This is a genomic window from Luteimonas sp. AC640a (genome assembly GCF_979256585.1).
Genome location: NZ_CEEDOV010000012.1, coordinates 1 through 51,845, shown reverse-complemented (window position 1 = coordinate 51,845; position 51,845 = coordinate 1). Strand labels below are relative to the sequence as shown.

The following is a 51,845-nucleotide window of genomic DNA, read 5'->3' as shown; positions in this document are numbered from 1 at the left end:
CTGCGCGTGCGAGTCCCTTTTGGCTGGACCCAAAAGGAACCAAAAGGTCCCTTCGCCGGACGCGATCCGCCGCGATACAGCCGCGGCGGTCCCCTGCGCTTCTCGAACGACGGGGCACGCAGCCCAAACTCGCTGCGCTCAGACACGGGCTGCTCTTCGACCCCGCCGCCCTGCGATGCTCGGCTCGCTTTACGGCTCGATTCGAGTCAAAGGCGAACAGCCAAAGCCGAAGCCGAAGCCGAAGCAAAAGCCGAAGCAAAAGCCGAAGCAAAAACCAGAGCGAAACGTCAGAGCGAAACGTCAGAGCGAAACGTCAGAGCCTAAGCTCAATTCCGGAGCGCGCGCTGAAGCGGCCGCTTACGTCGCACTGAACGCGTGCTTGAGCGCCTCGATCAACCCGCTGTTGTCGACCAGCCGCGTCATCACGATTTCCACGAAGGTTCCGATCATCAACAGGATGATCGCCGTCGCCAGCCACGCCTTGATCGGCATCGTCAACGCGAACACGTTGAGCTGCGGGGCGTAGCGGTTGACCAGGCCGAAGGACAGGTCGATGACGAGCAGAATCACCATCGCCGGCGCGGCGATCAGCAGCATCGCGGTCATCAGATAGCCGAATTGCCCGACGAACAGCGCCATCCCGCTCATTCTCAGATCCGGGAAAAAACTCATGACGGGCCAGACCGTGTAACTCGTCATCAATAGATCGAGAAACACGATGAAGGCCCCGCTGGCCATGAACAGCCACGTCGAGAACTGCGACAGGAACTCGCCGTGCAGCGAGGTCTGGTGACCCTGGATCGGATCGAAGATCTGCGCCATCGACATGCCGACCTGGGTGTCGATGATCACGCCGGCCGAGCTGATCGCCCAGAACACGATGCCGTAACAGAACCCGATCGAGATGCCGATGAAGGTTTCCTTGAGCACGATCGCGGTCCAGTGCGCGGTGCCGGCGGCTTCGATCGGCGGCGCGCCGGCCAGCGCGATCGGGATCGCAACGATCGCCAGGCTCACCATGAAGCTGTTGCGCACCATCGCCGGCACCGTTTCGGTGGTCAGCAGGGGCAGCATCATGAAAGCGCCGGCGATGCGCGGCAGCGTCAGCGCGAGGGCCAACATCGGGTTCGTGCCGAAGTCCATCAGCGTCGGACGAGGCCGGGGAAATCGATGAAGATGCGGTCGGCGAACACGTACAGCGTGCCGCCCATCAGAGAAGCCGTGACGAACAGTGTGATGACCACGGCCAGGAATTTCAGCGCATAGGGAAACGTCTGCTCCTGCAGCTGTGTCGCCGCCTGCAGGAATGCCACGACCAGACCGATCAGCGCGGCCGCGGCCACCGGCGGGCCGGACAGCAGCAGCACCAGCCACAACGCTTCCTTGGTGAACTCCAGCACGTCGCTCATGTGGTCACTCCATAGGTGAGCACGAGGCCGTGCACGAGCTTGGCCCAGCCGTCGATCAGCACGAACAGCAGCAGCTTGAACGGCAGCGAGACGGTCGTCGGCGAGAGCATCATCATGCCGAGCGCGAGCAGGATGTTGGCGACCACCAGATCGATGATCAGGAACGGCAGGAAGATCAGGAAGCCGATCTGGAACGCCGCGGTGAGCTCGCTGACGGTGAACGCCGGCACGATGACGATGAAGTCGTCAGGCGTCAGGCCATCGCGGCGCTCGGGAGGCAGCATGCGCTGCACGCTGCGCAGGAAGAACGCGCGTTCGGAATCGCTGGAGTGCTGGATCAGGAACGTGCGCAGTGGTTCCTTGCCCGCATCGATCATCGTCAGCATGCGATTGGTGTCGAAGTTGCCGCCCGCTGCGGCGGGCGCGCTGCCCGTGCCGGCACTGCCCCCGGTGATTTCTTCCGCAAGGCCGCGCGGTTGTTCAAGGGCCTCTTCTTCGCGTGGATCGTTGCTCGAGCCACCGCGCACGCTGGCGAACATCGGGTCCACACCGTCCGGCGTGCCCTGTGCCTGCGCTTCTGCCGCGAGCGCATCGGCCGCGGCCGGGCTGGTCGGCGCGGGCGCATCGGCGCCAGCCTCGCTCGCCGCGGGGGCGGACGCTGGACGCACGTCGATCGGCCGGCCTTCGCGAATCGCCTGTTGCTCGGCACGGGCTTCGATCTGGCGCATCACCGACGCCGGTGGCGGGCGTCCTTCGAGCCGCGCCTGCACCGCTTCGTTGACGTCCAGGATCACCGGGTACATCACATAGATCGACAGCACGATCGCCAGGCCGTTGATGACCACGTTCGGCGGCACCTGCTGCAGGCCGAGCGCGTTGCGCAACAGGCTCAGCACCACGACGATCTTGGTGAACGAGGTGACCATCACCGCCACGAACGGGGCCAGCGCGAGGCTGACCACCGTCACCAGGACGAGGGCGGGCGAGAACGTGCTGAAATCCATGCCTCAGCTCCAGGACAGCAGGCGGACGCCGAGCGTATCGCCAACGGCCACCAGCTCGCCCTGTCCGGCAACGCGGCCGTTGGCACGGATGGTGACGTTGGCGCCTTCGAGGTGTACCGGCAGCGCGAACACGTAGCCCGGTTGCAGGCCGGCGATGTCCGACAGGCGCAGCTCGACCTTGCCCACGTCGAACTCCACCTCGACCGGCAGTCGGCCGGACGGATCTTCGACGGCGGGCGTGTCTTCGGTCTGCGGCGTTTCGGTAGCGTCGGTCTCGCTCATGCGGGGCGTCTCCTGGTGGCGGGGGCGTTGGGTGGGCGGACCGTCGATACGCCAGCCGTCCGGTCCGGATCGGACCGGCCAGCGCAGACCGACGGCGTTGGCGTGTAGGGGTGGCATCTTGACGTGTCCCACCACGATCACGTCGCCGGGCCGCAGGCTGCGGATGTCGGCGCGTGTCAGCGGCGGGGCGGGGATCGCGATCGTCGCGACAGTCGGCAACTGGCGCCAGTGCCCCGGATCCATCGGCGGGCGCGGGTCGGCATCCGTGCGTGCGAGCAGGGCCTGCAGCCATGCGGCGGGTGCGCGCAGCGCGCCATTGACTGTGGCGCTGCCATCGGCGGGTGCGAAATCGAGTTGCAGCCAGATTGCGTCGCTCGCAGGCGCCGCGAGCGGTGCATCAGGCAGGGGCAGCAGCGACGTGCCGAGCGCTTCGCTGATCTGCACCAGCGTCGTCTCGTGCATCAGGCTCCAGGCCAGCACGCGGGCGCGACCGCGCCGGTCCTGCCAGTGCAGGCCGTCGTCATCGGTGCGCGTGGGCGAGGTGAGCTGCAGCGCGAGCCGCGTGCCGTCGGCATCGAGTTCGAACACGCCGCCCTCGATGGTCGCAAGCGCAGGCGACCGGCCACTGCGCAGCCGCAGGATGCCGGTCGGCGTGGTCCATTGCCGGGCGCGCGCATGCAGACCGCGCAGCACGTCGGCCTGCGTCGGCGAGAGCCGCGGCAGGCGCTCGCGCAACGGCGTGTGCGAGGACGCGTGCGAGAGGGACACAGGGTTCGCGTCAGCCATGGCCCAGCGCCACCTTCATCAATTCGGGGAGGGATCGCACTCCGAGTTTGCTCATCATGTTGGCCCGATGTAGTTCGACGGTCTTGATACTGATGCCGAGGATGTCGGCAATGATCTTGTTCGGTTTGCTGGCGACGACGAGATCCAGCACCTGTCGCTCGCGCGGACTCAACTTCGCGAGCGCAGCGCCCTGCGGTGAGCCCGCCTGCGTCCGTTCGCGGCGCAGCGCGTTGCGGATCGAGTCGACGATGGCATCGTCGCTGAAAGGTTTCTCGAGGAAGTTCGACGCGCCCTTGCGCATCGCCTCGACCGCCAGCGGCACATCGCCGTGGGCGGTCACGAACACCAGCGGCAGCGTGGAGCCGCGGCGCAGCAGTTCGTCCTGCAGCTGCAGCCCGCTCATCTCCGGCATGCGGATGTCAGAGACGAGACACTCGCCATCGCCGTGGCGGGTGCTGTCGAACACGGTGAGGAACGCCGCGCCGGATGCGAACGCACGCACCTCGAACCCGGCGGTCTCGAGCAGCCAGGCCGTGGAGTCGCGGAAGCCGTCGTTGTCGTCGACGAGATACACACAGATCGCGGTCACGCGTCAGATCCTCCTGTCCGGGGTCGGTAGCGTGAACCCGAACACGCTACCGCCGCCATCCCTGGCCTCGAAGAACAGACGGCCTTCGTGGTATTCGATGATCGAACGGCAGATGGCCAGGCCGATGCCCAGCCCGTCCGATTTGGTGGTGTAGAACGGCGAGAACAGCTGTTCGCTCTCGGCCTGGCTCAGGCCGGGGCCGCGATCGCAGACGCGTACTTCGACATCGCCATCCAGATTCACCCGCGCCTCGATGCGCAGGCCACGCTGCGTGGCCGGCACCTCGCGCATCGCCTCGATCGCGTTCTTGACCAGATTGAGCAGCACCTGCTCGACCATCACCCGGTCGGCATAGACCGGCGGCAGCTGCGGCGCCAGCGCCAGCTCGACGCGGAGCTGCAGGCGTTCGGCCTCCAGCCGCAGCAGTTCGAGCACGGTATCCACGATCAGCGGCAGATCCTGGGCATCGCGTCGGGGCTCGCGGGCCCGGACGAATTCGCGGACGCGCGCGATCACCGCGCTGGCGTGTTCGGCCTGGGTGCGCGCAGCCTGCAGCGCACGCTCGACTTGCACCGGGCCGCCGGCCTGGTCGACCAGGCGCAGGCTGCCGTTGAGGTAGTTCACGATCGCCGCGAGCGGTTGGTTGAGTTCGTGCGCCAACGTGGCCGCCATCTCGCCGACCGACATCATGCGCGAGGTGAACAACAGTTTTTCCTGCTGCGTCTTGTGCGAATCCAGGGTCTCGATGCGCTCGCTGATGTCGACTGCGGTCAGCAGCGACAGCGCGCGCCCACCGCAGTCGAGGTCGCGCCAGTGCAGCGCATACCAACGCCCGCTGCCGGGCGCGCGCACTTCCTCGCCGCGTGCCTCGCCGGTGACTTCGCCATACAGCGTCGCCAGCAGCGCATCGCGCTGGGCGTGGCCGGGCAGAGTGCCGAGATCGCCTTCGAAGCGGCAGTTGGCGGCCACCTGCGCGCCGGTGCCGCGGTCGAATGCGGCGCAGGCGAAAGGGACGGCTTCGAGGACTTCGGTCAGCGCCTTCGCGCCATCCTCGACGTCCGCGGCAGCGGCGCGCGCCGGGGCCGCGCGACGGGTTCCGGTCGGCGGCGTCATGCGATGCGCGACATCGTTTGACTGCTAACGTGACGGCGCACCAGCAGGGTGCCCCTTCCGCGAGAACCCATGATCCGCGTTGCCCGCTTCCGCTCCGCCCTCATCGCCCCCGCCATGCTGCTGGCCGCGTCCGCGCAGGCGGCGACGCCACCGGCACGTACGCCGAGCGATTCGTTCGTCGGGGAGTTGCTCGCCATCGTGATTCCACTCGTTCTGATCATCGCGGGCCTGCTGTTCCTGCTCCGGGTGGTACGACGGCGGTACGGATTGTCGGGCACGGATGCCCCGTTGACGGTGCTGCAGATCCTGCCTGTGGGACCGCGGGAGCGCGTGGTGCTGGTCAAGTCTCGCGCCGGCCGGGTGTTTGCGATTGGCGTGGGGGCTCAATCTGTGACGTTCATTACAGATCTGGATGCCGACGATCTGGAATCCCCCGCACCAGCGGCGTCCGTGGCCACTTCGCATTCACTGTCCAATATCGATGCAGATCGTTAAGTCACTGTGATGCTTGAGTTTTTCTGGCGCGACACGTCTGCGGTAAGCGTTTTCACGCTGAGTCCACAGTTCGACTGGAACCTCCTTGCAACATCCAATTGATCTGTCGATAACATAGACCGACTATCGTACAAGGGCACAATGTGACGCACGAGGGCAGGGGCTTATGCGGCGAATGGACACCAGAGTGTGTGGAACAGTCGTTTCCGGCGTGGGCTTCGGCGCGCGCGCTGGTGACGTGGTGATGCCGTTCCAGGCGCTCATGGCGGTGGTCCAGTGAAGGCCTTCTTCGCCACCCTGACCGGCGCCCCCGCCGGCGCTGCGCCCCGCGGCAAGTTGGGCTACAGCGACATCATCCTGGCCTTCGCGGCGGTCACGATCATCAGCGTGATGATCCTGCCGCTGCCGCTGGTGATCATCGACACCCTGGTCGCGGTGAACATCTCGATCGGCTTCGGTCTGTTGCTGCTGGGCATCTATATCCCCACGCCCGTCGCGTTCTCGAGCTTCCCCAGCGTGCTGCTGCTGACCACGCTGTTCCGGCTGTCGATCTCGATCGCGATTACACGCTCGATCCTGCTGCACGCCGAAGGCGGCCACATCGTCGAGACCTTCGGCACGCTGGTGGCCGGTGGCAATCTGGTCGTCGGTATGGTGGTGTTCCTGATCATCACCGTCGTCCAGTTCATCGTCATCGCCAAGGGTGCAGAACGCGTGGCTGAAGTCGCCGCCCGCTTCACCCTGGATGCGATGCCCGGCAAGCAGTTGTCGATCGATTCGGACCTGCGCGCGGGTCTGATCGACAAGGATGAGGCGCGTCGCAAGCGCCGTCTGCTGGAGACCGAGAGCCAACTGCACGGCTCGCTCGACGGCGCCATGAAGTTCGTCAAGGGCGATGCCATCGCCGGCATCGTCATCATCCTGATCAACCTGCTCGGTGGTCTGGCCATCGGCGTGCTGCAGCGCGGCATGCCCTTGGCCGAAGCGACGCATGTCTACAGCATCCTGACGATCGGCGACGGGCTGGTGTCGCAGATTCCGGCCATCCTGGCGACGATCGCCGCCGGTCTGGTGGTCACGCGCACCACAGGCGAGATTGACGATCGTCACCTGGGGGATGCGATTACCCGGCAGGTGTCGAACCAACCGCGCGTGGTCCTGATCACCGGCATCCTCGCGCTGCTGATGACGCTTGTACCGGGCTTTCCGTGGCCGGTGTTCCTGGTCCTCGGCGTGGGTCTGCTGACCTTCAGCGCCTACCACTATCGCTACCAGTTCGAACTGCTGCGTCGCCTGTTCCGCGTGACCGATGAGGAAGTGCTGGCCGACGTGCACGCCTCCGTCGATCACGATGACCTGGCGCCGCCTGCGCCGCTGCAGCTGCAGGTCTCGCCGCTGCTGGCGCAGTCGATGGGTGCGCACAATCTCGAAGCGCGCGCGGTCGATATCGCCCAGCGCCTGCGCGAGGAATACGGCGTGCCGGTGCCGGTGCCGTCGTTGCGCATCGTGTCGACATTTGGCGAGGACGAATACCGGCTGACCGCGTTCGGCGCGCGTATCGCGACCGGTCGCCTGCGCAGCGATGCGGTGCTACAGCCGCAGGCGGCCACCGCGACGAATGCGAACAAGCTGCCCGGCTTCTATCCCGCCGTCATTGCAGGTGACTGGGTGCAGAGTGGCGAAGGCACCCAGCCGCCGCTCGAGGTGTTGGGTGCGCACATGACCGCGGCGATCCGTCGGCGCATGGGCGGTTTCCTCGGCATCCAGGAAACCTCGAACCTGTTCGCGAAGATGCAGCGCGACTATCCGGATCTGGTCAAGGAAATGCTGCGCGTCGTTGCGCCACAGCGCGTGGCTGATGTACTGCGTCGCCTGTCGGAAGAAGGCGTGCCGGTGCGCAATCTGCGCGATGCGTTCGAAGCGATCACCGATGTCGGCGGCCGCGAGAAGGACGTGGTGCTGTTGACCGAATACGTGCGCGTTGCGCTCAAGCGCGAGATCGCGGATCGCTATTCAGATCATGAGCGCACGCTCCATGTACTGTTGATCCATCCGGAACTCGAGGACAAGTTGCGGCAATCGGTCCGCGTGGCGGGCGGTGCCAGCCAGCTTGCGATCTCGCCGGAACTGGCCGGTCGTCTCGGCAACGAGGTGCGTGCGCACCTGGGCCGTCAGGCGGCAGGCGTCAAGCCGGTGCTGCTGTGCTCATTAGATGTGCGCCGGCATCTGCGCAAGCTCATGGAGGTCGATTTCTTCGATCTGCCTGTGCTGTCTTACCAGGAACTCGCACCGGACCTGCGCATCGTGCAGGCGGGCCAGATCAATGCATGACCTCACCACATCATTACGGGGCGTGCGCGCCGTCTTCGCCGGAGTTCCGGCGGCAGGTGCCGTGCAGGCGATGAGAGGACTGACATGACCGAACACACCGAAATCCAGTCGAACAACGTGCTGCGCATCGTCGATGGCCTGCATGCAGGTGCCAGCCGCGTGCTGGCCGACGAAGAGATGATCCTCGTCGGCAGCGGCGAGGACTGCGACATCGTGCTGGCCGACGATGCCGTCGCCGCGCATCACGCATTGATCAGTCTCGTGGGTGGCCGCTTCCTCGTTCGCGCGCTGGACGCGCCGGTGAAAGTCGGCGCCCAGGACATCCATCCCGGCGATCCGGTCGAACTGTCCGCCGTGCAGCAGGTGCGGATCGGCGAAGCGGTGATCGCATTCGGCCGCGAGAACGATCCGGCGTGGGACGAGTTCGTCACCGTATTCGCGCCGAACGATGAGGCGCAGGCGCCGCGCAGCGGCTTCGTGCGCAAGCTTCCGTGGATCGGCGGCATCGCGGCGCTGTCGCTCGCGTCGCTCGCGATCTTCGCGGCCGTGTTGCCTGCGCCCGATCAAGGGCCGGACCAGCGCGAACGTCTGGCCACGTTGCTGCAGGAACATCGCGTCGCCAATGTGCAGATCACCGACGGCGCCAAGGGCGGCGCGAACGTGACCGGTGCGGTCGACGACACTGCAACGCTCGAGCGTCTGCGCAATCAGGTGCGCGCCGAGAACATCGACGCGACCTTGCAGATCCGCACCGGTGAGCACATCGCAGGCGATGTCGCCGAGATGTTCCGCGGCCAGTCGATTCCGGTGCAGGCGCGGTATGTCGGCAATGGCGATGTCGAGGTGGTCGGTGACTTCAAGGACGGCGCGGAGATCGAGCGTCTCGCGCAGTCGCGTGCGATCGCCGACATCCCGGGGGTGCAGCGCATCCTGCCGCGCACGCCGACCGGTCTGCTGTCGCAGGGCGAGGCCGAACAGCCGCAGGCGCCGCCGGAGGCGCACATCGTGCAGATCGTGCGCGGTGAGAATCCGCATCTGCTGTCGTCCGAGGGCCAGCGCTTCGTCACCGGCGAGATGATTCCCGGCAAGGGCAAGCTGATTTCGATCGGCGAGTTCGCCCACGTGCTCGGCGCCGATGGCCAGCTGACCAAGGTCATCCCGGGCCCGCCGCCGTCACCCGAAGACGCCGCGCAGACCGCTACCGCGAATGCGGGCGGCGAGGGCACGGACGCCGGTGATCCCCGTTTCGCGTCGGTGGTCGCCAATGTCAGTTCCGGTATCCGTGTCGCACAGGCACCGACCGCCGATCCAGGGCGCGCACCCGCGTCGTCGAATCACTGAAGTCGTACACAGTTCGAACTCAATTCAACGTTGTATCCACTTTCAGACCGTCGCAAGGAGTACTTCCATGACCACGATTTCCAATGACCAGATCGGCAGCTTCATCGGCCGCGCTTCGATGCAGGGTGACAACGGCGTTCGCAAGGGCGGCGGCGGTGCAAGCTCGTCGAGCTGGTATGAAGCCATGTCCCGCGCGTGGGGCCAGACCCTCGACCAGCAGGCGACCAAGATCACCAATCTCTCCGATGTCATCGGCCAAGGCGGCGACCAGCCGTCGAACGTGGTCCAGCTGACCGCCGAGAGCCTGCGCATGCAGTTCCTGTCCAACAACGCATCGACCTCGCAGAACAGCGTGGGCCAGGCGCTCGAAACGCTGGGCCGCAAGCAGTAAGCGACTCCCGCAAACAACAGCAGCAAGGAGAAGATCATGGTCGACGCGATCCAGGCCGTTGGGCTCGAAGCCGCGGCACAGGGAGCATCGGGTGCCGGCGCCAACCAGCCGGTGGCCGCCGCGTACGAGGTCGGACAGTTCGCACAGGCGATGGACCGCGCAGGCACGAGTTCTGCAGCGTCTGCCAACGCCACGCAGGGTGTCGCCAGCACGGGTGCATCGGAGCCTTCCGAAGGCATGCGCATGGTGATGTCGGCGATGGACAACCTCAACGGTGGCGCCGCGAGCATCCAGGACCTCGCCAAGACGATGACCCAGAACTCCGGTGAACTCACGCCGGGCCAGGTCATCGAAATGACGATGAAATCGCACCACTTCCTGTTCCAGTGCGAAATGACCTCGAACGTCGCGAACCGGACGTCCGACGGCATCTCGCAGCTGTTCCGCCAGCAGTCCTGATCGAGAGGTGACCGGCATGCGCGATTCACAACCCTGCGTAACCAAACGATGGTCCGCGTGGATGGGCATGCTGCTCGCCTGCCTGTTGCTCGCCGGGTGCGGTGGCACCGCGCTTTACAGCGCCGTCGACGAGCGCCAGGCCAACGAGATGATGGGCGCGCTCATCGGCTCAGGCATCCAGGCGCAGAAGAAGCCGTCCGCAACCAAGGTGGGTTGGGACGTCTTCGTCTCCGAGGGCGACATTCCGCAGGCGATGGCGATACTCGGTTCGCGCGGGCTGCCGCGGGAGAACTACCAGAACCTCGGCGACATCTTCAAGAAAGAGGGCTTCGCATCGTCGGCGACCGACGAGCGTGGGCGATATCTGCATGCGTTGCAGCAGGAGATCACGCAGACGTTGACGATGCTGCCGGGTGTCGCGCAGGCGCGTGTGCATCTCGCACTGCCCGAGCGTGATCCGCTCGGCGGTTCGAACGGCAAAACGTCTGCGGCGGTGTGGATCTTCGAACAGCCGGGAGCCAACGTCCGTGACCGCGAGGCCGACATCAAGATCGTGGTCAAGGATGGCGTCGAAGGCCTGACCGACATCAATCAGGTCTCGGTGAAATTCGTGTCGATGCCGGCCCCGCCTGAAGCCGCGTCGTCGAGCGGCACCGCGATGGCGTTGTCGGCCGTGAGCCCGATGGCGATCGTGATCGCGGCGCTGGTCGTCGCCTTGCTGGCCGTCGCGTTCGCATTTGCCGGCCGCCTGAAGGCTCGCAAGCCCGCGACTGCGGAGAAGGCTCCGCCGGCACGCTGGCAGGGCTGATCCATGTCGCTGGATGCGCTGCTCGCCGGGGTCGATCCGCATTGGCATGGTGCCGGCGAGGACGATATGGATGACGCGCTGCTGCAGCGCGCCAGAGCCAGCCGTCTGGGGCGCCGGCTGTTGGCCGGATGCTTGGCGGAAGGTTTTGCCGCGCATCTGCTGGCCCCGTCGCCCGATGGGTGTTCCGCGCTTGTCGCGCGCTGGCCGCGCGCGCGACTGGATGCGCTGCATCGCGATCTCGGGGTCTTGGCGTACGCGCCAGCGATCCGTGCGGAAGTCGGACGTGATGCGGTGAAGCGCATCAAGGCCGTGTTGGCCAGCAGCTATCTGCTGGCACTGGATCGCAGCGTGTGGGACGCAAAAGTCGATGCATCGCTGCAGGCCAGCCTCGCGTCCACGTTGGCTGCGTCCCTGGCGAGTGGTGATGCATTCGGTCCACGCCTGTTCGAGACGCTGGAGCTGCAGGGGCGCGCCGAGTTGCAGGCCTGGGCGCGGCAACGCGAGCCGGCGTTCGCCGACTGGGCGCAGCTGGTGTATCCGCCAGGCGAACTTCCCAACGCGCATCTGCCGGAGAAGCCGCTGCTCGTCGTCCATACCCATCATCAGAATCGCGCCGTCGCGGCCTGATCCATTCCTCATTCCGGAGCCTGCATGCCGACCCCCGACGCCGCATCCGTTTCTCCGACCCGACGCGCGCCAGGCGCTGCCGTGGTGTTCGAACGTCGCGAGTTCCGCCGCGGCGTGTCCGCGCCGATCGTGCGCGCTGCGGAGTGGCAGTCGCTGTCCGAGCTCGACACGTTGCTGGCGCGGGTCAACGCGCTCTATGACGACGCGCAGGCGGATGTGCAGAAAGCACGCGAGCAGGGCTACGCAGAAGGATTCGCGGAAGGCCTGGAGCGCGTGAAGCAGCAGATGACCGAACAGCTCGCCTCGCTCAACGAGCGTCGTGCGCGCGTGCTGGGCGATGCGGTCGGCCGTATCGGCGATCTCGCCTGCGCGATCGTGACGCGTATCGCGCCCGATTTCGATGCCGCCAAGGTGGTGCCTGCGCTGGTCATGCGCGCGGTCGAATCCGCTCAGGCCGAACAGTTTCTGATGATCCGCGTTCACCCCGATGCGCGTGCCGGCGTGGAGCTGGGTCTCGGCGCCGTGCGCCAGGCACATCCGGGCGTCGGCGTGATCGAGCTGGTTGATGACGAAAGCCTGGATCCGCTGAGCTGCGTGGTGGTCTCGGAAGCCGGTGAAGTGCGCGCGGGCGTCAGTCAGCAGATCGAGGCGATCCGGACGGCGCTGGCGCAGGCGAGCGCGGCGGCGAGCGCATGAATCCCGGGCCGACCCTGTCCCTGCTCGACGATCTCGGCGCCGGCGCGGTGGCCAGCGATCCGCTGCTGCATGCGCTCGGCCAGGTCCAGGCGATCGAGCGTGTGGGTCGCGTCAGCGAAGCCTACGGCACGCTGATCAAGGCGACCGGTCTGCGCGCGGCCATCGGCGAACTCTGTTATCTGCGCAATCCCGGTAACAGCGAGTTCGAGCTGGCCGCCGAAGTGGTCGGCGTCGCGCGCCAGCACACACTGTTGACGCCGCTCGGCCCGCTGGATGGCATCGCGTCGACCACCGAGGTCTATGCGACCGGCAAGCAGGCCTCGGTCGGCGTTGGCGATGGCCTGCTGGGACGCGTGCTCGATGCGCATGGCTTGCCGATCGACGGCAAGGGCTCGCTGGGCGCGACCGTCGACGGACCGATCTACGCCGCATCCCCCAACCCGTTGTCGCGCAAGCTCATCGACCGTCCGTTCTCGACCGGCGTGCGCGCGATCGATGCGGTGATGACAGCGGGCGAAGGACAGCGCATCGGCATCTTCGCCGTCGCCGGCGGCGGCAAGAGCACCTTGCTGGGCATGCTGGCGCGCGGCGGCGACGCCGACATCAATGTCATCGTGCTGGTCGGCGAGCGCGGCCGAGAGGTCAACGAGTTCATCAGCGACAACCTCGGCGCCGAAGGGCTCGCGAAGTCGGTGGTCGTCGTCGCCACGTCCGACCGCCCGGCGCTCGAGCGCAGCCGCGCCGCGTGGGTGGGTACCGCAATTGCCGAACATTTCCGCGATAAGGGCAAGCGCGTGCTGCTGCTGGTCGACTCGGTCACGCGTTTCGCGCGCGCGCTGCGCGACGTGGGTCTGGCGATCGGCGAGCCGCCGGCACGTCGCGGTTTTCCGCCGTCGGTCTTCAGCGAGATGCCGAAGCTGTTCGAACGCGCGGGCAACAACGACAAGGGTTCGATCACCGCGTTCTATACCGTGCTGGCCGAAGACGAGGACGGCGGCGATCCGATCGTCGAGGAAGTGCGTTCGATCCTCGATGGCCACATCGTGTTGTCGCGCAAGCTCGCCGCCGCGTACCACTACCCGGCGATCGACGTGCTGACCAGTCTCAGCCGTACGATGCCGCGCGTGGTCGACACACCGCACCTGCGCGCCGCCGGACAGCTGCGCAAGTATCTGGCCAAGCACCAGGATATCGAGCTGCTGCTGCAGCTGGGTGAGTACAAGCGCGGGACCGATCCTGACGCCGATATCGCGATCGAGAAGATCGGTCCGATCCGCGCCCTGCTGCAGCAGTCCGAGCACGAACTCGTGCCGTTCGATACGTCGTCCGGCGCGCTGCGGAAGCTGTTCGGATGAAACGCTATCCGCTGCAGACCTTGCTGCAACTGCGCGAGCATCGCACCGAGGCCGCGCGCATGCTGGTGCTGGAACAACAGCGCGCGCTGCAGCAATGCATCGACGCCTGCACGCGTGTGCAGGGCGAACTGACAGGCCTGGAGCGCGACCGCAGTGGGCATCGCGCGCGTCTGCTCGATCCGCCACCGTCCGGCGTGCCGTGGCCAGCCGCGCTGACGCAGCGCGAGGCACACATCGACCTGCTCGGTGAGCAGATCGTCGGTGCGCAGCAACGGTTGTCGAAAGCACAGGACGCCGTGCGACAGGCCGAGACAGTACTGCAGGAGGCGCGCGATGCGTTCTTCCGCGCCAAGGGTCGGCAGGACGCACTGGAGAAGCGCCGCGACCTGTGGAAACGCGAACAGCGCGGGCTGTTCGAACGGCAGGAAGAGGCGACCAACGAAGACCTGATGCAGGCGCGCTACATGGCAGCGCGGCAGCAGTAGACACCGATACCAGGAGACGACGATGAGCGTACAGCGCAACGATTCCGCTTCCAGGCCGCCGGACCAGGCCGCGCGCAACCGTCAGGTCGACCGCGAAGCCAAGGCGGATGCCAAAGACACGCCACCGCGCGAACGCGTCGACCAGTTCCGCTCGATGATGGAGCAGGCACGCGGCAATATGACCGGTCTCCAGGGCGAAGCCGAATTGGCCAGCGGAATGCCGCAGGGAGAAGGTGAGTTGCAGGAAGGCGAGATGGCGGAGCTTGCGAGTCAGCAAGAAGCATTCAAGTCTCGGCAATCGTTGTCCGACGTGGTCGATGCACGCACGTTCCGCCAGCAGCACGAGCACGGGCTCGGCTCGCAGCATGCGCAGGGTATGGAGTCCGCCGCGATGTTGCAGGCGCAGATGGCGATGCGCGACGGTGCATCCGTGGCTGCGCCTGCCGCGGCAGCGTCCAACGCAGGCCAGCTGTTCGACATGATGGAAAAGCACGTGCGGCAGATGGCGGTGCACGATGCGCGCGATCCGGGCGGCGACGGACAGGTGCTGCTGCGGATGTCGGATGCCACGTTGCCCGGCACAGATCTACTGTTGAGCAAGAGCGCCGATGGCTGGGTGCTGCGCGCCGACAGCCGCTCGCGCGAGAGCTTCGATGCGATCCGCGAGGCAGGCCCGCAGCTGGCCAAACGGTTCGCCGAACAGAATCTCGGCACCTTGACGATCGAGCCGCACTACCACGGTTGAAGATTGATTGCCCCGCGCGTACCTCGATGCGACGCGGTGAGTTGCGTGATCGTAGTGCGCTTCAGTCCCGGGCGCGTTCCGCATCCTCTGGGACCGCACGACGCGGCCGTAGGCCATGCCAATCTTCCCGGGCAATGCGGAAGCGGCGCGCCGGATTGCCGAACTGTTCGCCCGATGCGATCTCGGCGAATCCCAGGCGCAGCAACAACGGCGGTACCGATCGGTTCTCCGGCGCGCACTGCGCGATCAGCGCGGGCAGTTGCAGCGTCCCGAATGCGTGCGTGCACAAGGCCGCACCGCCTTCGATCGCATAGCCGCGGCCCCAGGCTGATGGCAGCAGCCGCACGCCGATTGCGACGTCGCCTGCATCGCCACTGGGCGTCAGCGAGAACAGTCCGATAAAGCGATCGTTGCGATCGCTGGTATGCCACAGGCCGAGGCCCGGTCGCTCGCGGTAGAGCTTATTGGCCCACACCACAAGCCCCAGCGCATCTGCCAGCGTGTCGACCGGACTGTCCAACAGCAGCCGGGTCACACGTTCCTCTCGACCCAATTGCAGCAAGTCGAGTGCATGCTGGAAACCGAAACCACGCAGGCGAAGGCGACGCGTCTGCAACTGCAGTTCGACCGGATAATCGCGCCCCTTCGGAAAGTCGTCTCTGCCAACGGGCGGCAGGCCGGCCGTTGGGACTTGCGCAGTGGGCGTGTCAGAGAGCTTCGTCATGCGATTTGTTATACCGCGCCGCGCGCAAGGGCGTGCGCCGCGACAGGGCCGCGCGTCCGCGAACTAGGGGCGACCCTATATGGGGTACGACCTAGCTGTAAGACCTTGAACATGAACGCAGACTAGGCATGTCGTCGCGATAGATACGTTCCGGATGACGGTCTACCCGCGCAAGTTTTCAGCTTCATTTTTCCATCATCCCAAGTAGAAGGAGTTCCATCATGTCCAGCGATATCTTCTCCGGTATTGGTTCCCTGATTGGTACGGCGTTCGGCGGCCCCCTGGGCGGCATGATCGGCAACTTGCTCGGCGATATGGTCGGCCAGCTGTTCAATTCGGCGCTGGATGGCGCAATGTCCGCGCTTGGCCTGCCGCAGTCCGCACAGGACGCGATCGGCGAGGGCTTCAAGGGCGGCTTCAACTTCAACTTCGGCGGCAAGTAAGCGATGCAGCACGACCAGCAAGCGCAGCGACAGGCCTGGATCGAAGGCCTGGCCCAACTGCGTGAGCAGGGCGCGTTGGATGCTGACGACGAGAACCGGCTGATCCGGCATATGGATGAGCGCCTGGATGCAGTGCAACAGGAGCTCGCTGGACTCGTGCCGGAGTACGAACAACGCGTCGAGCGTGAGGGCAGGGAGGCCGCAGACGCCTGGATCGGTGCGCAAGCGCGTGTGATGGGTGAGCGTGAGGGTGCCGATGCCCAGCGCATCGTGGACTCGCTGTCGGGCTCCCGGGCGATCGACTAGAAGGCGTGGAGTCGTACGTGAAACGGCTGTTCCCGATGCCTGCAGAACGCACTCTGCAGGCATCTTTTTTTGGACTGCCGCGATGACGGGGCGTTAACGCAGCCTCGGCAAGGATCAGGGCGTTGATCCACCCGCATGCGAGTGATCAGGGGCCTGACCCTTGGGCTGCGGCGCACGAGTGGATCGATGTCCCGATGCCGCGCTGTTCCATCGGAATCCGTTGAACAGCGCGTTTAAGTTCTGCATGTTCGCACTGCCTAGGGTCGCCCCCAGTTGTCGCGGCAAGACGCAGATTCAATACTTCAGGCGTAGGTTCCAGAACCGAACCGGATCTGACACCCAACGCCATATCCAGAGGCACTGAACGCGATGTCACAGTCTCCGAGCAATCCGCACCACGCCGCTTCGCACGACGCTGACGTCGCGCGGATTGTCCAGAAGGGGCAGGACGAACTGCAGGTGCAGTTCGAGTCTTTCCTCAGCGGAGAGCAGGGCATGGATGCGGACGAGAGAAAGGAAATGGCGCGCCTTTTCCAGCAGTCGATGGTGGACGCATCCGCCACCAGCGCCGAGCAGCAGTTCGATCGCAATGCCTGGCGTAACACTGTGGAATCGCTGCAGCAGTCCAGCGGCATGAGCGACGAGGATGCGGCGCAGCTGATCCGTTCGTTGAACAACGCGCTTGACGCATTCGAGTCGCGCGAGTCGCAGTTGGTGCTTGAGTTCACACGACGTATTGAAAGTGATGGCGAAGCGGCCGCTTTGGCGTGGTACCGAACCCAGAAAAGCGGCGGCGGCCACGCACCATTGCACGCAGTAAAGAGCGCGTGGATCTGTGGAGATGCCGACGATGCGCTGAGAGCACACGCAGGGCCTGCGCGTCGATCGCTGCGAAGGAAATGCTGAAATTTGATATGTCGACCGCCACATTCACGTTGCGGCAGGTTGGCCATCGGTTCCCGCGCTGAGCCAAGCGGGTTACCAAATCCAGATTCCTATTTTTCAACTGAGTGGAGAGTCGCATGAGCAACATTGACGGTAATGTCAGCTTCAACTTCAGCTTCGCGGAAAACACCCTGCAGGAACTGACGAACAAGGCCCAGTCCAGTGCGAAGACCGGCAGCTGGCTCGTCGCTCTGGCAACGATCATGGGCGAGATCGCCAACAAGATGTCCAATCAGATGATCGAGAAGGCGTCGGAGATCGATACCGCCGCCGACAACGAAGAGCCGGCGAATGAGCTCACAGCGGAGCTGACCGCGCTGAGCCAGCTGTTCAAGATGTTCACCGAGGCGACCAACAACGTCATCAAGTCGGTCGGTGAAGGTAACAGCGCAATGGCGCGCAAGCAGTAAGCGATACGGTCATACCGCCGTGCAGTGCGCGGCGGTATCGGTCCAGGGCCAAGACGCGCGCAATCGCGTCTTGGTTTTTTTTTGGCATCGGCTCGTCGCGCGATGGGCGCCGGCCGTGCCGGATTCTTGATGGAATGGTATCGCCGAGGAACACGACATGTGGATGCGTAACCCGTTTCTGATCTGTCTGGCGCTCGCAACGATGACGTTGGCGTCTGTCGCGTGTGGTCAGGACGATGGGTTCATCACCGATCACGGAGGCGATCCGTACACCGGGTCAGTGCGCGTGGTGGTCGACAGCCCGGCAGCGCCCGGTGGCTCACTGCGTCGTCGCGGCGAAGGCAGCGCGCAGTTCGAGCGGACCGCGCCAGGGGAATCCCGGCTCGTGGTGTTCGGCACCCTTGACGATGGGGACGCAGGATTTTCCATGATCGGCAGGCACAACGCGTCGGGCTGGCGCGCCAATGCGGGTGCGATACAGGTCGCGATTGACGAGGCGGGCACGCTTTCCGGTGGCGGTATCGACGGCGCGCAGCGCTACACCCTGTCCGGCACGGTGACGTCGAGTCGCTTCGACCTGAAGGTGGAACTCGAGCCTTTGCAGCAGGCTGGACAGCCCGCCCCGTCGGCGCAACTTTTCACGTTCAACTACCGGCTGCGCCGGGAGGGCAATGATGCTTCCGGCGATGACAGTCGTGGTGGGGCGTCAGGCGGCGGATGTCGGAAAATCCGCTACGAAATGCGGCCTGTGGCCAGCATGGGCGACGGCTCGATGAGCATGTTGAACGTGCCGGTCTGTCTCAAATGACAGGTCTGGTCGAGGGTCGCGTCACGCCGACGTGCGACGGGCCTGCGGCAGTGGCCTAACCGCCCGGCTGGCAACACGCTGTTGGGTCAGAAATGCAGTTTTCGGGAGAGATGCCATGTTTGGATTGATGTCTGCACGAGTCGTGACAGAAGCGAGGCGCAGCGTCTCGATGTTGTGCCTTGGGATCTTGCTGATCGCGGCCTGCGGCGGGGTGTCGGCCAGTGACGGCGATGCTGCGGTCCAGCGCGCCTTGCAGCAGGCGCTCGCGCGCCCCGCCCCCGCGGCGGTGTCATCTGATGCGGTTTCCACGTTGGCATTCCGTCGTGACGCGGCGGTCAGTGCGGAAGTTCGGCAGGCATCCATCCGCGCGTTGGGACGAAACGCCGACCAGATTGCGGAGCTGGAGCAGCTCATCGGCTCCGGCCAGATGCTGCAGGAATTCGACAAGATCCTGCGGCGTTACGGCTATGACCCCACCAATCTGGGTGATGTGCTCGCCGCCCATCTGCTGATCTCGTGGGAGGTGGTCAACGATGAGGATTCACGCCGCTCGGCAGCAGGGCAACGGGCGGTGCGACGTCAGATTATCGGTCCGCTGGCCGCGGTACCGCAGATCGCGGCGATGAGCGACGCAGCCAAGCAGGCGCAGGCCGAACGCACCGCGTATCTGACGATGATTTCGGCGTTGTCGTATCAGGCATCGAAACGGGCAGGCGATCGCCAAGCACTGATTGCCCTGTCGGCGAGTGTGCGTCAGGGCCTGCGGGGCAATGGTGTGGATCTGCAGGGTGTCTCGCTCGGGGATGGCGGGCTGGTCACGCGCTGAATGTCTTAGGTCGGGACACGCGAAGGGCGCCGCATGCGGCGCCCTTGCGTTTGCAGGCTCAACGGCGCATTGGATCGGGCGGTGGACGCTGCGCACGCATGAGCTGGCGGCCGAGCCACCAGGCGCCGACGGCGGCCAGCAGGCCGGTCCAAGCGAACTCGCCCGTCCAGCGACGCAGCGTCGGCGCGGCGGGGAGTTCGCCGACGCTCAGCAGGAAGCTGACGAGGACGAGGCCCAGGCATCCGTAGGCCACGATCGCCAGCACCCAGAACATCTGCTGGAAAACCTTGGCGACCTGGCGCGGTGTGTCGTCGTCGTACGGACGCATGAGGTGCAGGCGGCCCTGTGCGGCCGCGAGCATCCACTGGCCCATCTCCTGTGCACCGACCTTCAAGCGTCCGCGTCGCCGCAGGCCCGGCCCATCAAGGGTGTAGGTGCCGGCGCCGGTCAACTCGGCGCGGACCGGGCCACCGGCATCGAGCGAGGCCGTGCCGGCAATGGGACTGCCGGACACCTGCGCCTGCGGATTGCCGGCGAGCTGTTGTGCGATCGGCGCCTGCGCCACCGTCGTGGCCAGCGACACAGCTGCGAGCAGGGCGGCGCCTTGCGGTGCGCTGGTCACATTGGGCTGGACAGGCGCCAGAGCCTGCTGTGGAACCGCGGCACGGTCTGCGGCCGGATTGCCGGCAGGTGCAAAGGGTGCGTCCGTCCGCGTTGGCTGCGTCTGCTGCGGAACCGGCGCCGAGTTGGCCTGCTGCGCCAACGTGCTCGTGGTCTGCGGCGGCGCCTGCGTGGATTGCGCTTGTGGCGCCTGCGCCATGGCCTGCATGGAAGTCGCGGCCGACTGCGCGGGGACCGCCTGTGTCTGTACCGGCGTCTGCGCGGGCGCGGACTGCATCGGGCCAGTCGCCTGCTGGTTCGACAGCGCTTGGGTCGATACCGGGTTCGCCGCCTGTGGAATCGACGGGGGTGCACCGGGAAGCGCATTGGCGACCGTGCGCACCACGTTCGCAGCGGTGTTCACGACGTTGCCGGGCAGATTGCCGAGGCCCTGCGCGGAGCCGGGGGCGTTGCCCAGCCCCGGCGCTGTTCCGGGGCCACCGCCGGGGGATGTGGGCGTCGGCGCGCCGGGCGCGGGTCCGGGCGGGGCCAGAATGTTACGGAGCGTCGTAGTGACGGAATTGACCAGGTTGCCGGCTGTGTTGATGAGCCCGCCACCGCCCGTCTGCGGCGCGGTGGGCGCCACGGGCGTATTCACGGGGGGCGCGCTGAAGGGCATCGGCAGTGGTGGAAGCGAGACGCCACCCGGAAGGTTGAATGTCGGCAGCCCGGTTGGCGCCGAAGGCGTGGGTGTATTCGCAGTGGGCGCATTCCCGGTGGATTGCGGCGCCGCGGTCGATGCCGGAGTGCCGCCTGCGTTGGTGCCCGGAAAGATGGTCGGGAGCAGACGCCCCGGCAGCCCCTGCATGAAGCCGCCGAACTGCTGTGACAGAGACATGCCCGAGGACCCGCCACCACCACGCCCCAATCCGGGCAGGGGCGGCAGCTTCGGCAAGCCGGGAAGGCCTGGTAGCTGTAGGGACACCGTTGCCTCCGGGGGCTGGATGGCAGGCGGAAAGGGCCGAGCAGGGGACCGCCTCGATGGCGGCGTGTCCCGAGGGTAGGCGTCGCGCGGCGCGGCCACACCCTGGGGTAAACCCTAGAGCGCACCGTTCTGCGACCGCGGTCGCAGCATAAAAAAAGGGAGACTTTCGTCTCCCTTCAAGCCGGCAGAGCCGGAGGACTATGGTGTGGCGGACGCAGGCTACCGCGTCCGGATACCTGATGCAACACTTGAAATATCGTATTGCAAGTCATTGATTCAATTAATTCGCCAACTCCAAGGCATTGCGCTTCACTTCGCGGCGTGCGCCCGCAGGCTGGTCCCAGGCGTTGTTGAACTGGGCCGGCTCCCAGCCGCCGTAGCTCGGATTGGCCAGCATCCACCAGCGCTCGCCGAACCAGTCGCCGTAGGTGTCGAGCAGCTCGGTGCGCGCCTGGGGGGTGTTGGCCAGAATGTCGACGAAGTCGCCCAACTGATCGCCGAATTGCATCAGTACGCGGTAGTCACGGCCCGCCAGACGGCGGCGGCAGGTCTTCTCGGTGCCGTTCTGCTCGCAGTCCTCGACGAACGTGCCCAGGCCCAGGAACACGCTTTCGTCCTTCACCGGCAGCCCCTCGGCGCGCAGGTTCGCAAGCGTCGCCTCCTGCAGATGCTGGGCGCGGTTGGACAGATACAGGATGGTCACGCCCTTGGCTTCGGCCGCCTTCGCGAACTCCAGCACGCCCGGCACCGGCTTGGCCTTCTTCTCGGCCACCCACTGCGCCCAGGTGACTTCGTCGTACTCCAGACCGTTCTGGATCAGGCGCGCCTGGTAGGGCGAGTTGTCGAGCACGGTCTCGTCGATGTCCATGATCACCGCCGGCGGCAGCGCGGTCGCATCGCCGATCAGCTCGCGCTCTTCGGGCACCAGGGCATCCCAGTTCTTCTCGGCCAGCGCGTCGTCGAGGTGATCGGCGGCGGCGCGGAAGATCGACAGGCTGTTGGCGCGGTACTCCTCCGAGCGCTGGATCCACAGCACCGCGTTGAGATTGTCGCTGGGGTCGGTTGCAGCCGGCGCCTGGTGGGCCGAGGTGGTCGGCGTCGCTTCGGCAGTGGCGTCCGCAGGTGCAGCGGCCGGCGTCGTCGGCTTGCAGGCGACCAGCAGCAGGGCGCTGGCAAGCAGGGTGAAGGCGGGTGCGGTCAGGCGCATGGGCGGGTCCGTCGTCATCGTGTGAACACGCGAGTTTAACGGCCGCGATCGCCGCGAACATGACAGGTCGGCATGCGGGGCGCATCCTGTCGCCCCCTTCGAGGCTGGAATTCCCATGGACGAGCAGGCGCAGAACCAGGACCGCTGGCCCCGACTCACCCCGATCGAGGCGCGCGTGCTCGGCTGTCTGGTCGAGAAGCAGGCGACCACGCCGGACGTCTATCCGCTGACCGTCAACGCGGCGCAGTCGGCGGCGAACCAGAAGACCGCGCGCGAGCCGGTGATGTCGGCCTCGTTCGGCGACGTGCAGCACGCGCTCCGGCAACTGGAAGGCCACCGGTTCGCGCGGCAGTCGTTCTCCTCGCGCGCCGAGCGGCACGAGCACGTGCTGGGCACGGCGCTGGATGTCCCGCAGCCGCAGGTCGTGCTGCTCGCGCTGCTGATGCTGCGCGGCGCCCAGACCCTCGCCGAGTTGGTGACGCGCAGCGAGCGCATGCACCCTTTCGCCGATGCCGACGACGCGCGCCACCATCTCGAACGTCTGGCCGGCAAGGGTCTGGCCTTGCGCATCCCGCCGTCGGCGGGACGTCGCGAGGACCGCTATGCGCATCTGCTGAGCGGGCCGGTCGATGTGGCCGCCATCGCCGCGGCTGGCCCCGCGCGCGAATCCGCAGGCGATCCGGGTCTGGCGGCCCGCGTCGAAGCGCTCGAAGCCGAAGTCGCCGCGCTGCGGGACACGCTCGATGCACTGACGGCGCGACTGCCCGGCTGAGCGGGCTCAGCTGTCGAGCAGCGCGCGGATCGCCGCGAACCCGTGATCCGCGCGTTCGCGCTTGCGGGCGGCGTCGGCCACCGGATCGGCGCCGTCGCGCTGGACTTCGGCGGCGGGCAGTTCCTCGAAGAACCGGCTCGGCGTGAGCCGCAGCTTCTGGCCCCAGCGCTGGGTCTCGCGCGGATGGCTCAGCCACAGCTGCTCCTTCGCGCGGGTGATGCCCACGTAGAGCAGGCGTCGCTCCTCGTCGATGCGGCCCTCGTCGATGCTCGATTCGTGCGGCAGCGTGTTGTCGTCCATGCCGATGATGAACACGTAGCGGAACTCCAGCCCCTTGGCCGCGTGCATGCTCATCAACCGCACCTGGTTGCCGGGGTCGCCCTTGTCGGCGTGACTCAGCAGCGCGAGCTGCGAGGCCAGTTCGCCGGGACCGGCGCCGCGTGCGCCTTCGAACCAGTCGGCCAGTTCGTTGAGGTTGCCCGAGCGGATCCGGAACAGGTCGTCGGTCTTGCACTGGGCCTTGAGCATCGCGATCAGCCCGGAGCGCTCGTTGAGTTCGCGCACCAGTTCGCCGGCCGGCAGGCGGCGCGCGTCCTCGCGCAGCCCGCGCAGGATGTCGCCGAACTCGCTGAGCGCGTTGGCCGCGCGCGGCGGCAACTGCTTGAGCAGCCCCATTGATTCGATCGCACGCGACATCGGCATGTCGGCCGCGCGTGCCAGTTCCGACAGTCTTGCCAGCGAGGTCTGACCCACGCCGCGCGCAGGTGACTGCACCGCGCGCAGGAAGGCCGAATCGTCGTCGGGATTGGCCAGCATGCGCAGCCACGACATCGCATCTTTGACCTCGCCGCGATCGAGGAACGCCGTGCCACCGCTCAGGTGATACGGCACGCGCAGCAGCTGTAGCGCTTTTTCCAGCGGGCGCGAGAGGTGGTTGCTGCGGAACAGGATGCAGAATTCGCTCCATTCCACCTGGCGCGAGGACTGCAGGAACTGGATCTCGCCGGCCACCTTCTCGGCCTCGTGCGCGCTGTCGCGGCATTCCCAGATGCGGATGCGCTCGCCGTCGGCCTGCGCGCTCCACAGCGTCTTGGGATGCTCGTGTGGATTGTTGGCGATCAGGGCATTCGCCGCGCGCAGCACGCGGTTGCTGCAGCGGTAGTTCTGTTCGAGCTTGACGATGCGCAGGTTCGGATAGTCCTCGCCCAGCGCGGTCAGGTTCTCCGGATTCGCACCGCGCCAGGCATAGATGCTCTGGTCGTCGTCACCCACGCAGGTGAAGTTGCCCTTCGGGCCGGCGATCGCCTTGAGCAGCCGGTACTGCGCGTCGTTGGTGTCCTGGCACTCATCGACCAGCAGATAGCCGATGCGCTCGCGCCACGCGTCGCACGCGTCCTCGTCGGACTCGAGCAGTTGTACCGGCAGGCGGATCAGATCGTCGAAGTCGACCGCGTTGAACGCGGTCAAGCGTTCCTGGTAGCGCGCATACAGCGCGGCCGCCTCGAACTCGCGCGCGCTGATCGCCACGTTGTGCGCCTGCTCCGGCGACAGGCCGGCATTCTTCGCCTTCGACACCAGCCCCTGCAGCAGCTGGATCATGTCCGGCTTGACGCCCGGCAGCAGATCCTTGATCTGCGACGCGCTGTCGTCGGCATCGAAGATCGAGAACCCGCGACGCAGCCCGAGCTTGGCGTGATCGAACTGCAGCATCTTCAGGCCGAGCGCGTGGAAGGTGCAGATCGTCAGCCCGTCCGCCGCGTCGCCCCGGATCCGCTTGGCGATGCGCTCGCGCATCTCCTTGGCGGACTTGTTGGTGAACGTGATCGCCGCGATCCGCTTGGCCGGGTAGCGGCCCGACTGGATCAAGGTCGCGATCTTCTCGACGATCACGCGCGTCTTGCCACTGCCCGCGCCGGCGAGCACCAGCAACGGACCCTCGACATGGCCGAGCGCCTGGGCTTGTTGGGGGTTGAGACCGTGCATCGGGACCACGTCTGTCAGCGATGCGCATTGTAGCGGGCGGTCCGCTGTCGGGCCTGAAGGCCGCCGGTAGAATGCGCCCATGGCCAAGCTGTACTTCTACTACTCGGCGATGAACGCCGGAAAGACCACGACGCTGCTGCAGAGCGCGCACAACTATGGCGAGCGCGGCATGCGCGTGGCGCTGTTGACGCCGCGGCTCGACCATCGCGCAGGCGTGGGCCGGGTGGCGTCGCGGATCGGGCTGTCGGCCGTTGCGATCGCGTTCGATCGCAACGACGATCTGCTCGACCGCATCCGTTCACTGGTCGACGGTGATGGCAGCCTGCACTGCGTACTCGTCGACGAAGCCCAGTTCCTGTCGCAGGCGCAGGTCTGGCAGCTGTCGGAAGTCGTCGATGCGCTGCGGATTCCGGTGCTGTGCTACGGCCTGCGCACCGACTTCCGTGGCGAACTGTTCGAAGGCAGTCAGCATCTGCTGGCGTGGGCCGACGAGCTGACCGAGATCAAGACCATCTGCCACACCGGCAAGAAGGCCACGATGACCGTGCGCGTCGACGAGCAGGGCTACGCGGTGCAGGACGGCCCGCAGGTCGAGATTGGCGGTAACGAGCGTTACGTGTCGGTGAGTCGCGCGGAGTTCAAGCGCATCGTGCGCGGCGAAGGGCGGATCGAGCCCGTGCAGCCGTCGTTGCCGCTGATCTGATCCAGGCGCGTCATCGACGCGCGATCAGGGCACTGCAGCGCGCGCGTGCGGCATCGATCTCGCGGCTGATCGCGCCACCTTCGGGCTGGGCGACGCGGACCTCGCTGGCGAGCTCCGCGAGGTCGCGGCGGGCGTTGATGGCGCCCGGTGCGGCGCAGCGCAAGGCCGCGGCCTGGGCGCGGGCCAGCCAGGCGATCTTGCGCAGTTCGCTATCGTCGGGCGGCGTGTGTGCCAGGCGGTCCAGTCCGGCGAGCGCGTCGGAATCGCCTGCATCCGCGCTGACGCGATCCCGCGACAATGCCGCGCGCAATGCATTGGGATGTTGCGCGCCGTAGGCCTGCGCGGTGATGACGGCCGCGTCTTCGAGATGCGCGGTGCCGCCGCCGGGCTCAAGCGCCGCTTCCACTTCGCCCAGCATGCGAAGCGTGTCGCCGACCAGTCCGTGCCGGGCGCCGAAGCGCGCCTGGCGCAGCGCCAGGGATTCGAGCAGCAAGGGTTTCGCTTCGACATCGCGGCCGACGGCGTGCAGCACCATCGCGTGGTTGAACAGGCCATCTGCAAGCATCGCGTTCGGGCTGGTCTGCCGCCAGATGTCGACCGTGCGCGCCAGCGATTCCAGCGCCGCGTCCTCGTCGCCCCGCTCCCAGGCCACGATGCCGAGACTGTTGTGGATGCGGGCGACATCGGCATGGCGCGCGCCCAGCCTTGCAACGGTCCAGACGAGCGCATCGCGGAACTCTGCTTCGGCTTCCGCGAAGCGGCCCTGGTCGACATGCAGGGCGGCCAGTTGACGACGCGCATCGAGGGTGGCTGGATGACGCACGCCATGCAGATCGAGCGCGAGCGACAGCGCTTCGCGGCAGCTGTCTTCGGCTGGACGCGTGCGGCCGTCCGCACGCAGCAGTGCGCAGCGTGTCCGCAGTAATTCGACCGCAAGCGGATGGCGCGGATCGAGACGCTGCCGCAGTCGAGCGAGTGCGGCATCAGTGCCGGCCAGCGCCGCCTTGATCTCGCCGGCGGCGCTGTGCAGCGAGGCGAGATCGGCCAGGCTCTCGATCGTGCCGGCTTCGTCCGGCACGGCGCTGTCGCGACGCAGTGTCAACGCGCGCCGGAACAGCAACCGCGCGCTGTCGAGCTCGCCGATGTCGCGGCGACCGCGTCCAAGTTGCGTGTACAGCTCGGCGGCCTGCCGCGGCAGCAACTGCTCGCGCTGCAGGGCCAGCGCCTGCAGCGGTTGCATCCACGCGATCGCGTCGCGCGGCCGGCCGAGCAGACGCAAGGTGCGCCCATGATCGCTGGCCGATTGCAGGCGCAGGCTCGGCGGCGCATCGGCCATGCGGCCCACCACTGCGGACTGGCGTTCCAGCAGCGCCAGTGCCTGGTCGTAGTCGCCCAGCCCGAGCCGCAACCGCGCGATCACACCATAGAGTTCGGCGCGCGCGACGGGTTGATGGGCGAGTTCCGCATCGCCGCGTTGCACGCCGGCTTCGAGCAGCTGGCGGATGTCGAGCGGTGCACCGCCCGCCGCGGCACCGGCCTGTTCGAAGAGGCCGACGACGAAATCCTGCATCGCCTGCGCGCGCGCGGATTCCTCGATTGCCTGGTTGGCCTGCCAGGTCACCGCGACCATCGATGCGACGAGGGTCAACGCGACCAGCGCCGCGCTCGAGACCGCCCAGCGATGTCGCCGCAGATACTTGCCCACGCGATACGACAGGCGTTGCGGTCGCGCGAGGATCGGCTTGCCGTCACCCCAGCGGCGCAGGTCGAGCGCAAATGCCTCGACCGAGGCATAGCGGTCGACCGGTTTCTTTTCGAGCGCACGCAGCACGATGGTGTCGAGATCGCCGGCGATCGTGCGGGTCATGCGCCGTCGCTGCGACGTCTCCACGCCATCGTCCGCGCCGCGCAGCAAGGTCTGCGACGGTTTGGCCGGATCGGCATCGAGAATCGCCTGCTCCCACTGCGCATCGCTGGTGCGTGCGGGCTGGTAGGGCTTGCGCCCGGACAGCAACTCGTAGAGCACCACCCCGAGCGAATACACGTCGGTCATCGTCGTGACCGGTTCGCCGCGGATCTGCTCCGGCGCAGCGTAGTGCAGGGTGAACGCGCGCAGGCCGGTGCGCGTGTGCTCCGGCGCCTGCCCGGCGGTGTCGAGCAGTTTGGCGATGCCGAAATCCAGCAGCCGCACGTCGTCGAGTGCGGTGACGAGGATGTTCGAGGGCTTGAGGTCGCGGTGCACGATCAGGTTCGTGTGCGCGTGGCTGACTGCATCGCAGACCTGCAGGAACAGGCGGATGCGGTCCGCGACGCTCGGCTGGTGGCGTTTGCACCAGTCGGTGACCGGCTCGCCGTCGATGTAGTCGAGTGCGAGATACGGCTGCTGGTCGGTGCTGATGCCGGCATCGAGCAGGCGCGCGATGTGCGGATGTTCCAGCCGCGCGAGGATCTGCCGCTCGCGGGTGAAGCGCAGGCGCAGGTCGGGATCAGCCAGTCCCGGTCGCAGCAGTTTCAATGCGACGCGACGTTCGTACAGACCGTCGGCGCGCCGCGCGAGCCACACCTGGCCCATGCCGCCTTCGCCGAGCAGACGCTCGAGTTCATACGGGCCGACGTGGCGGCCGGGCAGCATCCCCGACAGCGCGGCGACGATCGGTTCGGCGAGGAAATCCTCGCGCTCGGCGTCCAGCGCGAGCAGGGCTTCGAGTTCTGCGGCGAAGTCGGGATCGTCCACGCGTAACGTCGCCAGCGCGGCCGCGCGCGCGTCGTCATCGAGTTCGAGCAACGCGTCGAGGGCCGGGGACAGCCGCTGCCAGCGCGCGCTGTCCATCGCGGCCGCTCAGTCTTCCCGCAACGACGCCAACAGGTACATCCGCGCCTTCTGCCAGTCGCGACGGATGCTGCGTTCGGAACGCTCCAGCAACGCGGCGATCTCCAGCTCCGACAGTCCGGCGAAATAGCGCAGCTCCACCACCTGGGCGAGCCGTTTGTCGACTGCGGCCAACCGGGTCAGCGCGATATCCAGCGCCAGCGTGTCCTCGTCCAGTCGCAGGCCGCTTTCGATGTTCTCCGGCAGCTCGGTGACGCGATGCAGATCGCCGCCGCGCTTCTGCGCCAGCCGCTGCCGGGCGTAGTCGACGACGACACTGCGCATCGCCGACGCGGCATACGCGAAGAAATGGGCGCGATCGTCGAAGTGCGCTTCGTGGCGGCCGATCAGCTTGAGATAGGCCTCGTGCACCAGCGCGGTCGCGTCGAGCGTGTGCCCGTGCTGGCCGGCGAGCTGGCGCCGGGCCATCTGGTGCAGTTCCTGGTAGAGCGTGGCGAGCACGCGATCGAGCGCGTCGCGATCTCCGCCGCGCGCGGCATCCAGCCACTGGGTGATCTCGGCAACCTGACCTTCGCGCATGCCCAGCCCTCGTCCCGCGCCGCGACTATAGCGCTTATCCAGCGCGGTCGCGGCAGGTCCTCAGCGCTGGCAGCGGGCGCACCAGACGGTCGCGCGCTGTCCCACCAGCGCCTGCCGGAGCGGCGTGCCGCAGGCCGGGCAGGGCAGGCCGCCGCGCCCATAGGCGGAGAGTTCCTGCTCGAAGTAGCCGGGTGCGCCGTCGGGGCTGATGAAGTCGCGCAGCGTGGTGCCGCCGCGGTGGATCGCGTACGCCAGGATCCGCTTCACTTCGGCGGCCAGCCGCGCATAGCGCTCGCGGGAGATGCGCCCAGCGTCGCGCAGCGGCGAAATGCCGGCGGCGAACAGCGCCTCGGCCGCGTAGATGTTGCCGACGCCGACGACGATGCGCTGGTCCATCAGGAAGGTCTTCACCGGCGCGCGGCGGCCGCGGCTGGCGAAGAACAGATGGTCGCCATCGAACACGTCGTCGAGCGGTTCCGGTCCGAGGTCGCGCAGAAGATCATGCGTTTCGCCGGGCGGCTGCCACAGCAGGCAGCCGAACCGGCGCGGATCGTTGAAGCGCAGCACCTGTCCGGAATCGAGCGTCATGTCGACGTGGTCGTGCGTGCGTACCGGCACGTCGGGATCGAGCACGCGCAGACTGCCGGACATGCCCAGATGCAGCAGCGCGCTGCCCGCGTCGGTGTCGAGCAGCAGATACTTCGCGCGCCGGCGGATCGCCTCGACACGCTGCCCGGGCAGCACGCTCGACACTTCGCCGGCGATCGGCCAGCGCAGGTCCGGCCGCCGCAGCACGACGCTGCGGATGGTGCGGCCGAGCACGTGCGGCGCCAGGCCGGCGCGGGTGGTTTCGACTTCGGGCAGTTCGGGCATGCGTTCTAGATCGGGCGTTGCCGCGCGGATTCAATCCACGCGGCTGAACGCGAGACGGACCGATCAGCCCGTCCAGCCGGGCAGGCGCTTCGCAACTGCAGGCGCATCGACCGTCACGTACTTCGGCAGCCCGTCGCGGCCATACGGCGGCGGCGCTTCGCCGCGGATCAGCGGCTCGAGATAGCGCCGCGCGGCCGCGGTGATGCCGAAGCCGTCACGGCGGATGAAGCCGGCCGGCATGATCTTCTCGTGGTTGGCCACCTTCTCGAGCGGCGCCGCCTCGATGGTCCAACGGTACGGCGATTCCGACGTGCGCTTGATCGACGGCATCGTCGCGTTGCGGCCGGCGAGCGCGAACTGCACCGCGGCGCGACCGACCGCCATCGCCTGGTCGACATCGGTTTTCGAGGCCACGTGTCGTGCCGAGCGCTGCAGGTAATCGGGCAGCGTCCAGTGCACCTTGTAGCCCAGCGTGTCCTTGACCCGGCCGGCCAGATGCGAGGCCACGCCGCCGAGCTGGGTGTGGCCGAACGCGTCCTGGCCGCCGCCGGCATCGGCGACGAAGCGGCCGTCCTTGTCGCGGATGCCTTCGCTGGCGACAACGACGCACCAGCCCACGCGCTCGACGACGCGCTGCACCTGGGCGAGAAATGCGGCCTCGTCGTAGTCGCGTTCCGGGAACAGGATGATCTGCGGCGCGTCGTCGGGACTCTGCCCGGCCAGGCCCGCAGCCGCGGCCAGCCAGCCGGCATGGCGGCCCATGGCCTCGTAGACGAACACCTTGGTCGAGGTGTCGGCCATCGCGGCGACGTCGAGCGCGGCTTCGCGCACCGACACCGCGGTGTATTTCGCCGCCGAGCCGAAGCCCGGGCAGCAGTCGGTGACGGCGAGATCGTTGTCGATCGTCTTCGGCACACCGATGCAGGTCAGCGGATAGTCGAACTGCGCGGCGAGCTGCGAGACCTTGAGCGCGGTGTCGGCCGAATCGTTGCCGCCGTTGTAGAGGAACCAGCGCACGTCATGCGCGCGCAGCACCTCGATCAGGCGTTCGTACTTGGCGCGGTCGGCCTCGATCGACTTGAGCTTGTAGCGGCATGAGCCGAATGCGCCGCCCGGCGTGTGCGCGAGCGCGCGCACCGTGGCCAGCGGAATCTTCGAGGCATCGACCAGATCCTCGCGCAGCGCGCCGAGGATGCCGTTGCGCGCCGCGAGCACCTTGACCCGCCGGCTGCGCGCTTCCTGCAGCACCGCCGATGCGGTGGCGTTGATGACGGCGGTGACACCGCCGGACTGGGCGTAGAGCAGGGTTCCGGACGTCATTGCACGTGTCCTTTCGATGGGCCGTGGCGGGATACGGTAAGCTGGCGCGGCCGTCCGCCGCCGTGTCGTTCGAGTGTACGTCGGAGCGGTGGCGCGGTCCCCCACAGTTGCAGGAGCGTTCGATGCGTTTGGTTCTTCTCGGTGCGCCCGGTTCGGGCAAGGGCACGCAGGCGGCGCGGTTGAAGGACCATCTGCAGGTGCCGCACATCTCCACCGGCGATCTGCTACGCGCTGAAGTGGCGGCTGGCACGCCGCTCGGCCTCGAGGCCAAGGCGATCATGGCGCGCGGCGATCTGGTGTCCGACGAGATCCTGCTCGGCATGCTGGAAGACCGGTTTTCCCGCGAAGACACGCAAGCCGGTTTCATCCTCGACGGCTATCCGCGCAACCTCGCCCAGGCGGCCGCGCTCGACGCGCTGCTGGTGAAGCTCGGCACGCCGTTCGATGCCGCCGTGCAGCTGGAAGTGGACAACGAGCAGATCATCGCGCGCCTCGCCGGCCGCGCGCAGGCCGAAGGCCGCGCCGACGACAGCCCTGAATCCGTGCGCCATCGCCTCAACGTCTACGACCAGCAGACCGCGCCGGTGATCGCGTTCTATCGCGAGCACGACCAGTTGACCGTTGTCGACGGCGTGGGCTCGCTCGACGAGGTGTTCGACCGCATCGTCAAGGCGATCGGTCGGGAGCAGGCGGCGGCCTGATCGTCGCTGTTTCAGCGGCATGATTCCGGAACCGACCGCCAAACGTGTCGACCGCGTCCCTCACCCCATCCCCTCTCCCGGAGGGAGAGGGGCGCAGGCGTCATGCATGCACGGCGTCTCCGAACGTTTTTTGATCGTCCAGGAATCGGCTTCGTGAAACTTCATATCTTGGGCATCGCCGGCACCTTCATGGGCGGCGTCGCCGCGCTTGCGCGCGAACTCGGCCATGCGGTCGAAGGCAGCGACCAGGCGGTGTATCCGCCGATGTCGACCCAGCTCGAAACGCTGGGCATCACGCTGCACCAAGGCTACGACCCCGCGCACATCGGCGGCGACGTCGACCAGGTCGTGGTCGGCAACGCGCTTTCGCGCGGCAATCCCGCGGTGGAAGCGGTGCTCGATGCCGGCCGCGCCTATACCTCGGGCGCCGAGTGGCTGCGCGACAACGTGCTGCCCGGTCGCGAAGTGCTCGCGGTCGCCGGCACCCACGGCAAGACCACGACGACGACGATCCTGTCGTATCTGCTCGAATCCGCCGGCCGCGCGCCGGGTTTTCTGATCGGTGGCGTCGCCGAAGACTTCGGCGTGTCGGCGCGTATCGGCAGCGGACGCGAGTTCGTCGTCGAGGCGGACGAGTACGACACCGCCTTCTTCGACAAGCGCAGCAAGTTCGTCCACTACCGCCCGACGGTCGCGATCCTCAACAACCTCGAGTTCGACCACGCCGACATCTTTCCCGATGTCGCCGCGATCCAGCGCCAGTTCCACCATCTGGTGCGCACGGTGCCGGCGCGCGGGCGGCTCATCGTCAACGGCCACGACGCGCGTTTGGCCGAAGTACTGGCGATGGGCTGCTGGACGCCGGTCGAGCGCTTCGGTTTCGATGCCACGTTCGAGTGGTGCGCGGTGAAGCGCAGCGACGACGGCAGCGTGTTCGAAGTCCTGCGTAATGGCGTGTCGATCGGCACCGTCGAGTGGCCGCTGCTCGGTGACCACAACGTGCTCAATGCCCTCGCCGCGCTCGCGGCCTGCGCGGCGGTTGGTGTCGACAGCGCCACGTTGCTGCCCGCGCTCGCGGCGTTCCGCAGCGTGAAGCGGCGCATGGAAGTGCTCGGCACCGCGCGCGACATCACCGTCTACGACGACTTCGCCCATCACCCGACCGCCATCGCGACGACGCTCGCCGGTCTGCGGGCGAAGGTCGGCGGTGCGCGCATCGTCGTGGCGATGGAGCCGCGCAGCAATTCGATGCGTCTGGGCGCGCACGCCGATGCACTGGCGCCGTCGCTGGATCTCGCGGACGCGGTGGTGTTCCTGCACCGCCCGGAACTGGCGTGGGACGCCGGCGCGGTGGTGAGCGCCGTGCGCGGCGAGGCGCGCGCGGTGGCCGATGTCGACGCGCTGCTGGCCGAACTCGCCGCGCGCGTGCAGCCCGGCGACCATGTGGTCTTCATGTCCAACGGTGGCTTCGACGGCGCCCCACGGCGCTTCGCAGACAGCCTTCGCGACTGAGGTTTCGCACTGGCCTGCGTACACTGGGCGCATGCCAGACGACACCTCATTGCCGCTGTTCCCGCTACGCACCGTGCTGGTGCCCGGCGCCGCGCTGGGCCTGCGGGTCTTCGAACCGCGTTATCTCGATCTTGTCCGCGAATGCGGTCGACGTGGCAGTGGATTCGGCATCTGCCTGATCCTGGATGGCGACGAGTCCGGTGCCCCGGCGACGCCGGCCGGGGTCGGCACCGAGGCGCGCATCGAGGATTTCGATACCGGCCCCGATGGTCTGCTGACGCTGCGCGTGCGCGGCGCGCGCCGCTTCCACGTGCGCCATACGCGGGTGCGCGACAGCGGGCTGATCATCGCCGACGTCGACTGGTGCGCCGCCGATCCCGTGATCGAACTGCAACCCGAACACGCGCTGCTGGGCGTGGTGCTGCGCAAGATCCTCGAACACATCGACGGCGCGGACCAGGCATTCCCGGAGCCGCAGTTCGACGATGCGGCCTGGGTGGGCTGGCGACTCGCCGAACTGCTGCCGCTCGAGCAGCCGCATCGCCAGCACCTGTTGCAGTTGGACGATCCGGACGAGCGGCTGGACACCCTGTTACGGCTGGTCGACGTCGTCGACGACGACTGAGTCGTCCGCGGTGCGGACCCGCAGCGTCGGCACGCCGGACTGCGGATGCACGTCCTCGCGCGACGGGAATGCGTCGAGTACCTCGCGCAGGCCGCGGTGTACGCCATGCGCGTCGGGTTGCGGCTGCCACAGCCCGAACGCACTGAACGGCCGGGTATAGAGCATCGACTGGCTGGTGCCGATCCACAGCGGCGTGCCGTCTTCGAGCACCGCCGGCGCGCGCCACAGGCGCAACACTTCGACCCGGTCCGCGTCGCTGTCGCGGCGCATCAACAGCGTTTCCGCCAACGTGTCCAGCGTCGCCGGCAGCACCGGTTGCTCGGCCTGCGGCACGCTGTCGTCGAGCAGGTTGATCACGCGCATCCAGTCGGCCTGCGGCTGCACCCGCCAGCCCTTCGCTTCGAGCTGTGACTGCAGCGGCGCCAGAGGACCCGCGATCTGCAGGTCCAGCGGCCACCGGTGGGCCGGATCACGCTCGCGCAACTGGCCGGGCAACTGCACCCAGTCCGACGCCCACCAGGCCTGCGCCGACAGCGTGATCGTGGACGTCTTCGGTGCGAACTTCGCGAGCAGCGGATCCACCGCGCGCGGCGCGTGCCACAGCGCGGCGACGGCGAAGGTGATGTAGAAGATCGCCGCGACCGGACGCATCCAGAACGAGCGCTCCACGTGGCGCCGGTAGGCGATGCCCAGCACCAGCAGCCAGACGACGCCGAGCAGCATCCCGCCGACGATGTCGCTGAGCCAATGCGCGCCCAGATACAACCGCGCGAAGCCGAGCACTGCGACGACGACGCCCGACACCAGATACGGCCACACGCGCGTGCGCCCGGGCAGTTCGCGTGCGATCAGCACGGCGAAAAAGCCGAACACGATCGTGCACATCGTGATCTCGACCGCGGGAAAGCCGAAACCGCCATGCACGGTGGGCGGCTTGGGCATGTCGATCACCGCGCCCAGCAGCGCGGTCAGCGCCATGCCGAACGCGAGCGCGGCCAACCAGTGGGCGGCGCCCAGCCAGCGCCGACGCCAGATCAGCCACGCCAGCGTCAGCGCGACTGCCGGACCGAGCACGTGCACATCGCCGATCGAGGCCAGCGCGGCCATGAACCGGTCGGCCAGCGGATTGCGCAGTTCGTACATGAACTGGAACACGGTCTGGTCGATCAGCAGCGGCTCGCCGCGCATGATCACCGTCGCCAGCAGGGCGAAACAGGCCCAGCCGATCGTCAGCAGGCAGACCGCGAGAATCGCCAGCGATGCAGACTCGGGACGCTTCGGATCGACCAGCGCGATGGCGTAGCGACCGAGCCAGGGATGCGCGCGCGACCACGCGAGCAGGCGCGCCAGCAGCGAATTGGCGTGCGCGTCGAACCAGCGATAGCTGTAGATGACGATTGCCCAGGCCAGCGCCAGCACCGCCAGCAACGCACCGATCACCAACGCCAGGCGATCCGCGACCGCGGCCACCGCGTCGTAGGACGCGCCGAACAGCCAGCCCGGTGCGAGGAACAACGCGCCCCACGACAGACAGGCGGCGAAACTGATCGGCAGATACTGGCGCAGCGGCATGTGCGCGATACCGGCGATGGCCGGCACGAACGGGCGGATCGGCCCGACGTAGCGCGCGACCAGGATGCTCTTGATCGCGTTGCGCCGGAACACGAGTTCGCTGCGGTCGAGCAGCTGCGGATACTTGCTGAAGGGCCACACGGTGCGCAGGCCGTGGCCCCAGCGGCGGCCGATCCAGTAACTCACGCCGTCGCCGGCCATCGCACCGAGCGCGGCGCAGGCCACCGCGTACGGGCCGGAGATCTCGCCCAGACCGATCAGCACGCCGATCGCGAACAGGATCGGCAGGGCCGGGACGATCGCGCCGAGGATGATCACCGAATCACAGAACGCGATGAGGAAGATCACGAAGCCGGCCGCGACCGGGTGGTTGCCCACCCACGTCACCAGGCTGTTGAAGAAGTCAGTGAGCATCGGGCCATTATGACAGCGGTCGATGACCGTCCCCGGACCACGCGGGCGTGTGTGGCTCGAGGTGACGCGCGTCCGGCCCGATGCGGATGGACGCAGGCTGCCGACGGTCTGCAAGCGGATCGCTCCGTACAATGACGCGATGTCCGCACACGATGCCAAGGCCTCCGGGGCCACCGAAACGAACGCGCTGAAGTCCGACAGCTTCGGTCGCATCTCGTTGATGCGCGGCACCGACGGTGGTCTGTTCGTACGCCGCGATCTGCGCCACGTGCCGCTGTGGCTGCGGCTGCCGGCGTGGTGGCTGGCCCGACGCGAGGCGCGCGGGCTCGCCGCGGTGGCCGGCATGCAGGACGTGCCGCAGTTGCTGGCCTGGACCGGACGTCAGCTCGATCGCAGTTACATGCCCGGCGATGCGATGTACCAGCGGCCGCCGCATGGCGATCTCATCTATTTCCGCCGCGCGCGCCGCTTGCTGCAGGGCCTGCATCGTCGCGGCCTCGCCCACAACGATCTCGCCAAGGAAGCCAACTGGCTGGTGCTCGACGACGGGCGTCCGGCGATCATCGATTTCCAGCTGGCGGTGCGCGGCGATCCGCGTTCGCGCTGGATGCGCCTGCTGGCGCGTGAGGATCTGCGCCATCTGCTCAAGCACAAGCGCATGTATTGCCGCGCATCGCTGACGCCGGTCGAGAAGCGCGTGCTCAAGCGCACGTCATGGCTGCGCGATGTCTGGTTCCGCACCGGCAAGCCGGTCTACCGCGTGGTGACGCGGAAGATACTCAAGTGGGAAGACAATGAAGGGCAGGGGCCGAAGCCCTGAGAACCTGTTCAATGTCCTGCTGCGCTTGTCAGCTGGCGCGCGTGCGGTGCTCGGAATGCTCACGTACCACACGTACGCTGCGCTTCCTGCGCTCCACCACGCGCCATCTGGCGGCGCTCGCGACGGACCTTGAACAGGTTCTACGCCTCAGTCGGCCTCGCGCAAGGCGATGACGCTGCGGCCCTCGAAGCGGCGGTCGGCGTCGAAGTCGTAGCCCAGTTCCAGCGTGCCGACATCCGCGCAGGCGTGGCAGGTGCGCATCGGCACATCGAAGCGCAAGCGCACGCCGCCTTCGGGCAGCGCTTCACTGCCGACCGCCCGCGCCGGTGCGAATGGCATCGCGTCGGGATGCGCGTCGAGGAAGGGCTTGAGCGCGCCGCGCAAACGCACCGCGCCCGCCGGCAGCACGTTGTCGTCGACATCCACCGCGCGACCGTCAGCATCGACCAGCCACAGGCCCTGGTTGGTGTTGGCGCGGAACGGATACGTGATCTCCGCATGACCCACGCCTTCGACCTCGCGCCAGCCGCTGACGTGGCCTGGATTGTCGAGTGCGATCAGCCTGGAGCTGGCTGCCAGCGCATCCGGCGACGCGCCCGCGGCGCGCATCGTCGAGAGCAGGCAGTCATCGACATCCGCGTTCCCGGTGCGACATGTCGCCAGATCGCCCTGCCAGACCGACTTCGCGTTGACGACGAGGTCGCCGTCGGCCGCGGCGGCGAGTTCGTCAGGCGCCGCGGTCTGCGCGAGCGTTTCGGTCGGCGCCGGCGTCTGCGTCTGCGCTGCGGGCAACAGCGCAGCGGGCGCGGTGGTCGGCGGCGCGGCATCGCAGGCGGTCAGAGTCAAAGCGAACAGGGCGAGGGCGGCAGCGTGGCGCATCGGCGGATCCTGCGGCGGGAAAGGCCCCAGTATCGCGCCGCTTGCTGAACGTGTCGGAGACCCCGCGCGCATAATGGCGACGACTCCATCGCAGGACAGGACCGCCGCATGTCGACGCTCGCCGGCAAGACCCTTTTCATCACCGGCGCCTCGCGTGGCATCGGCCTGGCGATCGCCGAACGCGCCGCCCGCGATGGCGCGAACGTCGCGATCGCGGCCAAGTCCGAAGTGGCGAATCCGAAGCTGCCCGGCACCATCCACAGCGCAGCACGTGCCGTGGAAGCCGCCGGTGGGCGCGCGCTGGCGCTCCGCTGCGACATCCGCGAGGAAGACCAGGTACGCGCGGCCGTCGCCGCCACCGTCGACGCGTTCGGCGGCATCGACATCCTGGTCAACAACGCCAGCGCGATCTGGCTGCGCGGCACCCTCGACACGCCGATGAAGCGGTTCGACCTGATGCAGGAGGTCAACGCACGCGGCAGTTTCCTGTGCGCCCAGGCCTGCCTGCCGCATCTGCTGCGCAGTGCCAATCCGCACATCCTGACGCTGTGCCCGCCGCCGTCGCTGGACCCGAAGTGGTGGGCGCCGCACACCGGCTACACGCTGGCCAAGATGGGCATGAGCTTCGTCACGCTGGGGCTGGCGGCCGAGTTCGGCCCGCAGGGCGTCGCGGTCAATGCACTTTGGCCGCGCACGCTGATCGGCACCGACGCACTGAATATGATTCCGGGCGTCGAGCGCGGCAATGGCCGCAGCCCGGCGATCATGGGCGACGCCGCGCACGCGGTCCTCGTACGTGAGGCCGCCGGCTTCCACGGGCGCTTCCTGATCGACGACGAAGTACTGGCCGAGGCCGGCATCGACGACCTGTCTGGATACGCGATTGATCCGGACCAGCCGCTGCTGCCCGACCTGTTCCTCGACTGACCGCGCGCCCGACGCCTGCCGGTCAGCGGACGCGCATGCCGCGCCGGCGCTGGCGCTGGTAGCCGGGCAGCGCCAGCGCGAAGCCGACGACCGCGCCGATCAGGTGCGCCTCATGGATCACCGGGAACATCGGGTCGCCGCCCACGGCGCCGGACTGTTCCCAGATGAGTTTGACCACCAGCACCGCGGCCCCGACCACCGCCAGCCGCCCGCCGTGGCGCATCAGCAGCCAGGCTGCCCAGCCGTGCAGCAGGCCCGACAGGCCGGCATACCACTGCAGCGTTGGGACGAAACCCAGCAGGCCGATGCCGATCAGCGGCATCATCAACAGCGATGCCCACAGCAGCGGCCGGAGCTGCCGCATGCGGGCCGCGATCACCGCCAGCAGCACCAGTGCGACGAGATTGATCGTGGCGTGGTGCGCGTCGAGGTGGACCCAGTGGCCACTCCACAAGCGCCACAGCTGGCCACCGAGCACGGCGTCGATGTCCAGCACCAGTGCGTCGAACAGGGGCGCTGCGTGCGGAGCGGGCAGCGGCATCGGGGGGCGTCCCGCGGAATCAGGTCCGGCGCCGAGCCGACAGCGCCAGCGCGAGGACACCCAGCAATGCGCCCAGCTCCCACAGGTCCAGGCTGCCGCCGCCACCGCGGCCACGCCAGCTTCCGCCCGAACGCCTGTCGACCAGCTTCACCTGGCCCTCGTCGCGGACGCGCTGGCTGAAGCCGTCGATAGCGCCGTCGAGATTGCGGCTCATGTCGTCCATCGCCGCCTGGAAGCCTTCGCGGCCCAGACGGTCCCGCGTGTCGCCGGTCCGGATCGCGGTGGAACCGGCACTGCGCTGGTCCTGTCCGGGTGCGCGCAGCAGCAGCGTGCGCGATGCGACATCGAACACCGTCGTTTCGACGAAGGTGCTGACCTGGTTGCGCGTCGCCGGCACCGTGTACGCGCCGATGATGGTCCAGTACAGGAACGAGGCCGCGGTATCGCCGGTGTCGGCGACCTGGTCGTAGGACACCAGGGCGACGATATCCAGGCCCTGCAGGCGGGCGATCTGCTCGAGGTTGTCGAAGCCGCCACGCGGGCGCAGGTAACTGTCGGGAATGACTTCGATGCGATCGATGAAGGGCTGGGCCTGGAAGGTGGCACGCACCTTCTCCAGCAGCTGCTGGCGATCCGCCGCGGTCAGGCCGGCCGGCTCACGCGACGAGGGCACGAACATCAGGCCGACGCGGGCCGGCAGCCGGACCTCGGGCACGCCTTCCTGCGCGGGTTCGAACCGGTCGCCGGGCGGATACAGATAGTCGACCACGCTGCTGGACACGCCGGCGCGATGCGACGGCCCGCCGAAGAACGAGGCACAGCCGCTCAGGGCCACCAGCGTGAGGGCGAGGGCGGCGATGCGTGCGGCCCGGCGCACTGCAGCGGAAATCGGGAGCGTGTCCATGCGGATCCTTGTGTCCGGCGTCGTCCGGTGACGACCGACGCGACTATAGCCGGGCCTGCAGACCGGTTCATCCGCGCACTGGCGAGCGGCCGGTGGCAGTGCGCCGATCCCGCACGCGCCGGCGGTCAGCGCTCGAGGGCCTGCAGCAGGTCGTCGACCAGATCCTGCACGTGCTCCAGGCCGACCGACACGCGCAGCAGGCCGCGCGGCGTGGACGAGGTCGGCCCTTCGATCGAGGCGCGGTGTTCGATCAGCGATTCGGTCGAGCCCAGTGAGGTCGCATTGGTGAAAAGGCGCAGGCGTCCGGCGACGGCCAGCGCCGCTGCCTCGCCACCCTCGACCTCGAACGACAGCATGCCGCCGAAGTCGCGCATCTGTGCGGCGGCGATGGCGTGCTGCGGGTGGCCGGGCAGGCCGGGGTAATGCACGGCCGACACCTGCGGATGCGCGTCGAGGACCGTGGCGATCTCCTTCGCACTGCGGCAATGCCAATGCATCCGCGCCGGCAGCGTCCGGACGCCGCGCAGGATCATCCAAGCGGCGAACGGCGACGCGGTGGCGCCGGCCAGCAGGCGCAGTCCGTGGCAGGCCGCGGCCTGGTCGTCGTCCTCCCGGAACGCCAGGACGCCGCCCATCACGTCACCGTGTCCGCCCAGATACTTGGTCGCCGAGTGCAGGACGATGTCGGCCCCCAGCGCCAGTGGCTGCTGCAGCACCGGCGAGGCGAACGTGCCGTCGACCAGCAGGCGGGCACCCACCTCGTGGGCGATGCCGGCCAGCGCGGCGATGTCGCACACCTTCATCAGCGGATTGGAGGGGGTCTCGGCCCATAGCAGGCGGGTCTCCGGACGCAGGGCGGCGCGCACCGCGTCCAGATCGGTGAAGTCGACCAGCGTGCAGGTCAGGCCCCAGCGCGGAAACTGCTGGGACGCCAGCGCGCGGAACGAGAAATAGCTGTCGTCGCACAGCAGCACATGGCTGCCCGCCGGCAGCGTCTGCAATGCAGTGGCGCCGGCGGCCATGCCGGTCGGAAACAGCAGCGCGCGCGCTGCACCGTCCAGCGCGGCCAGCACGCGCTCGGTCTCACCCTGCGTGGGGTTGTCGTAGCGCTGGTAGAGAAAACCCTGCGGCAGCTGTCCGTCCGGCGTGTGGGCGAACGTGGTCGCCAGCTGCAACGGGACGGCCAGTGCACCGCTGGCGGGATCGGGTTGGCTGCCTGCACGGGCGGCGAGGGTCTCGATGCGGGACATGCGGCGCTCCGGAACGGGGGAGTCCGGGATTCTAGGCTGCATGCGGCGCCGGACCGCGGCCGGTGTGCGATTCGATGGCGGTGCCGCACCGCCGGTCCGATAATGTCCGGCCGGTTGGCACCTGCCTGCACCTGTCCCGCACTGCCGCGGACGGATGCGGCGGCCGCCGATCCCCCCAGATGGAAACGCCCACGCCATGAATGCCTCCACGCCGTCGTCGGACGCCGCCGATCTCATCGCCCTCGCCCAGCGCCACGTGCTGCCCGTCTACCGGCCACGCGAGCTCGTGCTCGAGCGCGGCGATGGCGCGCGCGTCTGGGACAGCGAAGGTCGCGAATACGTCGACCTGTCGGCGGGCATCGCCGTTTGCGGCCTCGGCCACAACGATCCCGATCTCGTTGCCGGACTGGTCGAACAGGCCGGCAAGCTGTGGCACACCAGCAACGTGTTCTTCAGCGAGCCGCCGCTGCGGCTGAGCGCCGAACTGGTCGAGGCCAGCGGCTTCGCCACGCGCACCTTTCTGTGCAATTCGGGCGCCGAGGCCAACGAGGCCGCGATCAAGCTCGTGCGCAAGTGGGCCACCGCGCAGGGCCGCAGCCCCGACCGCCGCGTCATCGTCACCGCACGTGGCAGCTTCCACGGCCGCACGCTGGCCGCGGTCACCGCGACCGCGCAGCCGAAGTACCAGGCCGGCTACGAGCCGCTGCCCGGCGGCTTCCGCTACGTCGATTTCAACGACATCGCCCAGCTCGAAGCCGCGATGGCCGATGGCGACGTCGCCGCGGTGATGCTCGAACCCGTGCAGGGCGAAGGCGGCGTCATGCCCGCCGCCGATGGATATCTGGCCGCGGTGCGCGCGCTGTGCGATCGCTTTGATGCGCTTCTGGTGCTCGATGAAATCCAGTGCGGCATGGGCCGCACCGGCACGCTGTTCGCGCATCCCCAGGATGGCGCCGTGCCCGACATCGTCACGCTGGCCAAGGCGCTCGGCGGCGGATTCCCGATCGGCGCCCTGCTGGCCGGTCCGAAGGTCGCCGAGGCCATGCAGTTCGGCGATCACGGCACCACCTTCGGGGGCAATCCTCTCGCCGCCGCGGTCGCGCGCGTTGCGTTGCGCAAGCTGGCCTCGCCGGAAATCGCCGCCAACGTGGAACGCCAGTCACGCGCGCTGCGCGATGGCCTCGCCGCGCTCGATGCAGAGTTCGGCCTGTTCTCGGAAGTCCGTGGTCGCGGTCTGATGCTCGGCGCCGTGCTGCGTCCCGAGCATGCCGGCAAGGCTGCGACGATCCTCGACCACGCCGCGCGCCACGGCCTGCTGATGCTGCAGGCCGGTCCCGACGTGCTGCGGTTCGTGCCGGCGTTGAACATCACCGATGCCGACATCGCCGACGGCCTGACGCGGTTGCGTGCGGCGATCGCCGATGCCGTCGCCGTCGGCTGAGTCCACTGCGGACGGCTGCGCGTTCTGCGCGATCCTCGCAGGCAAACTGCCCGCGAGTCTCGTCCATGAAGACGATCAGGTCATCGCCTTCATGGACCTGCGCCAGGCGGTGCCCGGGCACGTGCTCGTGGTGCCGCGCCGGCACGTCGAAACGCTGTTCGACCTGGACGAAGACACCGCCGCGCAGCTGATGCGGATCGCCGTCCGCATCGCACGCGCGGCCGACGCGGTCTTCGCACCCGACGGCCTCAACCTGTGGCAATCCAATCGCCAGGCCGGTGGCCAGGAAGTACCGCACGTGCATCTGCACGTGCAGCCACGGATGGCGGGTGACGGATTGCTGCGGATCTATCCGGGGCCGCAGCCGCCTGTGCCGACCGGGCGGGAGACGCGCGATGCCTGGGCCGGACGCTTGCGCAAAGCGTTGCAGGCGTCCCGGGCCGGATGCACTTCTGGCGATTGATCGCGCGCCGTCCGGGCCGCCCTGATCCGTCTCAACTCACCGCGTCGTCGGACGGCGCGAGCGCGAGGCGGACCACCGTCGCGACGCCGTCGCTCTCGAAACGCAGCGCGACCCGGTGTCGCGCGCACAGGCGGCGGACGATGGCGAGGCCCAGTCCGACACCTGCGCTGGCGTCGCCTTTGACGAACGGCTGGAACGCCGCGTCGCCCGGCCACGCGCCCATATTGGCGATGCGCAGACAGCCCGCATCGATATCGATGACAACCTCACCGGCGCCGCCATGGACGAAGGCATTGCCGACGAGATTCGCGAGCACGATGTGCAGCACCGTCGCCGGCAACCGGGCCTGGGTCGCGTCGGGCACGTCGACACGGATCGACACATCGCGCCCGTCCAGCAACGGCGCTTGGTCGACGATCACGCGTTCCAGCACCGGCAGCAACGGGATGTCGGTCGCGGTCTCGGTGCCATCCTCGCGCGCCAGGGCCAGCAATGCCGCGACCGTGCGTTCGAGTTGCTGCGCCGACTGGCGGACGTGTTCGAGTTGCCGTTGCGCGTCGAGGCCCAGATCGGTCCGGGCGCCGAGCCGTTCGCAGGCGCTGCGGATCACCGCCAGCGGTGTGCGCAGTTCGTGGCTGGCATCGCGGGTGAACTCGCGTTCGCGCATCACGAATGCATCGACGCGTCCGATCAGGTGTTCCAGTCCGCGCGCAAGCGTGCCCACCTCGTTGTCCGGAAATCCATCCGCGAATCCGGCCGGCAGCTGCGTGGGTGTCGCATCGTCGACCAGGGCCGCGAGGCGCGACAGCGGCGCGGTCATGCGCCGCGCCAGCCATGCGCCGAGCAGCAGGGCCAGCAGCGTCACCGCCAGTCCCGACCAGCCCAGCCACTGCGCGATGCCGCCGCGCATCGGCCGCACCACGAGTTGCTGGCTGACTTCCGCCAGCAACCACGCCGGCGCTGCGGCGCCCGCCGGCTCCAGCGGTTGCAAGTGGTAGTGGCGACCGGCCTCGCCGGGGAACTCGCGACGCCACGGCGACTCGGCGAGACGCGCGCCGAGCGCGTCGGGGAATGTCGCGGGATCGACATGCAAGGTGACGAACCGCAGCGCCGGCGCTGTCCAGGCGCCAGTCTCGGCATGGTGTGCCAGCTGCGTCGCAGCCTCGTCTTCGAGCAGGCCCTGGAAGACCGCGTCCTCCACCAGATAGACGAACAGCACCACATAGAACCCGTAGAGCAGGGCGACCAGCAGGGCGAAGCCGGAGAAGGCCAGCATCAACCGGTCGCGCAGACGATGGCGCCGGGACGCCGCGCTCATGTGTCGGCCTCGAGGCGGAAGCCGACCCCGTGCACGGTCTTGAGCATCGGCGTGTCGGCCGGCCCGTCCAGCGCACGTCGCAACAGATAGAGGTGCGTGCGCAGCGGGCCGGATTCCGGCGGTGACGCGCCCCAGACGCGCTCGACCAGTTCGCTGCGGGTCAAGGTGCGCGGCCACGCCTCCGCCAGTGCCAGCAGCAGGCGCTGCGCGGTCTGCTGCAGATCCAGCGGGCGGCCCGCGCGCTGGGCCAGGCCGCTGCGGCGGTCGACGCTGAGACTGCCGATGCGCAGCACGTGCGTCGTGCCGGCCCGGTGGCGCTGCGACAGTGCCAGGCACCGCGCCAGCAGTTCGCCCGCGGCGAACGGTTTGACCAGATAGTCGTCGGCGCCGCTGCGGAAGCCGAGCAGCTTGTCGTCCAGCGCGTCGCGGGCCGTCAGCATCAATACCGGCACGTGGCGATCCGCCTGCGCGCGCAAACGTTCGCACACGCGCAGGCCGTCCAGTCCCGGCAGGCCCAGATCCAGCACCAGCACATCGGGCGGCTCCGACAGGGCGGCCTGCAGCCCGCTGAGACCGTCGGCGGCGAAGTCCGCATGGATACCGTGTTCGAGGAACATCGCGTCGAGATTGGCCCGCAGCACCGGGTTGTCCTCGATCACCAGAATGCGTGGCGCGGGCGTGTCCATCGTCAGCCGTCGATGCGTTGCAGGAGGGCCTCAGCCTGTTCCATTCCCGGAGCCGCTTCCAGTACCTGGAGTACCAGGCGCCGGGCTTCCGCGCGCTCGCCCAGACGCAGGTGCGCGTCGGCGGCGGCCAGCGTGAGCCGCGGTTCGTCCATGTGCGGCAGCGCCAACCGCATCGTCTGCAGCGCCGGGCGCAGCGCCACTGCATCGTCGCCGGCAACCTGGGCCTGGTAGTAGCCGAGGATGCCGATCAGTTCCGGGTGATAGCGCGCGGGCGATGCCGCCAGCGCCGCACGCGCGCCGGCCTCATCACCATCGCGTAGTCGCTCCACCAGTGTCATGCTCGCCTCGTCGCGCCAGGGCGTGCGGGCCACCGGTGTGCGTCCCAGACCGCGCACGATCGCCTCCGCCACGGCGGTGGTCGAGTAAGGGTTCTGGCCGGTGATCAGGCGTCCGTCGACGACGAGCTTCGGCATCATCAGCGGCGCTTCGTCCCAGAGCGCACCACGCGCCCGCGCCGCATCTTCGAGCTGCCACGGGAATTCAGCGGCCCACTTCTTGCCGAAGACGGCTTCCTCTTCGTTGCTGAAGCCGGTCATGCGACGCCCGGCGAGCAACGGCGCGCCATCGGTCAGACGCACGTCGACCAGCGCTGCCGGCCCGTGGCAGACCGCGGCGATCACCGCGCCGTTGTCCCAGGCATTGGCGATCAGCTGTTGCAGGGCGGTGTCGCGCGGCAGATCGAACATTGCGCCTTTCCCGCCGACCACATAGACCGCGGCGTAGTCGCCCGCGTCCAGCGCGTCGGTGCGGCGGGTATCGGCCAGTTGGCGCATCGCATTTGTATCTGCCAGCAGCGCTGTATTGAAGGGCTCCTCCGCGTTGTAGGCATCCGCTTCCACCGCGCCGCCCTGCGGACTGGCGACCTCGACCGCGAGGCCATTGGCCTTGAAGATCAGCCAGGCCTGGGACAGTTCGTCGAACTCGTAGCCGGGACGGGTCTTGCCGGCATCGCGGCCTTCGCCGCTGAGCACGATCAGGACGGTGTCGGCGGCCCGGGACAGCGCGGGCGTGAGGCACAGCGTGGCGACCAGTACACAGGACACGAAAGGATGTCGCATGGGAACTCCGGATTGGGATGACCGGAGACAGCATCCCGCTGCGGGATCAAGCAGATTTCAAACCGCGGCGCCGAGACCTGTGGGCAGCACGCCGTAACGCCGCAACACCGTCCGCATCGACCGCGCGTCGACCACCGTGTCGGCGTGCAGGCCCGCGGCGCGTGCGCCCTGCACGTTGACGAACAGGTCGTCGATGAACAGCGCGTCCTGGGCGCGCACGTCGAAATGCGCGAGCGCGTGGTCGAAGATCGCGCGGTCCGGTTTGCGCACGCCGAGGACGCCGCTGCACAGCACGCGGCCTTCGAGCATCGGGAACAACGGCGCGACGATGCGGGGGATCGCATCCAGCATCAACGCGCCGTTGTTGGTCAGCACGCCGACCTGCGTGCGGGAGGCGACAGACGCGACGAGTTCCAGTGCGATCAGGTCCGCCTGTGTCCCGGCGATGCGCGCACTGATCCAGATGTCCGCATCGATGGTGCAACCAAGACCTGCGCCCAGCTGCTGCAGATAGGCCGCCGTATCGAGCGCACCGCTGTCGTAGGCGCGCTCCAGTCCCGAGTCGAACACCACCTCCGACACGCGCGCCGGCGTGCAGCCGGCGACGCGTGCCAGATGCGCGAGGCGCGTGGCGTGCGAATAGCGTGCCAGCACGCCATCGAAATCGAACAGCACCAGCCGCAGCGGCGGTGGTGCTCTCACGGCGCAGGTTCTTCCGGCGGCAGACCGGTGCCGCAACGCCGGCAGTGCCAGGACTCCTGCTCGTGGTCCTGCAACCCGCATTCCGGGCAGCGCACGTTGCGTCGCTTCGGCCGCAGCGTGCTCGCGAGTTCCGCGGTGTAGATGCCGGTCGGCACCGCGATGATGCTGTAGCCGATGAGGATCAGGATCGAGGTGATGAACCGCCCGAAGGGCGTGCCTGGCGAGATATCGCCGAAGCCGACGGTGCCCATCGTCACCACGGCCCAGTACATGCCGGTCGGGATGCTGGTGAAGCCGTGCTCCGGCCCTTCGATGACGTACATCAGTGCGCCGAAGATGATGACGATCGCGACCAGCGTGCTCACGAACACGGCGATCTTGCGGCGGCTGCGCGCGAGCGCCGTGATCAGCACCCCTGCCTCGCTGGAGTACTGCACGAGCTTGAGCACGCGGAACACGCGCAGCAGGCGCAGTACGCGGATGACCAGCAGATACTGGCTGCCGACGAAGATCAGCGACAGATAGCTGGGCAGGATGGCCAGCAGGTCGATGACGCCGAAGAAGCTGGTCGCATACCGCAGCGGTCGACGAACGGCCCACAGGCGCAGGCCGTATTCGATGGTGAACAGGATGGTGAACACCCATTCGGCGATCAGCAGCCCGTGGTGCCATCGCGCCTTGATCGACGGCTCGCTGTCGAGCAGCACCACGATCACGCTGACGAGGATCGTGCCGATCAGGGCGAGATCGAAGTTTCGTTCGCTGGCAGTTTCGTGATGGAACAGCAGGCGATAGAAGCGGTTACGCAGCCCGCTCGGGCGCGCCGGCAGGAAATCGCGTTCGAACACGCTGGCCTGCGGATCGAACTCCTCCGGCTTGGCGCCCGGCTCGCTCATGCCTGGCGCACGTCCGCGAATGCCCCGCGCGCCGCCTCCAGCGTGGCCTCGATGACCGATGCATCGTGCGCCGACGACATGAAGCCTGCTTCGAACGCCGATGGCGCCAGGAACACACCGCGTTCGAGCATCGCGTGGAAGAAACAGTTGAATGCGGCGGTATCGCAGGCGACGGCCTGTGCGTAGGTGTCCACGTACGTCTCGTCGGTAAAGAACAGGCCGAACATGCCGCCGACGCGCGTGGTGGTGAACGGCACGCCGGCTTCGCGCGCTGCGGCTTCCAGGCCGTCGCACAGCAGGTTCGAGTTTGCTTCCAGCGCGTCGTGGAAACCGGGCGCGGAGACCAGATCCAGCATCGCCAGGCCCGCGGCCATCGCGACCGGATTGCCGCTCAGCGTGCCGGCCTGGTAAATCGGCCCGGCCGGCGCGATCTGCTCCATCAGGTCGCGGCGTCCGCCATACGCACCCACCGGCATGCCGCCGCCGATGATCTTGCCGAAGGTGCTGAGATCCGGCGTCACGCCGTAACGCGCCTGCGCGCCGCCGAGCGCGACGCGGAAGCCGGTCATCACCTCGTCGAAGATCAGCAGCGCGCCGTGCTGCGTGCACAACTCGCGCAGATGCTGCAGATAGCCTTCGCGCGGCGGCAGGCAGTTGGCGTTGCCGACCACCGGCTCGATGATCAGACCGGCGATGTCCGCGCCCACTTCGTCGAACAGCGCGGTGGCCGCTTCGAAATCGTTGTAGGGCAGGGTCAGCGTCAGATCGGCCAGCGCCTTCGGCACACCCGGCGAGGTCGGCACGCCAAGGGTGAGCGCACCGCTGCCGGCCTTGACCAGGAACGAATCGCCGTGGCCGTGGTAGCAGCCCTCGAACTTGACGATGCAGGTGCGGCCCGTTGCGCCACGCGCGAGGCGGATCGCCGACAGCGTGGCTTCGGTGCCCGAATTGACCATGCGCACCATCTCCATCGACGGCACCAGCGCGGTCAGGCGCTCGGCCATCGTGATCTCCGCTTCGGTCGGCGCACCGAACGACAGACCGTCACCGATCGCGCGCTTGACCGCCTGGCGCACGCTCGCGTGGTTGTGGCCGACGATCATCGGCCCCCACGAGCCCACGTAATCGATGTAGCGGTTGCCGTCGACGTCGAACAGATAGGGGCCGTCCGCGCGCTGCACGAAGAAGGGTTCGCCGCCGACCGACTTGAACGCGCGCACCGGCGAATTGACGCCACCCGGCAGCAGGGTGCGGGCGCGTTCGAACAGGGCATGCGAGCGGGACGTATCCATGGAGACTCCAATCAGAAGAGGGTTCAGAGGCCGAACGCGGCGCGATAGGCATGCGCGGCGGCGGCCGGGTGGCGTGCGGCGAAGACGCCACTGATGACGGCGACGAGATCGGCGCCGGCGGCTGCGAGTTGGCGCGCATTCTCCGGCGTGATGCCGCCGATCGCCACCCGCGGTACACCGAGCGTCTCTGCATCGCGCAGCAATGACCTGTGCGCGACACGGGCCTCCGGCTTTGTCGGAGACGGGAAGAACGCACCGAAGGCGACATAACTCGCGCCGGCGTCGACCGCGCGCTTGGCCCGGGTGATGTCGTCATAGCAGGAGGCGCCGAGGATCGCGTCTTCGCCCAGCGCCGCGCGTGCATCGACCAGCGCGCCGTCGTCCTCTCCCAGATGCGCACCGTCCGCGCCGAGATCGGCCGCCAGCTGCCAGTCGTCGTTGACGATCAGCGGCACGCCGGTCGCGCGGCACAGCGGCAGCAGCGCCTGCACCTGCGCCCGGCGCAGGGCGGCATCGGCGCGCTTGTTGCGGTACTGCAACCACGTGGCATGGGGCAGCACGGGCGTGACCTGCGCCAGCAGCTGCGCGGTCTCGCTTGCATCGGGCGTGAGCAGGTACAGACCGCGTGGCGCGGACGGGGAAGCGTTCATCGACGTGGGTTCCTGTGGGGGGAGCGCGATGGGACAATGCGGCTCCGTTCCAATGCCGCATGTGGTCATTATCCGATGAACGATCCGACGACGCAGGGCGCCTACCAGACATGGATGTGCGTGGTCTGCGGTTTCATCTACGACGAAGCCGTCGGTATTCCGGACGAGGGCATTGCCGCCGGCACGCGCTGGGACGATGTGCCCGATACCTGGACCTGTCCCGACTGCGGCGTCACCAAGGACGACTTCGAGATGATGACGCTCTGAGCTGAACCTCAGGGCGCGTCATCGGGCCAGCCGCGTGCGCGGGGCCGTTGACATCGCCTAGTGCGCGCGATCGCGCGTGCGTCCGATGTGGACCAATTGCTCGCGCACCGCATCCACATCGGCCGCGTCCGGGTACCGGACGACGTAATGGCCCAGATCCTCGCGTGCGCCGGTGACATGGCCAAGGGCCAGATAGCCCAGGCCACGATCGCGCAGGGCATCGGGTGCATCGGGCGACAGCGACAGCAGGCGATCGGCGCAACGCACCGCGCGCACCCAGTCGTCTGCTTCCGCATAGGTGCCATGCAGGTTGCGCAGCATCCGCATCAGCATCATCCGCGGCGTGGCCGGACGCAGCAGCCTGGCCAGCGTGTCATCGTCGGGCGGCCCGCCATCGACATGGGGCGCGACCCGCGACCGGAGCTCCTCGATATCGAGCGGGCGGCCGCCGTTGAACGGGTCCATCACCAGCATGCCGCCCCCGACTGGCAACCGGACCAGAAAGTGGCCGGGAAACGAGATGCCGTCCAGGGCGACGCCGAGCCGGCGCGCGACCTCCATCTGCACCACGGCCAGCATGATCGGATTGCCGAGCCGGCGTTCGATCACCGCATTGAGATAGCTGTTGCGTGGGTCGTAGTAGGTGTCGTGGTTGCCGGCATAGCCGACCTCCTCGAACAGGTGCCGGTTGATCGCCTGCATTTTCAGGGGCGTCTGCTCGATCGCGTCGACTTCGATCCGCAGATGCCGGGCATGCGATTCCAGTACCGCATCGCAATGCGCGACGTCGAGCGCGGGGTATTCGTCGCGTGCGATCAACAGTGAGCTCGCGAACAGGGGCACCGCTGCATCCGCGGTGCCCGACAACGATGCCCACTCGGGCAATTGCACTGCATCACTCATGACGTGGAGGCCTGCATAGCCGCTGGTGTGGCGGTGACGTGGCTCAGGGCGTTGGGATCGAAGGCGACAGCGTCAGCGTCTCACCGTCCTTCAGACCGATCCGCTGCGCTTCACCTGCATTGAGCTCCAGCACATAGCGCGCAGGGCCCGTGCTCGGGTAAGGCGGACAGCGATTGCCGGCGGAACACGGCGGCACGTCGCGCTGCTGAGACACCAGCCTGCGTGCATCGTCGAAGTAGAGGATGTCGAGCGCGATGCGCGTGTTCTTCATCCAGTAAGCCTGCGGCGCCTCGCTGTCATGGATGAAGAGCATGCCGTGCCCCTCTTCGAGCGTGTCGCGGAACATCAGCCCGCGTGCACGGGCTTCATCGTTCGCGGCGATTTCGACCGTATAGCGGTTGCCTGCAAGCTCCACCCAGTCACCACCGCTCGCACATGCGGGCAGCAGACAGGACGCAAGCAGGGAAAGCAGAAGCAGACGAAGAGCGCGCATGGAAGCACCGAATGGATGGACTGCATCCACCTTCGGCAAGCACTCCCCAAGCGTCAAGAAAAAAATCTTGCGCCAAGGGTTCCCAAACCGATTTCATCTATGCATAATTCGCGCCCCGCTTGGCGGGCTGCACTTCGGGGCAGCGGGCAAGGCGGGGCGAGAACGACAACAGCCTTCACGCGGTGTTGACAGCCTCGAAAGTCGCGGTAAGATGTGCGGCTCGCTTCAACGAAAGGCCTTC

At 67.7% G+C, this 51,845-nt stretch carries 55 protein-coding genes; 27 read left to right on the top strand and 28 right to left on the bottom strand.

The window, feature by feature from the left end; genetic code table 11:
* Positions 1-357: 357 nt before the first annotated feature.
* Genes sctT through ACZ9YD_RS12885 form a run of 6 tightly spaced genes read right to left on the bottom strand, consistent with a single transcriptional unit; the run spans position 358 to position 5,183 of the window.
* Positions 358-1,143: a type III secretion system export apparatus subunit SctT gene (gene sctT / locus ACZ9YD_RS12910; protein ID WP_465075652.1), complete on the bottom strand. Its 786-nt coding sequence runs from the start codon at positions 1,141-1,143 to the stop codon at positions 358-360.
* Positions 1,143-1,409 (bottom strand): type III secretion system export apparatus subunit SctS, encoded by a 267-nt coding sequence (gene sctS / locus ACZ9YD_RS12905; RefSeq protein ID WP_232117257.1) that lies wholly within the window; start codon positions 1,407-1,409, stop codon positions 1,143-1,145. The genes sctT and sctS overlap by 1 nt, the downstream gene beginning before the upstream one ends.
* Positions 1,406-2,413 carry an EscR/YscR/HrcR family type III secretion system export apparatus protein gene (locus ACZ9YD_RS12900; protein WP_465075651.1) on the bottom strand — a complete coding sequence of 336 codons (1,008 nt, stop codon included), beginning with the start codon at positions 2,411-2,413 and terminating at the stop codon, positions 1,406-1,408. Before ACZ9YD_RS12900 ends, sctS begins: the two co-directional genes overlap by 4 nt.
* Positions 2,414-2,416: 3 nt before the next feature.
* A complete protein-coding gene (sctQ, locus tag ACZ9YD_RS12895) occupies positions 2,417-3,481 on the bottom strand; it encodes a type III secretion system cytoplasmic ring protein SctQ (RefSeq protein ID WP_465075650.1) in 1,065 nt (354 codons plus the stop codon).
* Positions 3,474-4,070, bottom strand: a complete 597-nt coding sequence (locus ACZ9YD_RS12890) for a response regulator transcription factor (RefSeq protein WP_465075649.1) — start codon at positions 4,068-4,070, stop codon at positions 3,474-3,476. The genes sctQ and ACZ9YD_RS12890 overlap by 8 nt, the downstream gene beginning before the upstream one ends.
* A 3-nt stretch (positions 4,071-4,073) precedes the next feature.
* Positions 4,074-5,183, bottom strand: a complete 1,110-nt coding sequence (locus ACZ9YD_RS12885; RefSeq protein WP_465075648.1) for a sensor histidine kinase — start codon at positions 5,181-5,183, stop codon at positions 4,074-4,076.
* Positions 5,184-5,252: 69 nt separating this feature from the next.
* On the opposite strand from ACZ9YD_RS12885, the gene ACZ9YD_RS12880 reads away from it, so the two are divergent.
* The 11 genes from ACZ9YD_RS12880 (at position 5,253) to ACZ9YD_RS12830 (ending at position 14,916) form a co-directional block, all read left to right on the top strand.
* Positions 5,253-5,678: a FliO/MopB family protein gene (locus ACZ9YD_RS12880; RefSeq protein ID WP_465075647.1), complete on the top strand. Its 426-nt coding sequence runs from the start codon at positions 5,253-5,255 to the stop codon at positions 5,676-5,678.
* 276 nt (positions 5,679-5,954) lie between these two features.
* Positions 5,955-8,009, top strand: coding sequence for a type III secretion system export apparatus subunit SctV (gene sctV / locus ACZ9YD_RS12875; protein WP_465075645.1), 2,055 nt, complete (start codon positions 5,955-5,957; stop codon positions 8,007-8,009).
* An 84-nt stretch (positions 8,010-8,093) separates the two neighbouring features.
* Complete coding sequence (locus ACZ9YD_RS12870; protein WP_465075644.1) at positions 8,094-9,350, top strand: FHA domain-containing protein; 1,257 nt, start codon at positions 8,094-8,096, stop codon at positions 9,348-9,350.
* Positions 9,351-9,417: 67 nt separating this feature from the next.
* Positions 9,418-9,741, top strand: coding sequence for a hypothetical protein (locus ACZ9YD_RS12865; RefSeq protein ID WP_332077946.1), 324 nt, complete (start codon positions 9,418-9,420; stop codon positions 9,739-9,741).
* A gap of 36 nt (positions 9,742-9,777) precedes the next feature.
* Complete coding sequence (locus ACZ9YD_RS12860) at positions 9,778-10,200, top strand: hypothetical protein (RefSeq protein ID WP_465075643.1); 423 nt, start codon at positions 9,778-9,780, stop codon at positions 10,198-10,200.
* A gap of 16 nt (positions 10,201-10,216) precedes the next feature.
* Entirely contained in the window at positions 10,217-11,008 is a 792-nt protein-coding gene (locus ACZ9YD_RS12855) for a hypothetical protein (protein WP_465075642.1), read from the top strand.
* 3 nt (positions 11,009-11,011) lie between these two features.
* Positions 11,012-11,635, top strand: a complete 624-nt coding sequence (locus tag ACZ9YD_RS12850) for a hypothetical protein (protein WP_465075641.1) — start codon at positions 11,012-11,014, stop codon at positions 11,633-11,635.
* Positions 11,636-11,659: 24 nt separating this feature from the next.
* Positions 11,660-12,331: a FliH/SctL family protein gene (locus tag ACZ9YD_RS12845; protein WP_465075640.1), complete on the top strand. Its 672-nt coding sequence runs from the start codon at positions 11,660-11,662 to the stop codon at positions 12,329-12,331.
* A complete protein-coding gene (locus ACZ9YD_RS12840; RefSeq protein WP_465075639.1) occupies positions 12,328-13,686 on the top strand; it encodes a FliI/YscN family ATPase in 1,359 nt (452 codons plus the stop codon). The genes ACZ9YD_RS12845 and ACZ9YD_RS12840 overlap by 4 nt, the downstream gene beginning before the upstream one ends.
* A complete protein-coding gene (locus tag ACZ9YD_RS12835; protein ID WP_465075638.1) occupies positions 13,683-14,171 on the top strand; it encodes a hypothetical protein in 489 nt (162 codons plus the stop codon). Before ACZ9YD_RS12840 ends, ACZ9YD_RS12835 begins: the two co-directional genes overlap by 4 nt.
* 22 nt (positions 14,172-14,193) lie before the next feature.
* Positions 14,194-14,916 (top strand): hypothetical protein, encoded by a 723-nt coding sequence (locus ACZ9YD_RS12830; RefSeq protein WP_465075637.1) that lies wholly within the window; start codon positions 14,194-14,196, stop codon positions 14,914-14,916.
* 61 nt (positions 14,917-14,977) lie between these two features.
* Here the strand turns inward: ACZ9YD_RS12830 and ACZ9YD_RS12825 are convergent, their stop codons facing one another.
* Positions 14,978-15,640: a GNAT family N-acetyltransferase gene (locus tag ACZ9YD_RS12825; protein WP_465075636.1), complete on the bottom strand. Its 663-nt coding sequence runs from the start codon at positions 15,638-15,640 to the stop codon at positions 14,978-14,980.
* 221 nt (positions 15,641-15,861) lie between these two features.
* Here ACZ9YD_RS12825 and ACZ9YD_RS12820 point away from each other — a divergent pair, with 221 nt between their 5' ends.
* The 6 genes from ACZ9YD_RS12820 (at position 15,862) to ACZ9YD_RS12795 (ending at position 19,378) form a co-directional block, all read left to right on the top strand.
* On the top strand, positions 15,862-16,083 hold the full coding sequence (locus tag ACZ9YD_RS12820) for a hypothetical protein (protein ID WP_465075635.1): 222 nt from the start codon (positions 15,862-15,864) through the stop codon (positions 16,081-16,083).
* Between the two features lie 3 nt (positions 16,084-16,086).
* On the top strand, positions 16,087-16,389 hold the full coding sequence (locus ACZ9YD_RS12815) for a hypothetical protein (RefSeq protein WP_465075633.1): 303 nt from the start codon (positions 16,087-16,089) through the stop codon (positions 16,387-16,389).
* A 495-nt stretch (positions 16,390-16,884) separates the two neighbouring features.
* The gene (locus tag ACZ9YD_RS12810) at positions 16,885-17,295 is read left to right on the top strand and encodes a hypothetical protein (RefSeq protein WP_465075632.1); all 411 of its coding nucleotides are present in this window, start codon (positions 16,885-16,887) and stop codon (positions 17,293-17,295) included.
* A gap of 116 nt (positions 17,296-17,411) precedes the next feature.
* Entirely contained in the window at positions 17,412-17,744 is a 333-nt protein-coding gene (locus tag ACZ9YD_RS12805) for a hypothetical protein (RefSeq protein ID WP_465075631.1), read from the top strand.
* A gap of 157 nt (positions 17,745-17,901) precedes the next feature.
* Complete coding sequence (locus ACZ9YD_RS12800; RefSeq protein ID WP_465075630.1) at positions 17,902-18,552, top strand: hypothetical protein; 651 nt, start codon at positions 17,902-17,904, stop codon at positions 18,550-18,552.
* 115 nt (positions 18,553-18,667) lie between these two features.
* Positions 18,668-19,378 (top strand): DUF6683 family protein, encoded by a 711-nt coding sequence (locus ACZ9YD_RS12795; protein WP_465075629.1) that lies wholly within the window; start codon positions 18,668-18,670, stop codon positions 19,376-19,378.
* Positions 19,379-19,436: 58 nt separating this feature from the next.
* Here ACZ9YD_RS12795 and ACZ9YD_RS12790 read toward each other — a convergent pair whose 3' ends face one another.
* Together ACZ9YD_RS12790 and ACZ9YD_RS12785 are read right to left on the bottom strand one after the other, a co-directional pair.
* Positions 19,437-20,636, bottom strand: a complete 1,200-nt coding sequence (locus ACZ9YD_RS12790) for a hypothetical protein (RefSeq protein ID WP_465075628.1) — start codon at positions 20,634-20,636, stop codon at positions 19,437-19,439.
* 607 nt (positions 20,637-21,243) lie between these two features.
* Entirely contained in the window at positions 21,244-22,170 is a 927-nt protein-coding gene (locus ACZ9YD_RS12785) for a 5'-nucleotidase, lipoprotein e(P4) family (RefSeq protein WP_465075627.1), read from the bottom strand.
* Between the two features lie 115 nt (positions 22,171-22,285).
* Here ACZ9YD_RS12785 and ACZ9YD_RS12780 point away from each other — a divergent pair, with 115 nt between their 5' ends.
* Positions 22,286-22,942 (top strand): YceH family protein, encoded by a 657-nt coding sequence (locus ACZ9YD_RS12780; protein WP_465075626.1) that lies wholly within the window; start codon positions 22,286-22,288, stop codon positions 22,940-22,942.
* A 6-nt stretch (positions 22,943-22,948) separates the two neighbouring features.
* Here the strand turns inward: ACZ9YD_RS12780 and ACZ9YD_RS12775 are convergent, their stop codons facing one another.
* Positions 22,949-24,925, bottom strand: a complete 1,977-nt coding sequence (locus tag ACZ9YD_RS12775) for a UvrD-helicase domain-containing protein (RefSeq protein ID WP_465075625.1) — start codon at positions 24,923-24,925, stop codon at positions 22,949-22,951.
* Between the two features lie 79 nt (positions 24,926-25,004).
* On the opposite strand from ACZ9YD_RS12775, the gene ACZ9YD_RS12770 reads away from it, so the two are divergent.
* Positions 25,005-25,628, top strand: coding sequence for a thymidine kinase (locus tag ACZ9YD_RS12770; protein ID WP_465075624.1), 624 nt, complete (start codon positions 25,005-25,007; stop codon positions 25,626-25,628).
* 10 nt (positions 25,629-25,638) lie between these two features.
* Here the strand turns inward: ACZ9YD_RS12770 and ACZ9YD_RS12765 are convergent, their stop codons facing one another.
* The 4 genes from ACZ9YD_RS12765 to ACZ9YD_RS12750 all read right to left on the bottom strand — a co-directional run bounded on the left by ACZ9YD_RS12765 (position 25,639) and on the right by ACZ9YD_RS12750 (position 31,230).
* Entirely contained in the window at positions 25,639-28,458 is a 2,820-nt protein-coding gene (locus ACZ9YD_RS12765) for a serine/threonine-protein kinase (RefSeq protein ID WP_465075623.1), read from the bottom strand.
* A gap of 9 nt (positions 28,459-28,467) precedes the next feature.
* On the bottom strand, positions 28,468-29,037 hold the full coding sequence (locus tag ACZ9YD_RS12760) for an ECF-type sigma factor (RefSeq protein ID WP_465075622.1): 570 nt from the start codon (positions 29,035-29,037) through the stop codon (positions 28,468-28,470).
* Positions 29,038-29,097: 60 nt separating this feature from the next.
* Positions 29,098-29,910 (bottom strand): bifunctional DNA-formamidopyrimidine glycosylase/DNA-(apurinic or apyrimidinic site) lyase, encoded by an 813-nt coding sequence (gene mutM / locus ACZ9YD_RS12755; RefSeq protein ID WP_465075621.1) that lies wholly within the window; start codon positions 29,908-29,910, stop codon positions 29,098-29,100.
* 63 nt (positions 29,911-29,973) lie between these two features.
* Entirely contained in the window at positions 29,974-31,230 is a 1,257-nt protein-coding gene (locus tag ACZ9YD_RS12750) for a 6-phosphofructokinase (protein ID WP_465075620.1), read from the bottom strand.
* Between the two features lie 122 nt (positions 31,231-31,352).
* Between ACZ9YD_RS12750 and ACZ9YD_RS12745 the strand changes: the two genes are divergently transcribed.
* The 3 genes from ACZ9YD_RS12745 to ACZ9YD_RS12735 all read left to right on the top strand — a co-directional run bounded on the left by ACZ9YD_RS12745 (position 31,353) and on the right by ACZ9YD_RS12735 (position 34,068).
* Positions 31,353-31,931, top strand: coding sequence for an adenylate kinase (locus tag ACZ9YD_RS12745; protein WP_232138340.1), 579 nt, complete (start codon positions 31,353-31,355; stop codon positions 31,929-31,931).
* A 102-nt stretch (positions 31,932-32,033) separates the two neighbouring features.
* Positions 32,034-33,443, top strand: a complete 1,410-nt coding sequence (gene mpl, locus ACZ9YD_RS12740; protein ID WP_465075618.1) for a UDP-N-acetylmuramate:L-alanyl-gamma-D-glutamyl-meso-diaminopimelate ligase — start codon at positions 32,034-32,036, stop codon at positions 33,441-33,443.
* Between the two features lie 31 nt (positions 33,444-33,474).
* Positions 33,475-34,068 carry an LON peptidase substrate-binding domain-containing protein gene (locus ACZ9YD_RS12735; RefSeq protein ID WP_465075617.1) on the top strand — a complete coding sequence of 198 codons (594 nt, stop codon included), beginning with the start codon at positions 33,475-33,477 and terminating at the stop codon, positions 34,066-34,068.
* On the opposite strand, the gene ACZ9YD_RS12730 is transcribed toward ACZ9YD_RS12735, so the two are convergent.
* Positions 34,036-36,054 (bottom strand): bifunctional DedA family/phosphatase PAP2 family protein, encoded by a 2,019-nt coding sequence (locus ACZ9YD_RS12730; protein ID WP_465075616.1) that lies wholly within the window; start codon positions 36,052-36,054, stop codon positions 34,036-34,038. The two genes, ACZ9YD_RS12735 and ACZ9YD_RS12730, sit on opposite strands and share 33 nt — an antisense overlap.
* Positions 36,055-36,274: 220 nt before the next feature.
* Here ACZ9YD_RS12730 and ACZ9YD_RS12725 point away from each other — a divergent pair, with 220 nt between their 5' ends.
* On the top strand, positions 36,275-36,874 hold the full coding sequence (locus ACZ9YD_RS12725) for a protein kinase family protein (RefSeq protein ID WP_465075655.1): 600 nt from the start codon (positions 36,275-36,277) through the stop codon (positions 36,872-36,874).
* A gap of 147 nt (positions 36,875-37,021) precedes the next feature.
* Here the strand turns inward: ACZ9YD_RS12725 and ACZ9YD_RS12720 are convergent, their stop codons facing one another.
* On the bottom strand, positions 37,022-37,753 hold the full coding sequence (locus ACZ9YD_RS12720) for a hypothetical protein (protein WP_465075615.1): 732 nt from the start codon (positions 37,751-37,753) through the stop codon (positions 37,022-37,024).
* Between the two features lie 108 nt (positions 37,754-37,861).
* Between ACZ9YD_RS12720 and ACZ9YD_RS12715 the strand changes: the two genes are divergently transcribed.
* On the top strand, positions 37,862-38,680 hold the full coding sequence (locus ACZ9YD_RS12715) for an SDR family oxidoreductase (RefSeq protein WP_465075614.1): 819 nt from the start codon (positions 37,862-37,864) through the stop codon (positions 38,678-38,680).
* Between the two features lie 22 nt (positions 38,681-38,702).
* Here the strand turns inward: ACZ9YD_RS12715 and rrtA are convergent, their stop codons facing one another.
* The 3 genes from rrtA to ACZ9YD_RS12700 all read right to left on the bottom strand — a co-directional run bounded on the left by rrtA (position 38,703) and on the right by ACZ9YD_RS12700 (position 41,375).
* The gene (rrtA, locus tag ACZ9YD_RS12710) at positions 38,703-39,221 is read right to left on the bottom strand and encodes a rhombosortase (RefSeq protein WP_465075613.1); all 519 of its coding nucleotides are present in this window, start codon (positions 39,219-39,221) and stop codon (positions 38,703-38,705) included.
* Positions 39,222-39,240: 19 nt separating this feature from the next.
* Positions 39,241-40,125 carry a rhombotarget lipoprotein gene (rhlP, locus tag ACZ9YD_RS12705; RefSeq protein WP_465075612.1) on the bottom strand — a complete coding sequence of 295 codons (885 nt, stop codon included), beginning with the start codon at positions 40,123-40,125 and terminating at the stop codon, positions 39,241-39,243.
* A 125-nt stretch (positions 40,126-40,250) separates the two neighbouring features.
* Positions 40,251-41,375: a trans-sulfuration enzyme family protein gene (locus tag ACZ9YD_RS12700; RefSeq protein WP_465075611.1), complete on the bottom strand. Its 1,125-nt coding sequence runs from the start codon at positions 41,373-41,375 to the stop codon at positions 40,251-40,253.
* A 196-nt stretch (positions 41,376-41,571) separates the two neighbouring features.
* Here ACZ9YD_RS12700 and ACZ9YD_RS12695 point away from each other — a divergent pair, with 196 nt between their 5' ends.
* Together ACZ9YD_RS12695 and ACZ9YD_RS12690 are read left to right on the top strand one after the other, a co-directional pair.
* Complete coding sequence (locus tag ACZ9YD_RS12695) at positions 41,572-42,816, top strand: acetylornithine transaminase (RefSeq protein ID WP_465075610.1); 1,245 nt, start codon at positions 41,572-41,574, stop codon at positions 42,814-42,816.
* Entirely contained in the window at positions 42,797-43,279 is a 483-nt protein-coding gene (locus ACZ9YD_RS12690; RefSeq protein ID WP_465075609.1) for an HIT family protein, read from the top strand. The genes ACZ9YD_RS12695 and ACZ9YD_RS12690 overlap by 20 nt, the downstream gene beginning before the upstream one ends.
* 31 nt (positions 43,280-43,310) lie before the next feature.
* Here ACZ9YD_RS12690 and ACZ9YD_RS12685 read toward each other — a convergent pair whose 3' ends face one another.
* The 7 genes from ACZ9YD_RS12685 to thiE are packed head-to-tail and all read right to left on the bottom strand — an operon-like array spanning position 43,311 to position 49,941.
* Positions 43,311-44,597 carry a sensor histidine kinase gene (locus ACZ9YD_RS12685; RefSeq protein ID WP_465075608.1) on the bottom strand — a complete coding sequence of 429 codons (1,287 nt, stop codon included), beginning with the start codon at positions 44,595-44,597 and terminating at the stop codon, positions 43,311-43,313.
* Complete coding sequence (locus ACZ9YD_RS12680) at positions 44,594-45,283, bottom strand: response regulator transcription factor (protein WP_465075606.1); 690 nt, start codon at positions 45,281-45,283, stop codon at positions 44,594-44,596. The genes ACZ9YD_RS12685 and ACZ9YD_RS12680 overlap by 4 nt, the downstream gene beginning before the upstream one ends.
* Before the next feature lie 2 nt (positions 45,284-45,285).
* Positions 45,286-46,401, bottom strand: a complete 1,116-nt coding sequence (locus tag ACZ9YD_RS12675) for a type 1 glutamine amidotransferase domain-containing protein (RefSeq protein ID WP_465075605.1) — start codon at positions 46,399-46,401, stop codon at positions 45,286-45,288.
* A 57-nt stretch (positions 46,402-46,458) separates the two neighbouring features.
* Positions 46,459-47,103, bottom strand: coding sequence for an HAD-IA family hydrolase (locus tag ACZ9YD_RS12670; RefSeq protein WP_465075604.1), 645 nt, complete (start codon positions 47,101-47,103; stop codon positions 46,459-46,461).
* Positions 47,100-47,999, bottom strand: coding sequence for an ion transporter (locus ACZ9YD_RS12665; protein WP_465075603.1), 900 nt, complete (start codon positions 47,997-47,999; stop codon positions 47,100-47,102). The genes ACZ9YD_RS12670 and ACZ9YD_RS12665 overlap by 4 nt, the downstream gene beginning before the upstream one ends.
* The gene (hemL, locus tag ACZ9YD_RS12660; RefSeq protein ID WP_465075602.1) at positions 47,996-49,291 is read right to left on the bottom strand and encodes a glutamate-1-semialdehyde 2,1-aminomutase; all 1,296 of its coding nucleotides are present in this window, start codon (positions 49,289-49,291) and stop codon (positions 47,996-47,998) included. The genes ACZ9YD_RS12665 and hemL overlap by 4 nt, the downstream gene beginning before the upstream one ends.
* A gap of 23 nt (positions 49,292-49,314) precedes the next feature.
* Positions 49,315-49,941, bottom strand: a complete 627-nt coding sequence (gene thiE / locus ACZ9YD_RS12655) for a thiamine phosphate synthase (protein ID WP_465075601.1) — start codon at positions 49,939-49,941, stop codon at positions 49,315-49,317.
* A gap of 75 nt (positions 49,942-50,016) precedes the next feature.
* On the opposite strand from thiE, the gene ACZ9YD_RS12650 reads away from it, so the two are divergent.
* The gene (locus tag ACZ9YD_RS12650; RefSeq protein WP_465075599.1) at positions 50,017-50,208 is read left to right on the top strand and encodes a rubredoxin; all 192 of its coding nucleotides are present in this window, start codon (positions 50,017-50,019) and stop codon (positions 50,206-50,208) included.
* 57 nt (positions 50,209-50,265) lie between these two features.
* Here the strand turns inward: ACZ9YD_RS12650 and ACZ9YD_RS12645 are convergent, their stop codons facing one another.
* Both ACZ9YD_RS12645 and ACZ9YD_RS12640 read right to left on the bottom strand, forming a co-directional pair.
* Complete coding sequence (locus tag ACZ9YD_RS12645; RefSeq protein ID WP_465075598.1) at positions 50,266-51,111, bottom strand: SirB1 family protein; 846 nt, start codon at positions 51,109-51,111, stop codon at positions 50,266-50,268.
* A 43-nt stretch (positions 51,112-51,154) separates the two neighbouring features.
* Positions 51,155-51,604: a DUF192 domain-containing protein gene (locus ACZ9YD_RS12640; RefSeq protein WP_465075654.1), complete on the bottom strand. Its 450-nt coding sequence runs from the start codon at positions 51,602-51,604 to the stop codon at positions 51,155-51,157.
* Positions 51,605-51,845: the final 241 nt, after the last annotated feature.

Excerpts from the sequence above, each read along its gene's own strand:
- sctT (WP_465075652.1), bottom strand. The coding sequence starts at position 1,143 with ATGGACTTCGGCACGAACCCGATGTTGGCCCTCGCGCTGACGCTGCCG.
- sctS (WP_232117257.1), bottom strand. The coding sequence starts at position 1,409 with ATGAGCGACGTGCTGGAGTTCACCAAGGAAGCGTTGTGGCTGGTGCTG.
- ACZ9YD_RS12900 (WP_465075651.1), bottom strand. The coding sequence starts at position 2,413 with ATGGATTTCAGCACGTTCTCGCCCGCCCTCGTCCTGGTGACGGTGGTC.
- sctQ (WP_465075650.1), bottom strand. The coding sequence starts at position 3,481 with ATGGCTGACGCGAACCCTGTGTCCCTCTCGCACGCGTCCTCGCACACG.
- ACZ9YD_RS12885 (WP_465075648.1), bottom strand. The coding sequence starts at position 5,183 with ATGACGCCGCCGACCGGAACCCGTCGCGCGGCCCCGGCGCGCGCCGCT.
- ACZ9YD_RS12880 (WP_465075647.1), top strand. The coding sequence starts at position 5,253 with ATGATCCGCGTTGCCCGCTTCCGCTCCGCCCTCATCGCCCCCGCCATG.
- ACZ9YD_RS12870 (WP_465075644.1), top strand. The coding sequence starts at position 8,094 with ATGACCGAACACACCGAAATCCAGTCGAACAACGTGCTGCGCATCGTC.
- ACZ9YD_RS12865 (WP_332077946.1), top strand. The coding sequence starts at position 9,418 with ATGACCACGATTTCCAATGACCAGATCGGCAGCTTCATCGGCCGCGCT.
- ACZ9YD_RS12860 (WP_465075643.1), top strand. The coding sequence starts at position 9,778 with ATGGTCGACGCGATCCAGGCCGTTGGGCTCGAAGCCGCGGCACAGGGA.
- ACZ9YD_RS12855 (WP_465075642.1), top strand. The coding sequence starts at position 10,217 with ATGCGCGATTCACAACCCTGCGTAACCAAACGATGGTCCGCGTGGATG.
- ACZ9YD_RS12850 (WP_465075641.1), top strand. The coding sequence starts at position 11,012 with ATGTCGCTGGATGCGCTGCTCGCCGGGGTCGATCCGCATTGGCATGGT.
- ACZ9YD_RS12845 (WP_465075640.1), top strand. The coding sequence starts at position 11,660 with ATGCCGACCCCCGACGCCGCATCCGTTTCTCCGACCCGACGCGCGCCA.
- ACZ9YD_RS12840 (WP_465075639.1), top strand. The coding sequence starts at position 12,328 with ATGAATCCCGGGCCGACCCTGTCCCTGCTCGACGATCTCGGCGCCGGC.
- ACZ9YD_RS12835 (WP_465075638.1), top strand. The coding sequence starts at position 13,683 with ATGAAACGCTATCCGCTGCAGACCTTGCTGCAACTGCGCGAGCATCGC.
- ACZ9YD_RS12830 (WP_465075637.1), top strand. The coding sequence starts at position 14,194 with ATGAGCGTACAGCGCAACGATTCCGCTTCCAGGCCGCCGGACCAGGCC.
- ACZ9YD_RS12825 (WP_465075636.1), bottom strand. The coding sequence starts at position 15,640 with ATGACGAAGCTCTCTGACACGCCCACTGCGCAAGTCCCAACGGCCGGC.
- ACZ9YD_RS12820 (WP_465075635.1), top strand. The coding sequence starts at position 15,862 with ATGTCCAGCGATATCTTCTCCGGTATTGGTTCCCTGATTGGTACGGCG.
- ACZ9YD_RS12815 (WP_465075633.1), top strand. The coding sequence starts at position 16,087 with ATGCAGCACGACCAGCAAGCGCAGCGACAGGCCTGGATCGAAGGCCTG.
- ACZ9YD_RS12810 (WP_465075632.1), top strand. The coding sequence starts at position 16,885 with ATGGATGCGGACGAGAGAAAGGAAATGGCGCGCCTTTTCCAGCAGTCG.
- ACZ9YD_RS12805 (WP_465075631.1), top strand. The coding sequence starts at position 17,412 with ATGAGCAACATTGACGGTAATGTCAGCTTCAACTTCAGCTTCGCGGAA.
- ACZ9YD_RS12800 (WP_465075630.1), top strand. The coding sequence starts at position 17,902 with ATGTGGATGCGTAACCCGTTTCTGATCTGTCTGGCGCTCGCAACGATG.
- ACZ9YD_RS12795 (WP_465075629.1), top strand. The coding sequence starts at position 18,668 with ATGTTTGGATTGATGTCTGCACGAGTCGTGACAGAAGCGAGGCGCAGC.
- ACZ9YD_RS12785 (WP_465075627.1), bottom strand. The coding sequence starts at position 22,170 with ATGCGCCTGACCGCACCCGCCTTCACCCTGCTTGCCAGCGCCCTGCTG.
- ACZ9YD_RS12780 (WP_465075626.1), top strand. The coding sequence starts at position 22,286 with ATGGACGAGCAGGCGCAGAACCAGGACCGCTGGCCCCGACTCACCCCG.
- ACZ9YD_RS12775 (WP_465075625.1), bottom strand. The coding sequence starts at position 24,925 with ATGCACGGTCTCAACCCCCAACAAGCCCAGGCGCTCGGCCATGTCGAG.
- ACZ9YD_RS12770 (WP_465075624.1), top strand. The coding sequence starts at position 25,005 with ATGGCCAAGCTGTACTTCTACTACTCGGCGATGAACGCCGGAAAGACC.
- ACZ9YD_RS12765 (WP_465075623.1), bottom strand. The coding sequence starts at position 28,458 with ATGGACAGCGCGCGCTGGCAGCGGCTGTCCCCGGCCCTCGACGCGTTG.
- ACZ9YD_RS12760 (WP_465075622.1), bottom strand. The coding sequence starts at position 29,037 with ATGCGCGAAGGTCAGGTTGCCGAGATCACCCAGTGGCTGGATGCCGCG.
- mutM (WP_465075621.1), bottom strand. The coding sequence starts at position 29,910 with ATGCCCGAACTGCCCGAAGTCGAAACCACCCGCGCCGGCCTGGCGCCG.
- ACZ9YD_RS12750 (WP_465075620.1), bottom strand. The coding sequence starts at position 31,230 with ATGACGTCCGGAACCCTGCTCTACGCCCAGTCCGGCGGTGTCACCGCC.
- ACZ9YD_RS12745 (WP_232138340.1), top strand. The coding sequence starts at position 31,353 with ATGCGTTTGGTTCTTCTCGGTGCGCCCGGTTCGGGCAAGGGCACGCAG.
- mpl (WP_465075618.1), top strand. The coding sequence starts at position 32,034 with ATGCATGCACGGCGTCTCCGAACGTTTTTTGATCGTCCAGGAATCGGC.
- ACZ9YD_RS12735 (WP_465075617.1), top strand. The coding sequence starts at position 33,475 with ATGCCAGACGACACCTCATTGCCGCTGTTCCCGCTACGCACCGTGCTG.
- ACZ9YD_RS12730 (WP_465075616.1), bottom strand. The coding sequence starts at position 36,054 with ATGCTCACTGACTTCTTCAACAGCCTGGTGACGTGGGTGGGCAACCAC.
- ACZ9YD_RS12725 (WP_465075655.1), top strand. The coding sequence starts at position 36,275 with ATGCGCGGCACCGACGGTGGTCTGTTCGTACGCCGCGATCTGCGCCAC.
- ACZ9YD_RS12720 (WP_465075615.1), bottom strand. The coding sequence starts at position 37,753 with ATGCGCCACGCTGCCGCCCTCGCCCTGTTCGCTTTGACTCTGACCGCC.
- ACZ9YD_RS12715 (WP_465075614.1), top strand. The coding sequence starts at position 37,862 with ATGTCGACGCTCGCCGGCAAGACCCTTTTCATCACCGGCGCCTCGCGT.
- rrtA (WP_465075613.1), bottom strand. The coding sequence starts at position 39,221 with ATGCCGCTGCCCGCTCCGCACGCAGCGCCCCTGTTCGACGCACTGGTG.
- rhlP (WP_465075612.1), bottom strand. The coding sequence starts at position 40,125 with ATGGACACGCTCCCGATTTCCGCTGCAGTGCGCCGGGCCGCACGCATC.
- ACZ9YD_RS12700 (WP_465075611.1), bottom strand. The coding sequence starts at position 41,375 with ATGTCCCGCATCGAGACCCTCGCCGCCCGTGCAGGCAGCCAACCCGAT.
- ACZ9YD_RS12695 (WP_465075610.1), top strand. The coding sequence starts at position 41,572 with ATGAATGCCTCCACGCCGTCGTCGGACGCCGCCGATCTCATCGCCCTC.
- ACZ9YD_RS12690 (WP_465075609.1), top strand. The coding sequence starts at position 42,797 with ATGCCGTCGCCGTCGGCTGAGTCCACTGCGGACGGCTGCGCGTTCTGC.
- ACZ9YD_RS12685 (WP_465075608.1), bottom strand. The coding sequence starts at position 44,597 with ATGAGCGCGGCGTCCCGGCGCCATCGTCTGCGCGACCGGTTGATGCTG.
- ACZ9YD_RS12680 (WP_465075606.1), bottom strand. The coding sequence starts at position 45,283 with ATGGACACGCCCGCGCCACGCATTCTGGTGATCGAGGACAACCCGGTG.
- ACZ9YD_RS12675 (WP_465075605.1), bottom strand. The coding sequence starts at position 46,401 with ATGCGACATCCTTTCGTGTCCTGTGTACTGGTCGCCACGCTGTGCCTC.
- ACZ9YD_RS12665 (WP_465075603.1), bottom strand. The coding sequence starts at position 47,999 with ATGAGCGAGCCGGGCGCCAAGCCGGAGGAGTTCGATCCGCAGGCCAGC.
- hemL (WP_465075602.1), bottom strand. The coding sequence starts at position 49,291 with ATGGATACGTCCCGCTCGCATGCCCTGTTCGAACGCGCCCGCACCCTG.
- thiE (WP_465075601.1), bottom strand. The coding sequence starts at position 49,941 with ATGAACGCTTCCCCGTCCGCGCCACGCGGTCTGTACCTGCTCACGCCC.
- ACZ9YD_RS12650 (WP_465075599.1), top strand. The coding sequence starts at position 50,017 with ATGAACGATCCGACGACGCAGGGCGCCTACCAGACATGGATGTGCGTG.
- ACZ9YD_RS12645 (WP_465075598.1), bottom strand. The coding sequence starts at position 51,111 with ATGAGTGATGCAGTGCAATTGCCCGAGTGGGCATCGTTGTCGGGCACC.
- ACZ9YD_RS12640 (WP_465075654.1), bottom strand. The coding sequence starts at position 51,604 with ATGCGCGCTCTTCGTCTGCTTCTGCTTTCCCTGCTTGCGTCCTGTCTG.